This window comes from Mucilaginibacter auburnensis, from assembly GCF_002797815.1.
GTDB lineage: Bacteria > Bacteroidota > Bacteroidia > Sphingobacteriales > Sphingobacteriaceae > Mucilaginibacter > Mucilaginibacter auburnensis.
The window spans coordinates 2,018,506-2,076,176 of record NZ_PGFJ01000001.1 but is presented as its reverse complement, the minus strand read 5'-3'; the positions used below and the strand labels follow the sequence as shown (position 1 = coordinate 2,076,176).

Here is a 57,671-nt window from a genome sequence, read left to right as displayed (position 1 = left end):
GGCGTATATTATCTTAGCTTCAACCTCTCCGTGAACAATCTCAAGGTCAATACCGGCTTCCTCTTTTATACGTTGAGTAACTTCTGCACCATTCTTTGCTTCGCGCATAGCAGACGTAGCGCAGGCGCGATAGTCAACCACCTTGTATACGTCCATTAGGTTGCGGAAAGCTTGCATGGTTTTCACCAGATCATCAGCCTTCCTTTCAGAAAGTTGCTTGTTTAAAAAAGCATCGTCGCCTAAACGTAACGGAACTCGTATAAGCGTATTTTTTTTAAAAGATATTGCTCCGTTATTATCAATAATATCGGCAATAAGCATTCTTACTGCGTTTGATCCTGTATCAATAGCTGCGTATCTCAATTGCTTGAATTTTTAAATTTTAGGTAATTATAAATGTCTATTTGAGCGCGGCAAGGTATATCCGACTTAGTTTTGTGGTATTTGTTGGTATTGTGGCTGTTAATTTCCCGCGCTTTAGTATTGTCGGCCAATTGAATATCAATAATGTCCCGTATTTCCTTTTTAACGGCTTTATCATAAATAGGAAAGCCAACCTCTACCCTGCTGTCAATGTTACGGCTCATAAAATCTGCCGAAGTGAGGTAGATCAGCTCATTACCCCCATTACCGAAAATATGTACACGGGCATGTTCAAGGTACTTGTCTACAATGCTTACAATTTCGATATTCTCACTATACCCTTTTACGCCGGGAACCAAACAACACATGCCTCTAATGATCATCTTTATTTTAACCCCCGCATTGCTGGCCTGATAAAGCTTGGTTATCAATTGCTCATCGGCCAGGCTATTCATTTTCAGAATCATGTAAGCCTGTTTCTTAGCTTTGGCATTTTTTATCTCGTTGTCAATCAACTTATAAATGGCAGGCCTTGAGTCAATAGGCGATACAATCAGGTGTTTTAATCCTTTAGGTAATGCGCCTTTATTAATGGCCTTAAAAACCTCCACTAAATCAGCTGTTATTTTCTTATTAGCTGTAAGCAGCGTATGGTCTGCGTAAATACGTGCTGTTTTTTCGTTGTAATTACCTGTTGAAAGGCAGGCATAATGCGCGGTCTTATCTTTCTCAGCTCGACTTACCAAGCATATTTTTGAGTGTACCTTGTAGCCTTCAATGCCATAAATAACATTCACACCTTCTTCTTCCAACTTACGGCTCCAGGTTATGTTGTTCTGCTCATCGAAACGGGCGCGAAGTTCTACCAAACAGTTAACTTTTTTGCCGTTTTTAGCCGCATTGATCAAGGCATGCATAATGCGCGAATTTTCTGCTAAACGATACACAGCTATGCTGATCTCCTTAACTTTCGGGTCGATAGCTGCCTCGCGCAAAAAATGTATTACGTAGTCGTAAGTTTGATAAGGAGTACTAATGAGGTAATCTCGTTTAGAAACAAGCGCAATTAAACTCCTGTCAAAAGTAATGCTATCAACGGGAAGCGCCGGATACTTCACATATTCTAACTCAGGTCTGCCAACGTTAGGGAAATCAATAAAATCTTTAAAGTTATGATAACGGTTACCCGGAATTAAACTTTCACCATGTACGCCCATTTTGCTAACCAAAAATTTAAGCATCTCTAAGGGCATTTCCTGATCATACAACAAACGCATGGGCTTCCCTTTTTTACGTTTATCAAGACTTTTAGATAACGCATCTATAAACTTCTCACTCACTACTTTATCCAAGTCAAGTTCAGCATCTCGGGTTAACTGGATAGAATAAGCTTCAATTGAATCGTGCTCAAAGATAAAGAAGATATCTTCCAAACTGTACCTTATTACATCATCTAACAAAATGATGAATTTAAGGTTATTAGTGTCAGGCAACACAATAAACCTTGATACAGAATCGGGTATTTCAATCAACGCATAATTAACTTTTTTGTCTTTGGTAAGCTTAACAAAAAAGTAAACGGCACGGTCACGCAGCTCAGGTAATGGCTTATTACTATCCAACATTATTGGCACTAATGTAGCCAGTAATTTCTCCCTGAAGTAGTTTTTAACGAAGGCTCCCCTGCCAACATTCAGTTGCTTGTCGTTGAGCAGGAATATCTTTTCCTCGGCCAGCTGCTTAACAATTATATTTTCGTAAAGATTGTTAAACTTCCGCTCTTGCTTAACAACGATGTTCTTGATCTGGCTGAGCAGCTTTTTAGGATTATATCCTAATATCTCTTTGGCTTTAAGGTTTAAATTAGTTAACCTGCTTAAAGTAGCTACGCGAACGCGATAAAATTCGTCAAGATTGGATGAAAAAATAGCTAAAAATTTAATACGTTCAATAAGCGGTACGGTTGGGTCCGCAGCCTCTTGCAATACACGTTCATTAAAATACAACCAACTTATTTCCCTGTTAATTAAAGGTATATGCTTAACATCCATAAAGTACCGTATGCCGCGCAGGCATTAATTGCAAAGCTGCTTATTTATTTGTTAACTTAATATTAAGAGATTGGTATGTTGATTGTTTTGTTTAATATACACTCAAATACTTTTAAACAATTTAAGGGTTTTATACATTACATTTGCAAACTTTATAAAGCTGATATGCCAACATTTGATATTGTAAGTAAAATTGATGGACAAACGTTAGATAACGCCATTAACACTGCCAAAAAAGAGATACTGAACCGTTATGATTTTAACGGATCTGAAAGTACTATTGAACTTGATAAAAAAACCAATACTGTTACTGTTGTTACAGAAAACGACATGCGGATGAAGGCTATTCAGGATGCTATCATCAGCCGTATGGTAAAACAGCAGCTTGACCCTAAAGCCATGGACTTTGGTAAAGAGCAATATGCTTCTGGCAACATGATACGCAAGGAAATACAAATCAAACAAGGTATTGATAAAGAAGCCGCCAAAAAGATAGTTAAGAAAATTAAAGACAGTGGATTAAAAGTACAAGCGTCTATAATGGATGACCAGGTGCGCGTGCAAGGTAAAAAGATAGATGACCTGCAAGCCGTAATACAGCTATGTCGCAAAGAAGATTTTGGTCAGCCTTTACAGTATATTAACATGCGCGATTGATCGCCTGAACTACGATTTCTATGATGAAAGATTATACGAATAAAAAAATCAATAAATCAAAAGCCCGATGAACGAACTCATCGGGCTTTTGATTTATTGACATCGTAACGTCGAGGTAATCCTTGAATCCTAAAATCAAGGCGTTAATTACCCAACTCAGACATAAACTTAATTCGCATTAACTGCACTTCCTCGCGGGTATAATCTTCAGGACCTAATTCAACCAGGGCATCATCTATTGAGTCAACCTCGGCTTTGCGGAAGTACTCAAATACTTCATCCTGCTTATCCTCGTCTATTACTTCATCTATGTAGTAATTAAGATTAAGTTTGGTACCCGAGTTTACAATGGTTTCTACCTCCTTTAAAACCTCCTCGTAAGTAAGGCCTTTTGAAGCGGCTATATCTGTAAGGTCAAGGTGACGGTCAATATTTTGAATGATAAAGACTTTAAGCGCCGATTTATTAGCAGCACTTTTTATCACCATATCAACCGGACGGTCAATGTCGTTATCTTCAACGTATTTTTTGATCAGGTCAATGAACGGTGCGCCAAACTTCATGGCTTTCCCCGCTCCTACACCTGATATCTGTCGCAACTCTTCCTGGCTGACAGGGTAATGTGTACACATCTCCTCTAAGGATGGATCCTGAAAAAGCACAAACGGAGGCAGATTTTTCTGCTTAGCCATCTTTTTACGCAGGTCCTTCAACATTTGCAGCAACTGTGCGTCTAATGCACCACCGGCTTGCTTAGGGCCATCTTCCGTATCATCATCATCAGCCGCTTCAATAACGCGGTTCATAATAAAGCGTATACTGTGCGGATTTTCTAAAAACGAATGCCCCAGTTTGGTGAGCCTTAATAAGCCGTACTGGTCAATATCTTTTGATACATAATTGTTTAACAGTGCCTGGCGTAACAATGAGATCCAAAGTAACTCGCCGTCAGCCTTACCTGTACCGAATAAATCAAGCAAATGATGCTCGTAATTATGTATCTGCGGCCCATCAACACCCATCAAAATATTAATGATGTGATGATCGTCAAATTTTTCTCCGGTTTGTTTGATCAAGCTCAACGCTTTATGCAATTGCTCCTCGCCGTCAAAATGCTGTTTTGGCGCGCAGCAGTTATCGCACATGTTATTGCAACCTGCCTCATTAAAGTTTTCGCCGAAGTAATGCAGCAACTGTTTACGGCGGCAAACTGATGATTCTGCGTAATCAATAACCTCTTTTAATATCTGCGTACCAATTTCACGTTCTGAAACCGGCTTATCTTTCATAAACTTTTGCAGTTTATCAATATCTTTTTGCGAATAAAAAGATACACAAACACCTTCGCCCCCATCACGACCGGCGCGGCCGGTTTCCTGGTAATAACCTTCCATGCTCTTAGGCACGTCATGGTGTATAACGTAGCGTACATCCGGTTTATCAATACCCATACCAAATGCTATAGTTGCCACAATAACATCAACATCTTCCATCAGGAATTTGTCCTGCGTATCTGCGCGTACTTTGGCATCTAACCCTGCGTGATAAGGCAAAGCCTTAATTCCGTTAAGCGCAAGTACTTCGGCAACTTCTTCAACCTTTTTACGGCTAAGGCAATATATAATGCCCGATTTGCCCGGGTTTTGTTTAACGTACTTAACAATTTCTTTTATAACATTACGCTTGGCACGTACTTCATAAAACAGGTTAGAACGATTAAATGATGATTTAAACACAGTCGCATTGTTCATGTGCAGGTTTTTCTGAATATCCTGCTGAACTTTCGGTGTTGCTGTGGCAGTTAAAGCGATGATGGGTATACTTTCACCAATATTGCTGATAACCTGTCGTATTTTGCGGTACTCGGGTCTGAAATCATGCCCCCATTCTGAGATACAATGCGCCTCATCAACAGCCACGAAAGACACGTGATTAAGACGAAGGAAATCAACATTTTCTTGCTTGGTTAAGGACTCGGGTGCTACATAAAGCAATTTGGTTTTACCGCTCAGTACATCTTCCTTAACACGAACTATATCAGACTTTGTAAGGGATGAATTTAAAAAGTGGGCGATGCTATCAGACCCTCCGAAGGCTCTTAACTGGTCAACCTGGTTTTTCATCAATGCGATCAGTGGCGATATAACTATGGCCGTTCCCTCACTCATCAACGCCGGTAACTGATAACACATTGATTTGCCGCCGCCCGTAGGCATGATAACAAAAGTGTCATTACCTGCTAATATATTGGTAATGATGGCCTCTTGCTCCCCTTTGAAATTATCAAACCCAAAAAAGTTTTGAAGATTATCAAAAAGCGACTTTTTGGTCTCTATCATTATGGTATTTCTGTGGTTATTTTAAAAGTTTAAAGTAACAAAAATTTATCATTAAACGACAGTATCTACAACATATTTTACACTAAAAACGATTATTTGACACAGCAGTAACCGTTTATTAAAAAAGATTAAGAACAGCCACCAGGCGCGTAATATTTCATTCAAAAAAATATGCCTTTTTGCGTTGTAAGACCTAAAAACAGTTGTCTTAATCAAAAACAATTTGTTTATTTATTGCTTATTAATTGCGGTAATTAAACGCCGATTTTATTAATAATTCAAATATTATTTTCCACATTTGCAGCGTCAATGCTTAAACTATTTCCACAACAAAAATGAACAAAAATTATTACGCCATTATTATGGCTGGCGGTATTGGAAGCCGCTTTTGGCCTATCAGCAGAACGTCGCATCCAAAACAATTTATTGACATACTAGGAACAGGCAAAACCCTTATTCAAAATACCTACGACAGGTTTTTAAAGGTGTGCCCTAAAGAGAATATTTTTGTAGTTACCAACGAAAATTATACTTCGCTAGTAAAAGAGCAGCTGCCTGATATGGCCGACAACCAAATACTTACCGAACCGGTTATGCGTAATACCGCGCCGTGTGTTGCTTATGGTTGTTTCAAAATAGAAAGCATTAACCCAGATGCGGTAATAGTTGTTGCACCGTCAGACCATTTGATTTTAGACGAACCCGGTTTTGTCAATACTATTGAAAAATCATTAAAAGTTGCGTCTGAAAATGATTGCCTTATTACTTTAGGTATCAAACCATCTCGCCCTGACACGGGTTATGGTTACATTCAGTTTACTGATAATATTCTGAGTGAAGATTTCCATAAGGTAAAAACTTTTACAGAGAAACCTACATTGGATATTGCTAAAACCTTTATTCAAAGCGGCGACTTTTTATGGAACGCAGGTATTTTTGTTTGGTCTGCAAATGCCATTGTTAACGCATTCGGACAATACCTACCGGATATGAATGATATTTTTGCTGATGCGCGTCCGTTTTATAATACTGATAACGAACGTAATCATGTTAACCAGGCTTACATGCAGTGTACTAATATCTCTATAGACTACGGTATTATGGAGAAAGCCAACAATGTATACGTTTTACCATCAGAATTTGGATGGTCTGACTTAGGTACCTGGGCTTCTATTTATGAATTGTCTGATAAGGACTACGTAGGTAACGCCGTGATACCTTCAGAGAAAGTCATCATGTACGATTCATCAAATTGTATGGTAAACGTGCCTGAAGATAAGCTGGTTATTTTACAGGGCCTGCATGATTTTATTGTGGTAGAATCAAACAATACACTGCTAATTTGCCCGCGCGATCAGGAGCAAAATGTGAAAAAAGTTGTTGCCGATGTGAAGCAGCAATTTGGAACGAAATATATTTAAGTTTAGAGCTTATTTGATTGACGAATAGATGTTAGCTACGTCAACTTATGGAAGGGCTTGTCAAGTTTTGGCAAGCCTTTTTTACTTTATATCAATTGATTATGATAGATATTTTTATTTATCTTTAGTCAATAAACCAAACTCCCCCGTTTTTTGGGGTAAAAAAACTGACCTTTTAACAATTATGAATCCCTCACTAATTAACTGGCCTGCCGTATTGATTGCGGCTTTATCGTCATTTATGGTTGGCGGTATTTGGTACAACCCAAAGGTATTTGGCAACACCTGGATGAAAGAAAGCAAGCTCACCGAAGACCAGTTAAAAGCATCAAGTCAGGGTAAGATATTTGGATTTACCGCCCTGTTTTCATTACTAATGGCAATTAACCTGGCCTGTTTTCTGGCTGATACTAAAACTAATGCCTCATGGGGAGCTGTAGCAGGTTTTTTGGCCGGCATATGGGGTTTCTCCGCAATTGCCATACATAGTTTATTTGAATTGCGTAGCTGGAAACACATTTTTATAAATGGATGTTACATTATTATAGCACTTACGCTGATGGGATTTATTTTGGGGGTATGGAGATAAGTGCGCCAATATATTTGGACGGAGACAAGAGCCATCGTGGCTAAAAATCAACAGGCGCGCCATTGGATGAGTGTTGGGCGAAGCGGGAAACGTTGGAGAAGTAAAAGCTGACATCTGTAATCTTTGTACCTCGTAATAGCGTTACCTTAAATAAAAAATCCTCTTTCGCTTTCACGAAAGAGGATCACTATTATACTACCCTTAGGGTTTCAGGGAATCATATTTTACGAGCTAAAAACCTGATCGAACTGGTTAACAGAATCTTTGCTTTCCAGTACTGAATGGCCCATTAAAAACTCATCAACTTTACGCGCGCACTCGCGGCCTTCTGATATTGCCCAAACAACCAATGATTGTCCGCGGCGCATATCGCCTGCTGAGAATACTTTGCTTACGTTAGTTCTGTAAACTCCCTCTTTAGCATTTACGTTCTTACGTGCATCTAACTCAACACCTAAGCTTTCTATCATACCGGTATGTTGCGGATGCAAAAAGCCCATTGCCAGGAATACACGCTGACAAGGTATTTCGCGCTCTGATCCTTCTACCTCGGTAAATTTAACCGGGCGACCTAAGAAATCAACTTCCCAGCTAACATCAGCAACTTTTAAAGCACGCAGTTCGCCATTCTCGTCTCCTAAAAACTCTTTGGTATTAATACCCCAGAAACGCTCAACACCTTCTTCGTGCGAAGTTGTGGTTTTCAACACCATTGGATAAGTTGGCCAAGGCATATTTTCGGTACGCTGAGCCGGTGGCTGCATCATTACCTCAAACTGCTTAACTGATTTTGCACCCTGGCGGTTTGAAGTACCAACACAGTCCGACCCTGTATCGCCACCACCAATAACTACCACATCTTTACCAGTAGCCAAAATATCTTCGGCTGTAATTGGTGAGCTGCCAACACGTTTGTTTTGTTGCTTAAGGAAATCCATAGCGAAGTGAACACCTTTAAGTTCGCGACCAGGAATTGGCAGGTTACGCGGGATAGTTGAACCACCTGCTAAAACCACTGCATCTGCATTGCGGATCAGGTCATCAGTTGAAATGTCTTTACCTACTTCTACACCTGTTTTAAATACAACGCCATCTTTTTCCATCACTTCAATGCGACGGTCGATAACGTTTTTCTCTAATTTAAAATCAGGGATACCGTAGCGTAACAAGCCACCAACTTTATCGTCGCGCTCATACACTGTAACTTCGTGACCAGCTTTTGCCAACTGAGCTGCCGCAGCTAACCCAGCAGGCCCTGAACCTACTACCGATACTTTTTTTCCTGTTTTAACTAAAGGCGCGGTTGGTTTAACCAAACCTTTCTGGTAAGCTATTTCAATAATGTGTTTCTCAATTTCTTCAATAGCTACAGCCGGCTTGTTAATGCCTAACACACACGCAGATTCGCATGGTGCAGGGCAAATACGACCGGTAAACTCAGGGAAGTTATTGGTTGAAGACAATATTTGGTAAGCCCCCTCCCAATCCTGTTTATAAACCGCGTCATTAAACTCCGGAATAATGTTACCCAGGGGGCATCCGTTATGACAAAACGGAATACCACAGTTCATGCAACGGGCTGATTGTTTGTTCAACTCTTCGTCAGAGTATAAACTTTCAAACTCGTTATAATTTTTAATACGTTCTGCAGGAGGTAATTTAGCAGGAAGTTTCCTATCGTATTCCTGAAAACCTGTTACTTTTCCCATCTATCTTAATTGGCTGATTGTAATTCTAATTTTTCAATAACTTTTTTGTACTCTCTCGGGAACACCTTAACAAATTTACCCGAAGCGCTGCTCCAGTTTTTAAGGATATCCTGTGCAAGTTTACTACCTGTTAAGCTAACGTGCTTACGGAGTAAAGCTCCTATTTGCTCATCATCTTTAGTAGTAAGCGGATCAAGGTCAACCATCTCCGTATTGCAGTTTTCGGCAAACGTACCGTCAACATCATACACCCATGCTATACCACCGCTCATACCCGCTGCAAAGTTGCGGCCTGTTTTACCTAATATAAGCGCATATCCACCGGTCATGTACTCGCAACCATGATCACCAACCCCCTCAACTACTGTTGTAGCACCTGAGTTTCGTACCGCGAAACGCTCGCCGGCCATACCTCTTACATACAACTCGCCTGATGTTGCACCGTAAAGGGCAACGTTACCAATAATGATATTATCTTCAGGAACAAATGTTGATTCAGCGTGAGGGTAAACCGCTAATTGCGCACCCGATAAGCCTTTGCCTACATAGTCATTTGCTTCGCCTTCTAATTCAAAAGATACACCTTTGGTTGAGAAAGCGCCAAAACTTTGACCGGCAGAACCTTTAAACTTGTAGTTGATAGTGTTGTCAGGTAAACCTGCAGCACCATAAAGTTTGGATATCTCGTTAGATAACAACGCACCAATAGTACGGTCGGTATTAACCACGTCATAAGTACCAAATACAGGAGTTTTGTCTGCCAAAGCAGGTTTAGCATCTTCCCACAGTTTCCAGTCAATGATATTGGCCATGCCATGATCTTGCTGTTCGCTGTTGTATAAGGTTGAGTTTTTATCATAAGTAACCGGATGTAATATACCCGACAGGTCTACCCTGTTAGCTTTCCAGCTCTTGATGCCATCTTTTACTTTCAGGAATTGTACGCGGCCAACCATTTCATTAATGGTACGGAAACCTAACTCCGCCATGATCTCGCGCATTTCCTCTGCCATGAATTTGAACAGGTTAACAACGTGCTCAGGCTTACCTGAAAACAGTTTACGCAATTCAGGGTCTTGAGTAGCCACACCCACAGGGCAGGTATTTAAATGGCATTTACGCATCATGATACAACCACCAGCCACTAAGGCAGCAGTTGCTACACCCCACTCTTCGGCACCCATTAAACATGCTATTGCTAAATCGCGACCGGTTTTTAACTGACCGTCTGCCTGCAACACCACGCGGCTGCGCAGTTTGTTACGTACCAATGTTTGGTGAGCCTCGGCCAAACCAAGTTCCCAGGGTAAACCTGCATGCTTAATAGAGCTTATTGGCGACGCACCTGTACCACCATCATAACCTGCAATCAAAATAACATCAGCGTGTGCTTTTGCCACTCCGGCGGCAATAGTACCTACACCTGCTTTTGATACCAGCTTAACGTTAATACGTGCCTGGCGGTTAGCATTTTTAAGGTCGAATATCAGCTGAGCCAAATCCTCAATAGAATAAATATCGTGGTGAGGCGGAGGAGAGATTAAACCAACACCCGGCGTTGAGTGACGGGTTTTAGCTATCCAGCTATCCACTTTATCGCCCGGTAACTGGCCACCTTCTCCCGGTTTTGCGCCCTGAGCCATTTTGATCTGTAACTCATCGGCATTAGTAAGGTAGTTTGACGTTACACCAAAACGGCCTGATGCCACCTGTTTGATAGCAGAACGCATGGAGTCGCCATTTTCCAAAGGTTTGTAGCGTATCTCGTCTTCACCACCTTCGCCTGTGTTGCTCTTGCCGCCGATGCGGTTCATCGCAATAGCAAGGGTGCTGTGCGCCTCATGAGAGATAGATCCGAATGACATTGCACCTGTAGCAAAACGCTTCATGATGCTTTCTGCCGGTTCTACCTCATCAATTGATATCGATTCGCGATGATGAACAAAGTCAAGCAAACCGCGGATAGTGTAATGTTTCTCTGTTTGCTCATTAACCGCTTTAGCGTAGTTTTTATATACATCGTAACTGCCGCTGCGCGTTGCATGTTGTATTAAGTGAACCGTAGTTGGGTTGAACAAGTGTTCTTCACCACGACGTTTCCATTGGTAAATACCGCCTTCAGGCAACAATCTGTTCTCTGCCTGCGGACCAAAACCAATTTTGTGTTTGCATAAAGCTTCACGGGCTATTTCGTCTAAGCCTAAACCTCCTATACGAGTTACTGCACCGCAGAAGTATTTGTTTACTACATCCTTATTAAGACCCAGAATTTCAAATACTTGTGAACCGTGATATGATTGCAAAGTTGAGATACCCATTTTAGAGAATATTTTTAACAAGCCATCATTTACAGACTTAACATAGTTTTTTAACAAGTACTTTTTATCCAGTTTGGTATCAAGCGCACCGCTGTCTTTTAAGTTTTCAATAGTAGCCTGAGCCATGTATGGGTTAATGGCGGTTGCACCAAACGCTAATAAGCAGGCAAAGTGATGAACTTCCCAAACATCTCCCGCCTCGGCAACAATACCAACTGAACCACGTAAGCCTTTTTTGATCAGGTGGTGATGTACTGCAGATACAGCTAACAATGACGGAATAGGCGCGTGTTCAGAATCTAAAGCGCGATCTGAAAGGATCAATACTTCAAAACCATCAGCAACAGCGTCTTCAGCATAGCGGCAAACTCGCTCAATACCTTTTTGTAATGAACCGGGATTGCCATCAGCATTGAAATAAGTTTGCAGCGTTTTAGCGTGGAACAAACCGGTATCAATACTACGCAGTTTTTCTAACTGGTGGTTTTTAAGTACAGGGTGCTTAAGCGTTACGCAATGGCAATGCATTTTATCCTCATCCAGCAGATTGCCATTGTTACCTATAAAGGTAGCAAGGCTCATTACCAAACGCTCACGGATAGGATCTATCGGCGGGTTGGTAACCTGGGCGAAGAATTGTTTAAAATAGCTTGACAGGTGCTGTGGCTTGTCTGATAATATAGCCAGCGGCACGTCAGTACCCATTGAACCGATTGGCTCCTTACCGTCAAGCGCCATTGGTTTAATAATGGTCTCAATATCCTCGCGGCTGTAACCAAACACCTGTTGGTAGCGGAATATAGAATCAGGGCTTAGGTTAGCAAAAGCTAAACGTGGCTCTGATAAGTGCTCCAGTTTAATTTTATAATTCTCCAACCAACGGTCATAAGGCTGACGGGAAGCAACTTGCTGTTTAATTTCCTCGTCTGTTATAATAACACCTTGTTCGGTATCAATCAATAACATTTTGCCCGGCTGTAAGCGGCCGTTTTTAACGATGGTTTTTGGGTCAATTTTGATAGCACCGGTTTCAGAAGCTGCAATTACTCTGCCATCGCTGGTAATAGAGTAACGTAGCGGACGTAAACCGTTTCTGTCTAATACCGCACCTACCAGTTTACCGTCCGTAAAGCTAATAGCGGCAGGGCCATCCCATGGCTCCATCAAAGTAGCGTGGAACTCATAGAATGCCTTTTTGATAGGGTCCATTTGCTCGTTACCGTCCCAAGCCTCAGGTATCAGCATCATCATTACGTGTGGTAATGAACGGCCGGTATGTTGCAGTATCTCAATGATGTTATCTAAACAGGCAGAGTCACTCTGGTTATTATCAATAACCGGAAGCAACATTTCCATTTCCTCAGCTGTAAAGTAGCTTGAGGCTAAATTTTTTAAGCCCGAATAGAACCAATTCAAGTTACCGGTTAAGGTATTGATCTCACCATTGTGCGCAATTAAGCGGAAAGGCTGAGCGAGTTTCCATGAAGGGAAGGTATTGGTTGAAAAGCGTGAGTGAACAACAGCTAAACCAGATGCAACACGCTTATCGCGCAGATCAGTATAATACTGACGCACCTGGTAAGTGGTTAACTGCCCTTTATATACAATTACTTTGCAAGAGAACGAAGGGAAATAAAAGCTGTTACGCGCGCCCGGAAGCGTTTCGGTAACTGTTTTATTTATATAACGACGTAACACATAAAGCTTGCGCTCAAAATCTTCAACATTGGTTATTGATGCTGGTCTTGCTACGAAGATCTGCTCAACATCCGGTTCGGCACTACGTGCAGTTTCACCTATTACCGATGAGTCTACAGGAGGTTTACGGAAGCCTAACTTATGCAGGCCCAGCTTCTCAATAGCATTATCAATAACGGTGCGGCAAGCTTTCTTCAACGCCGGATCTTTCGGCAGGAAAAGCATACCTACGCCATACTCACCTGGTTGAGGCAAACTGATCTCAAGATCAGAGCATTCTTCCATGAAAAATTCATGAGGAATCTGCAATAAAATACCGGCACCATCTCCCGAATCGGGGTCACAGCCGCAGGCGCCACGGTGCTCCATGTTCTCTAACATGGTTAGCGCGTCATCAATGATCTGGTTGTTCTTGTGCCCGTCAATATTGGTTATAAATCCCGTACCGCACGAGTCGTGTTCAAATTCTGGTCTATACAGGCCCTGGTCGCAATCAGTTTGATTCATTTTAAAAAATAAAACCGTTAAAAAATTTATATATGGTCTAATGACGAAAATACATAAACTAACAGGCAATTAAAAACTTTACCACACTTTTTTAATAATGTTAAATATTATCACATTCAAAGTGTAAAAAATTAATATATTTTCAATAACCGACTCGTATAATTACAATTATCAAAAAAACAATCAACGAAGTTTTTTGTTAACAGCAGCTTAATACAAACGTTAAACCTAACCTAAATTAAGAAAAAAGCACTAAAAAACTTACTAATGCGTCACTTTTTATGGTTTTAACAGATTTATAATGTTTTAATTAGGCGGCATAACATAATTGCTAACTTTGCAAAAATTTGATGCAATGATTGAAAAAAACAAAGCAGTTTTCCTAGATAGGGATGGAGTCCTTAACCGTGAATTAGGTGATTATATACGCCGTATTGAAGACTTTGAGGTACTTGACAACTTTGCGGCTTTAAAAGCATTGCAGGACCGCGGTTACTTATTAATTGTGGCCACCAACCAGGGCGGATTAGCAAAAGGTTGGTACACCGAGGACGAACTGGCAAAAATGCATCAGAAACTACGAGACGATTACAGGGCTTACGGCGTTGAGTTTACCGACTTTTTTTACTGCCCGCATCACCCCGATTTTACCGGAGATTGCGATTGCCGCAAACCTAAACCAGGTTTGTTGGTTAAAGGGATAGAAAAATATAACATAGATCCTGCACGCTCCTACTTTATTGGCGACCGCGAGCGCGATGTAGTAGCCGGCACAGCCGCAGGTGTTAAAGGTATTTTGATCAACAGTGATCAACCAATTAGCACTGTGCTGGATCTGATTGATTGAGTTGTTGGAAAGTTGCAAGGTTGTGAAGTTGAAAATTATGCTTAGGTACTATTAACATTCAACCTTAAACCATTCCAGCCTTAAAATATATTAAATGCCACATCCCCGTTATCTAAGAAATCTCGACTCATTAATTGCCGCAATATTAGGCTTTGTTGTTATTCAACTTTATACCGCTTATAGCGGCATTGGTGTATCTCCCGACTCTATTATGTATGCAAGTGCCGCAAGGAGCCTGGTTAGCGAGGGTGCGTTAATAACATTCAACGGAATACCTTTAGTTGATTTCCCCGTATTTTATCCCAGCTTTCTGGCCACGATAATGTTTGTAACGGGCGTTGACCCATTTACCTACGGCCCTATTCTAAACGGGTTAATGTTTGCAACGCTATTATATTTATGTGGATGGATCGTTCAGCGTTTTACAGCCACAACTCACCTTTATAAATGCCTTTTATTAGTAGCCATAATGCTGAGTCCTGCTTTATTGCAGATATACACGTATTTATGGTCTGAAACCCTGTTTATTTTACTGAGCGTGGTTTTTATGGTAATTTTCCGTAAATATATGCTTACACGCGAGTTGAAATGGTTAGTGTTGGCTGGCTTTGTAGCAGCCGTAAGCACCATAACCCGTTATGCCGGTGTAACTATAATAGGTACAGGGTGCTTCCTTTTATTGTTTGATCGCAATTTGGAGCTAAAACGCAAAGTAATTCATATTATAAATTATAGTGTTGTTGCCTGCTCTTTGCTTGTGCTCAACCTGATGCGGAATGCGCTGCTCACCAAAACCATGACAGGTCCGCGCGAGCCATCCATAACCCCATTTAACGAGAACCTGTATTATTTTGGAACGGTTATGGCCGAGTGGTTGCATATAGATACTATATACTACCAAACAGTAGCCTCTCCCCTGGCATGGGTTATTTTACTTGTGTTAACAGGCATGTTGATCTATCAATTAATAAGAGGCAGGATGTCATCTTATGAAAATATCGCTTTAACATTCGGACTGATCTACGGATTGTTCATCATCATATCATCCACCTTCTCACGTTATGAACGCATCAATCCAAGGTTGTTATCGCCTATGGTGATACCATTAATATGGAGTTTGACCAGTTGGGTGCTAACTGCATTCAGAAATGTGCGGTTTGATACTCGGAAGAAACGAATTATTAACTGGGTTTTTACCCTTGTTATGGTTGTGTTTATTGCCAACGAAGCCTATGCTGACGGTGATCGTTACCATGATCAAAAAGACTACGGCAATCCGGGTTATACAGATGATACCTGGAACCTCTCTAAGTTTGTTACCTTTTTAAAAGCCAATAAACATATTTACAAGCCCGGCATACCCATTTATTCTGATGCTCATGAGGCTGCTTATTTTACATCGGGTATCCGTTGCAATAACCTGCCGCACCGTTTCTTCCCTAACAAAATTGCCGATTTTTATAAGGTAAAACACTATTATCTGATCTGGTTTACCAAGTTAGAAAATCCGGAATTGATCAATCTTCAACATATTCAGGAAAGGCAAAAGCTGATCAAGTTGTATGACTTTGGAGATGAAGGCGCTATATATGAGATGAGGCCTGAGATGCAGTGATACCCACAGCTATAGGTTTAAAATCATCGCTGTGCAAACATCCGGTTTGTCCATTCGGCAATTAATCTATAGCTTTGGTCATAAACCAACTAAATCGTTTTATGACATTCTCCTACTTGAGAAAAACCGGTATCGCGCTGCTATGCTGTGTTGCCTCGTTAACAGCATCGGCGCAAACAAAATCAAACTTTAAAAGCTGGGCGCAAACCCCGCCTATGGGCTGGAACAGCTGGGACGCTTATGGCCCTACCGTTACCGAGGCTGAAGTAAAGGCCAATGCAGATTATATGGCTGCCAACATGAAAAATTTGGGCTGGCAATATATTGTAGTAGACATTAGATGGTTTGTGGAGAATGACAAGGCAGGTGGTTACAACCAAACCGACCCCATTTATGTAATGGATGAGTACGGCAGATATTTACCATCTACCAAACGCTTCCCATCTTCTGCCAATGGCAAAGGCTTTAAACCTTTAGCAGATTACATGCACAGCAAAGGCTTAAAATTTGGCATCCACATTATGCGGGGTGTGCCTGTTAAAGCTGTGAATGAGAAACTGCCTATCAAGGGTACCAACGGAATAACTGCCGATAAAATTTATACTACCGCAATGCAGTGTACATGGTTAAAAGACAACTATACTGTATTGGCAGACAAGCCTGGCGCACAGGAATATTATAATTCTATTATGGAGCTTTATGCATCATGGGAAGTTGATTTTATTAAGATAGATGATCTTTCCCGTCCATATCATCAGGGCGAAATAGAACTGATACGCAACGCCATTGACCTTACCGGTCGCCCAATGGTTTTGAGTACCTCTCCCGGTGAAACACCCATTGCAAAAGCAGACCATGTTAAAGAACATGCTAACATGTGGCGCATGGTTGATGATGTTTGGGACATATGGAAAGATCTTACCCATTTAATGAAGGTTGCCCAACCATGGTATAGCTACATTTCCCCCGGCACCTGGCCTGATTGTGATATGATACCGCTTGGTCGCATTGCTATACGTGGTGAACGCGGCAAAGACCGCATGACCCGCTTAACCAAAGAAGAGCAATACTCGCTGATGACTTTCTTCACTATATTCCGCTCACCATTGATGTTTGGCGGCGACCTGCCATCAAACGACGCATTTACACAATCACTTTTAACCAATAAAGATGTATTGGCGATGCACCGCGATGGAACGGACGTAAAGCAATTGTTTATGGAGAACGGACAATTAGCCATAACCTCCCGCAACAGCAAAACAGGGCAACGCTATATAGCTTTATTTAACATAGGCGATACCGGAAATGCTAATGTTTCTGTTAATTTAAAAGATTTGGGCTTAAGTGGCAAGGTTAAGGTAAAAGACCTTTGGACTGGCGCAGCCTCCACGCAAACAGATGCCACCTTGTCGCGTTCAATTGCGCCGCATGCAAGCGTTTTATTGAGTATTTCCAATTAAACTAAATCTGCCAATAATGAGATCCATTAAAACCGCATTGCTTATTGCCTGCATCCAGTTAAGTTTGAGTGTTAATGCACAATCCGTTCGCAGGGAAAGCCCTTTTGACGATAACTGGAAATTTAAAAAAGAGGCGACCGACGGTGCAGCGATGGCTGGCTTTGATGATAAAGCATGGCGAACTGTAGACCTGCCGCACGACTGGAGCATTGAGCCTTTGGGAAATCAGTCTCCTGGAAACATCATAGGCCCTTTTTCTAAAGATAGTCCGGGTGCAACAGCAACAGGCTATACAATGGGCGGTACGGCATGGTACCGCAAAACGTTTACTTTCAGTCCGGCTGAAAAATACAGCCAAACCATCATCAATTTTGATGGAGTATACATGAACTCCGAAGTATGGGTGAATGGCAAATTGTTAGCTAAACAACCTTACGGCTACACGCCTTTTGATGTCGATATAAGCGCAGCGCTTAATCCCGCAGGAAAACCTAATGTGATAGCTGTAAAAGTTGCTAACGAGGGTAAAAATTCCAGGTGGTATAGTGGCTCGGGCATCTACAGGCATGTTACGCTGATAAGAAAGCAAACGGTACATTTGCCTCAAAACGGCGTTAATATTACTACAGAGAATTTAAATGCGGCTAAGGCTACTATCAAAGTAGCCGCTTCTGTTGAAAATTCTGGTAAACCCTCAGGGCCGGTACTGCTATCTATAAAAATAATTGACCCAACCGGCAAAGTTGTTCAAACAGTTAAATCGTCTGCAAAGCCTTTAACCGCAACTTTCGCTCAATTTGAGCAAAACATAACTGTTAATGCGCCTAAAACGTGGTCGGTAGAAAAGCCTGATCTATATTCTGCCGAAATTGAAGTATTAGCCAACGGAAAGGTTACCGATAAAAGTAAAACTGTTTTTGGCATACGCACTATTCATTTTGATGCCGTTACAGGATTCACTTTAAACGGTAAAAGAGTTTTATTGAAAGGCGGATGTTTACACCATGACAACGGCTTTTTAGGTGCGGCTACCATTGACCGTGCCGAGGAACGCCGGGTTGAACTGATGAAGAAAAACGGATTTAACGCCATACGTACCAGCCATAACCCACCATCAAAACAGTTTTTAGATGCCTGCGATAAATATGGTATAGTGGTTATTGACGAAGCTTTTGATATGTGGGAAAGGCCCAAAAACCCGGAAGACTACCACCTTTATTTTAAAGAATGGTGGAAAAAGGATTTGAAAGCCTTGATACATCGCGACCGTAACCATCCGTCGGTTGTTTTCTGGAGTATCGGTAACGAAATAAATGAGCGGGTAGATTCATTAGGTTTAGCCATTGAAAAAGAGCTGGTTGCTGAAGTTAAAAGATTGGACAATACCCGCCCGGTAACGGAAGCCATTTGCAGTTTTTGGGATCACCCGGGCTATAAATGGGAAAGTACTATATCTGCATTTGCCATGTTGGATGTAGGCGGCTACAATTATATGTACAAAGAATATGAGGCCGACCATGTTAAACATCCTGAACGTATAATGATGGGTACCGAATCATACCCAAAAGAAGCCTTTGAGAATTGGCAGCTGGTTAAAAAACATCCTTATGTTATTGGCGATTTTGTGTGGACGGCTATGGATTACTTTGGCGAGACCGGATTAGGTAACAGCCGTTTGAATGATGAAACGGTTAAAGGCATTTTGAGGCCCTTCCCGTGGTTCAACGGCTTTTGCGGAGATATTGATATTACAGGCGCAAAGAAACCTCAAATGCTCTATCGCGATGTGCTTTGGGAGAACAGTAATTTGGAAATGTTGGTACACGCGCCGTTTCCCGAAGGGAAAAGAGAAATTGTAAGCCAATGGGGATGGCCAAACGAATGGTCAAGCTGGAACTGGGCCGGGAACGAAGACAAGATTATGGATGTAAGAGTGTTTAGCAACTACCCTCTGGTAAGGCTTGAACTCAATGGCAAGGTAATAGGCGAGCAAAAATTAAGCGAAGACACCAAACTAACAGCCACTTTTAAAGTACCTTATCAACCCGGAACGCTAAAAGCCATCGGTATAAAAGATGGCAAAGAACTTGAAATTAAACAGCTCACAACTACCGGCAAGCCGGCAAAGATAAAACTGATTGCCGACCGTGCAGCCATCAATGCCAACCGTAATGATCTATCGTACGTACGGATCGAGATAACTGATGCCAACGGAAATACTGTACCAAACGCTGAAGTTCCTGTAAGAATATCGGTGTCTGGCGATGGCGAAATTGCCGGTTCCGGCAGCGCTTCGCCTAATGATATGGAAAGTGTAAACAACCCAGTTTGCAAAACGTACAAGGGAGCTGCATTAGCTATATTACGACCGTTAAAGAATGGTAAAAAAGGCGCTATTCAGCTAAAAGTTGAGGCAGAAGGTTTGAGCGCTGCACAGATGAGCATTAACTTAAAGTAGTATATAACCAAGTTTATTTATGAGCAAAGAAACCTTATTTTAGCAGCACATAGCATTCAACCCATGAAAACAACTAACCGTAGAAAATTTTTAACAACTACCGCTGCCTTAGCAGCGGGCACAGCAGCATCAGCCATGTCAACTCATACAACAGCAGAAAAATACCCGGTAGTTCACCACGCTCTTTTCTGGTTAAAGAACCCGGGTTCAAAAGCCGATCTGGATAAATTAGTAAAAGGAGTAAAAAGTCTTGGCAAAATTGATTTGGTACGTCAGATACACGTAGGTGTTGTAGCCAGTACCGAAAAACGCGATGTAGTGGATAACAGCTGGTCAGTGTCAGAGATAATGTTTTTTAATAGTCTGGCAGATCAGGCAGCTTACCAGGCGCATCCTATACATTTAAAGTTTGTGGAAGAGTGCAGCGGGCTGTGGGAAAAGGTAGTGGTTTATGACGCTATTGAGGCATAAAAGTGTTTCACAAATGTTATTTGTTGTTTGTGTAACACTCATTCCCATCCCATTAACTGCATCACCACTATAAATTCGGGTTGCAGACTGGCATTTATTTCAATGGGTTGATTGGTGATGGGATGTTGGAAATTGAGTTGCGAGGCATGTAGTAACATGGTGTTCATTTCCCATTTTTCTTTAAACAACTTATTCTGTTTATTACAGCCATGGGTTCTATCGCCTATAATAGGATGAAAAATGTGCGCGAAATGCTTACGCAACTGGTGCATCCTGCCGGTAGTAGGTTCGGCCTCAACCAACGAATACCTCGAGGTTTCATGTTTACCCAACGGAACAGGTAGCTCAGCTAGCTGCAAAGTTCGGTAGGCCGTAAAAGCCTCCTGAAGGGTGCCGTTCTCCTTGCGTAAGGAATAGTCTACTTCGCCGCTATCAGGTGTATGTCCCCGCACAATGGCCAGGTACTTTTTATGCACCTGGTTGTTCATAAATTGCTGCTGCATGGCCTTATCGGTATCTTTATCCAAAGCAAATAGCAAAGCACCACCTGTTTTTCTATCAAGACGATGAACAGGGTAAACCCTGGCCCCTATCTGATCGCGCAGCAACTGCAAGGCGAATTCTGAAGTATCCGCCGCTATAGATGAGCGGTGCACCAAAAGGTCATGCGGTTTATTGATGGCTATCAGCTGCTCATCACTATAAATAATTTCGAGCATTATAGTCCTAATACACCACGCAGGTCTGCCGGCGAATAATTAACGGATTTAAGCGTTTTGTTATCTGGCGCGCGGTAAACCAGGAAAAGGTCCTCCACCTGCTGATGGTACGCATCTGTATTGCTACTCTGCTTATAATGGGCAACAGTTTGGTCAGCTTCCTCAGCGCTTTTACAAGCCTTGCTCATGTTAGAGCGGTGCACCTCATCAAACAGCTCCCTAAACTTACCCGCCAGCCCGAATTCCAATACTGCACCAGCCAGTACATATTGCAGATCGCAAAGCGCATCAGCAACTTCCACAATGTCATTGTTTTCAACAGCTTCCTGTAGCTCATTCAGCTCTTCCTGTAAAAGTTCAATGCGCAATTTGCAACGCTCTATAGCCGGTATTGTTGGCTCCGGCAGTACAGGGTGTTTAAAAGTAGTATGAAACTCAGCTACCTGGTTCAGGGCATTAAGATCTGTTATTGAAATTTCCATTTGGCTTACTAAAAGTGTGTACTAAATTACAGCAAAGGGTTGAGGCGGCATGGGTTTGTTGGTAAGTTTTGGTTTTAAACATGCTACAGCACCAAACCAAGTACAACGCCTATCAATATTACTATAGGAGTTTTTATTTTGGTAAAATACATTAGCAGAAAGGTGGCAACCATCAAACCATAGGCCATCCAATTACCATTAAACGGCTTTAATAGCAATATTAAGGCTGTTGCCATAAAACCTACCGCAACCGCGTTGATGCCGCTCATAGAGTTTTTAATGCGGGTTATCTTCTTAAGGTCATCCCAAAACGGAACAATAAAGGTGATCAAAATAAATCCGGGAAGGTTAATACCTATAACTGCTATCACACTACCCAGCACTTGACCCGGCACGCCATATTTTGACATGGCTATACCCCCTAAAAAGGAAGTAAATGAGAACGTGGGTCCCGGCAGGGCCTGCTGCAAAGCATATCCGGATAAAAATTCTGAACTGCTTAGATAATGCTTCAACTCGACAAATTCGGTATACATTAAGGGCACCAATACCTGCCCACCGCCAAATATCAAAATGCCGTTACGGTAAAAGTTCTCAAATAACCTGATAGGTAAACTAAAAGGCGATGTACGGTTAATGATAGCACCCAGCGCAGCGAAAGCCAGCAGTATACCTATAAAATAAGTTACTTTTCTCGGATTTACGTTAGAGAAGAGTTTTACCCTTAATTCGTTCTCCTGCGGCTGCGTTTCTAAGGCGGATGAGATAATTCCTCCCAGCAAAATGAGCAAAGGAAACGCGTAGGGCGATTGCAGAATGAGCGTGGCAACCATTGAACCAACGGCAAGTAATTTGCCTGTTTGCGTAGTTAAAAATCGTTTAGCAAAAGTAAAAGTTGCGTAAGCAACAATACCAATTGCCATAGGCTGGATATAGCGTAATACTGATGCCACTTTTGCATTGCCCACAAACATGCTATAGCTGATTGCCGCGATGCACATTATTGTGGCAGATGGCAAAATCCATATTAGAAAGGTAAGGATAGCCATGCGCATGCCGCCAACCTTCCAGGCAATGCCTATTAAAGTTTGGGTGGAAGATGGCCCCGGCAATAGCTGTGTTAACGCCGTTAACTCAACCAACTCCTCTTCGGTAATATACCTGCGTTTTTGAACAAACTCCCGCAATAAAATAGCGATGTGCGCCTGAGGCCCCCCAAAAGCACTCAGCGTATAAAATATTACATCGCGAAGAAAAAGCAGGTTGTGTTTGTTCATATTGTGATACTACCAGTCTTCATCCCCTTCTCCTATTGCTTCCCGGTATACTGCCTGCAATTCAGAAAAAGCGTGATTATCGCGTTTTTCCCTTGTAATTTTCATGCCTGTTTCGTAGGTGCGTATGGCATCATCTTTACGGTTTAAAGCCTCATATAATTTACCCAGGTGATAATAAGTGCCTGTATATAAAGGATGATTGCTAATGAGGTCTTCATAGTAAAACAAAGCCTTTTCTGTATCGTTTAAACGCAGATACTCGGTGGCAAGCGCGTATTTTAAAAATTCGTCGTTGGGTTCATCTTTAATAAATGCCAATAGCTTGTCTAATCTGCTTGTGTCCATTTTTTAAACTCTGCCTTTTTTGTCTAAATTTGTAAAAACCTATTGATATGAGAATCCTGGTTTGTGTAAGTAACGTTCCCGATACCACTACAAAAATAACTTTTACCAATAACAACACGCAATTTAATACAAGCGGCGTGCAGTTTATATTGAATCCGTATGACGAGATAGCCCTTGCCCGCGCTGTTGAACTGGCCGAAAGCACCGGAGGCAGCGTAACGGTTATCAATGTTGGTGAAGCTGCTACCGAGCCAACCATACGTAAAGCTTTGGCAGTTGGTGCTACTGATGCTGTGCGTGTTAATGCGTCACCGCCTGACGCCTGGTTTGTAGCTGTGCAAATTGCAGAATACATTAAAAAGAATCCATTTGACCTTATATTAACCGGCCGAGAATCTATTGATTACAATGGATCGAAGGTTGCAGGTATGTTGGGTGAACTGTTGGATATACCATCAGTATCTATCATCAAAAAAATAGATGTTAATGGCAATGAAGCCATGGTTGAGCGTGAGATTGAGGGCGGAAAAGAAATTCTGACCATTCCGCTACCGTTGGTGGCTGGTTGTGCAGAGGGGGTTACTGAGCCTAAAATTCCCAATATGCGCGGTATCATGTCGGCACGTACCAAACCGTTGGTAGTTGTTGAGCCTGTTGCCTTAGAAATAAATTCTACCATTATAGGTTATGAAACACCGGCCCCTCGCGGACAGGTGAAACTGGTAAATTCCGACAATCCGGAGCAATTAATTGAACTGCTGCACACCGAGGCCCGTGTTATATAAATCTTCCAAAAAAATCTGATATGTCTGTTTTAGTATATGCGGAGAATGCGGGTGGCAACTTCAAAAAATCAACTTTTGAGGTAATAAGCTATGCCCGTGCCATTGCCGATCAAAATAACGCCACGTTAACAGCACTTTCTATTGGTGAAGTTGATGGAAATGAACTTAAAATATTGGCACTATATGGTGCTGATAAGATTATTACAGTACCTAACGAGAAGTTAAAAAACTTTGTAAACCAAGCTTATGCATCGGTAATTGCACAGGTTGCTGAAAGCGAGGCGGCAACTGTTGTTGTGCTGTCTAATTCTTTCTCGGGCCGGGGTTTGGCTCCACGCATTGGTGTTAAATTAAATGCTGGCGTTATTGATGGTGCCGTTGCATTACCTGACCAGGCCGATGGCAAATTTGTGGTTAAAAAAACAGTTTTTTCAGGAAAAGCTTTCGCCATGGTTGAATTAACATCAGCCAAAAAAGTAATTTCGCTTACGCCGAATTCATACCAAATTACTGAAGCAGCTAAGCCTGAAGTTATTGAAGAATTTAACGCGACTTTAAATGAATCTGATTTTAGAGCGGTGTTAAAAGAAATTGTACAAGCCACCGATAAAGTGTCGCTTCCTGAGGCAGAGATCATTGTATCAGGAGGCCGGGGATTGAAAGGGCCTGAGAACTGGCGCATGCTGGAAGAATTGGCAGATGCGCTTGGCGCTGCCCTCGCCTGCTCAAAACCTGTATCAGATGCCGGTTGGCGACCCCACAGCGAACATGTTGGACAAACTGGTATAGCTGTGAGCCCAAATTTGTATATTGCGGTGGGAATTTCGGGAGCTATACAACACCTTGCGGGCGTTAGTTCATCAAAAACAATTGTAGTAATCAATAAGGACCCTGATGCACCTTTTTTCAAAGTTGCAGACTATGGCATTGTAGGAGATGCCTTTGAAGTGGTACCAAAATTGATAGCAGCTATTAAAAACAATAAAGCAACAGCGTAACAGGAACAGGTTGTGATGGGTAATAACATGAAAAAAATAGAGCTCGATATTGTGGGCTTGTCATATAGTCAGACACAATCGGGCGCGTACGCGCTTGTTTTAGGCGAGATCAATGGTCGCAGACGACTGCCTATTATTATTGGCAGCTTTGAAGCGCAAGCTATTGCCATTGAGATTGAAAAAATGACGCCAAGTCGTCCGCTTACGCACGACCTTTTTAAAAGTTTTGCCGAAGCTTATCACATAGCCATTCAGGAAATTATTATTTATAACCTCGTTGACGGCATCTTTTATTCTAAATTGATCTGTAATGATGGTAAAAAGACGCTGGAAATAGACGCGCGCACATCAGACGCGATAGCCTTGGCAGTTAGGTTTGATTGCCCAATTTATACGTATGAGTTTATTCTTTCAAGCGCGGGCATTGTAATTGAAGGCAATGAATTTGTTTATCTGGAAAACATATCTGAAACGCCCGAAGAAGTTAAACCCGTAAGTGCAGGAGGTGGCTATGCTACTTTAAGTACTGAAGAGTTAAAAACCAAACTACAGGAAGCGCTGGCAGAAGAATCATACGAGAAAGCGGCCAAGATCAGGGATGAACTGAATAAAAGGAAAGCGTCTTAACAGAGATTAGTGATTGGTGATAGCGATCAGTATTGTCTATTACGGAAACTCAACTAATCTTTAATCTTTCTTAACCAATCTTTCATATTCCAGCTTATTTCCCTAATTTCCCCTCTTAATTAACTGTATTTATTATCTATAGCGGGTCACCCATATGAATATTAAGTTTCGCTTGATTCTGTTAAACTTCATGCAATTTTTTATATGGGGGGCTTGGTTGCTAACCGTTGGTGCATATTGGTTCCAAAATAAGGGATGGTCTGGGGCACAATTCGGCGCTATCTTCTCTACTATGGGCATTGCCGCCATTTTCATGCCTACCATAACCGGCATAATTGCAGACAGGTATATAAACGCAGAAAAGCTATATGGCGTTATGCATTTATGCGGCGCGGTGGTATTATTTTGTCTGCCAATGGTGACTGATCCTAAAATTTTCTTTTGGGTTATCTTGCTAAATATGGTATTCTATATGCCTACTCTGTCGCTCTCTATAACAGTATGCTACTCCGCGTTAAAAAACCTCAATATGGATGTAATAAAGGTATTCCCTCCTATCCGCACGTGGGGTACCGTAGGTTTTATTGCGGCATTATGGACGGTGAGCTTAACACACAACGAAACCAGCGCCAATCAGTTTTACATAGCTTCAGCGGTGTCCTTGATATTAGGATTATATTCATTTACGTTGCCTAAGTGCGCACCTCTGTTTAAAAAGGCAACAGGTGTATTAGCTTCAGGCGACTTAGGTTTGAATGCCTTTAAATTGTTTAAGGATCCGCGGTTTGCTGTTTTCTTTGTCTTTTCGCTTTTATTAGGTGCTGCACTACAGCTAACCAATGCGTATGGCGATACATTTATTCATGATTTTGATGCCAACCCGGCATATAAGGACACAATAGCCGTAAAGTATCCGGCCATCATCATGTCTATTTCTCAGATATCAGAAACGCTTTTCATCCTCGCCATACCTTTCTTCCTGCGAAGATTTGGTATTAAGTACGTTATGTTGTTCAGTATGCTGGCCTGGGTACTTCGTTTTGGTTTATTTGCTTTTGGTGACCCTGCGGACGGTCTTTGGATGATCATTCTATCATGCATAGTTTACGGCATGGCGTTTGACTTCTTCAATATATCAGGTTCGCTATTCGTTGAAACGCAAACTACTCCCGAAATTAGAGGAAGCGCGCAAGGCCTGTTTATGATGATGGTAAATGGCTTCGGCGCGCTATCAGGCAGTTTGATAAGCGGAATTATTATTGATAATTTTTTTACCCTTGCAAATGGCAGTAAAGATTGGCATAACATATGGCTTGCTTTTGCGGGCTACGCTTTAGTAATAGCCATAATTTTCCCATTTGTGTTTAAATACAAACACAATGCAGCCTTAAAACATGCAATAGCACATGCTTAAATAAGTGCTAATTTGAGTTAAAAAATTCTATAACCTAAACTGAGGTTAAATAGGTTGATTTTGGTGGAGCCTGCGTCGTAACTTTGGCTGCTTAACCCTTTTTCGTAACGTAGATCAACAGATATTTTTTGAATATCAAGTCCGGCGCCTAATGTCCAGGCGAAGTTCTGGTCTTTGTAATTCAATTTGCTTGCGTTGGACGCAGCTGCACTAAAATTTTGATCCTTATTAATAGCAAACGAAAAAAGCGGTCCGGTGTAAAATCGTGCTCCAAAACCTAAAGCCCCAACTTTGCCTCCAAATAATACAGGTACATCTAAACTTGTAAATTTTGCTGCGCTGCCATCAACAACAACATTTTTACTGGTTACATAAGCCTCCGGTTGTACATTGAAGCCCAATGCGCCTATGCGAGCCCACACCCCTCCTAAATATCCTGCACGGTTGTCACTGGAAAAGGTTCCGGTTTTGGAGAGGCTGGTTAAGTTCACACCACCCTTAACACCAAACTGAAATTTAGGCAGTATTTGTGCCGATGCTGATAAGCCCATTACACAGCATATAACTGCCGCTAATATTTTTCTCATAATGAAGATATTGTTTAACAATAAATAGGTAAAAGCCTATTTTGTTTCGACTTGATGATGCAATTACTATTTCTTACCCGGACAAGAATCGCGAACGCATAATTCTGTTGGTAATACTATTGTTTCAAATTTGGTAAGTGGGTGTTCGTCTTTAATTAAATGGATAAGCATACGGGTGGCCTCTTTACCCATTTCAAAACCCGGTTGCGTAATACTGGTAAGTGGTGGATTCAAAATATCGGCTAAAATAGTATTACTAAAACCCAACAAAGCTACATCCTGAGGTACTCGTTTTTTCATTTCGTGCAGTAGCGATAAGGTAACCGTGGTTACTTTATCAAAAGCAGAGAATATAACATCAGGTGGCTCAGGTAAAGCAAAAAGCTCGTTTAAAGCTTCACGTAATTTCTCTCTATCACGTCCGGTACCGGCGCAATGTTTAATAAGGCTTTGATCTACGGTAAGGCCCTTATCTGTTAACGCTTTTTCATACCCGGCCAATCGCTCACGCATAACAGATGTCTCGTCTGCCGATGTGATATGTGCAATTCGTTTGTACCCTAAATTTACCAGATAAGCCGTCGAATCGTATGCACCTTTAAAATTCTCAACGGTAACCTTATGGGTATCCATATCATCAGTAACGCGGTCGAAAAAAATAATTGGCAAACCGTGTTGCTGTAGCTTTTTAAGGTGATCTATATTCTGGGTTTCGGTAGATATAGCCACTAACATACCATCTACAGAGCGGTGAGCCAAGTGATTTACGTTCTTTACTTCCAAATCGTACGACTCATGCGTTTGCGAAATGATGATGTTATACCCTTCATCATACGCTACAGACTCAATACCATTAATGATCTGCGAGAAGAATGGATTATCTACAGAAGATACCACTACGCCGATAGAATTACTGTGACCCTGTTTTAAGCTCTGCGCAATTAAATTAGGGCGGTAATTATTTTTCTTAGCGTAATCATTAACCAATTGCTTGGTTTTCTCGCTGATCTCGTAGCTATCGCTAAGCGCTTTTGAAACGGTAGACGCCGAAAGATTTAACGCTTTCGCGATATCATTCATCGTTAGAGCCTTGTAACTACTCATAAATCTGTATCGTTAATGGAGTACAAATATATAATATCTGCAATTAATCTAACTCCACCTGTTTCATTCTCGGCACCAGGACATGCATTATGCACCAGGCTAACAGGTATGCAATACCACAAACAAAGAACATAATGTAATAAGCGGTTTCAATCTGATCAATGGCCCTGTAATGCATAAACATCTTCTTTTGAACCAACCATGATAGCAAAACGCTACCAATTGAACCGAACATACCTCCTATACCTGTAACAGAACCAATAGCTTTTTTAGGAAACATGTCAGATACAGTAGTGAAAATATTTGCGCTCCATGCCTGGTGAGCCGATGTCGCTAAACCAATTATCAGCACCGCTAACCACATGTTAATATTACCCAATACCTGTGCGAATACAATTGGTATTACCGCAATGGCGTATATTAACATGGAAGTTTTACGCGCTTTAAATACCGGCCAGTTTTTATCAATCAATTTTTTAGGCAAGTAACCGCCAAACACGCTACCAAAAGTTGATATGGTATAAACCAGTGCTACCGGTAACGCTATATCGGTTCCTTTTAAGCCATATTGACTCTCTAAAAAATCAGGCAACCAAAAAAGATAGAACCACCATATAGGATCTGTTAAAAACTTACCTACAGAAAAAGCCCAGGTCTGCTTAAATTTTAACAAGCTGAACCATGATACTTTGGTACTTTCGGTTAGTTGATCGGCCCTGTCTTTTTCATCGGCATCACTGTTAATGTAATCTAACTCTGCTTTGCTAACTCTTTTTTGACGGGCGGGTATTTCATATATAGCCAGCCACAGTATCAGCCATATAAAACCAACCGAACCTGTGATGATAAAGGCCCACTTCCATCCCCAGGCTACTGCTATAAATGGCACAGTTAATGGCGCTACTATAGCGCCTATATTGGCACCTGAGTTGAATATACCGGTTGCAAAAGCCCGTTCTTTTTTGGGGAACCACTCCGCAGTAGTTTTTATGGCGGCGGGAAAGTTGCCCGATTCGCTCAAGCCTAATGCGGCACGCACTACACCAAAACCTAATGTGCTGTTAGCAAACGCATGACAAACAGCTGATACGCTCCATAATGCTGTAGCCCCAAAATAACCCATTTTAGTGCCTAACTTATCAATGAGCCTGCCCGATATGAGTAAGCCAACTGCGTATGATATTTTAAAGGCTATTTCAATGTTGGTATAGTCTCCATCGTCCCAGCTAAACTCTTTCGTCAGATCTGTTTTTAACAAACTGATCACTGCCCTGTCAAGGTAGTTAACGGTGGTAGCAAAAAATAGCAGTGCGCAAATGGTCCAGCGGAAATTGCCTGTTTTTGTTTGGTTCATTTTTGGTTTAATAGCTTAACTGACAATAATGTTTATTGCCTTAATATAGGTATTGAAAAATATAATGATTGGCAATTTTACAATTACTTGTCATAATTAACAGCAAATAGCAGTTTAATTTTTACGAAATCGAAATAGGCGAAACGCTTTAAACTAAGCCTTTATAGCGTAAATTTTACTGCGGGCATTCCCGCGTTTAAACTAATACTCGTATAATTGGTCTGTTAATCCAATTATACGCCGCTAAGGCCGATCATACAACATTAAATGCAAAAAATGAGAAAGACATTCATTTACAAATTAGCTTGCTTTGCAATTTTAGCTATCACTGCAAACACTGTTTTCGCGCAAAAAAAATGGACCGAAAAAACAGCTAAAGCCTGGGCCGAGAAAGGCGAATGGCGCAATGGTTTTAAACCAAAGCTCTCTGAAAGTGTGGATTACCTACAGTTTGCCGTTCAATATCATGCCAATAAACCTTTGTGGGATAGCGTATTTACCTACTTAGCTACTACCGACCTGCAAAACTTACCTGTTGGAACAAAACCAATCAGCGGAACTAACGCTTACGGTATAACTACAGATGGCCCTTTAAAAACATTTGATGTGAGCAGATGGGAAGTTCACGAAAAATACATTGACCTGCAAATGGTGATCAGAGGTAAAGAAAAAATGGGTAAGATGGCTCCTCCTTCAGATGCTAAATGGGCGACACCATTCAATGCTAACAGCGATATTGGTTTTTACGAAAGCTCACTTCCCGGCGAATATTTTGTTGGTGACCCGGAAACACTTTTAATATTCTTCCCTAAAACATCCCACCGCCCGGCTATTAAAACAGACGACGGACCGGATCGTGATAAAAAAATAGTGGTAAAAGTTAAAGCTGTTCCGCAGCAATAATTATCCATCTTACATAAAATAAAAAGAGGTATCACTTAACTGATGCCTCTTTTTATTTTACAACTATACAACATCACGCCGTATGTAAGCTTTGGTACATTTACTATATTGCCGTTAAATAATTTCTGTAAAAAATGCTTGAGCAATACGATCTGAATAATTTAATGGTGCTTGATATTGAGACCGTTCCGCAATACAGTACGTATGACCAGGTACCAGATCATTTAAAACTGCTTTGGGATAAAAAAACAGTTTATAACCGCAAAGAAGAAACCGCCGAAGACTTTTACCGTAACGCAGGTATCTGGGCCGAGTTTGGTAAGATCATTTGTATATCTGTAGGTATTTTCACCGGTGGCAGCGACATGGGTATGCGTATTAAATCTTTTGCAGGGCATGATGAGCGCGAGGTGTTGATCAATTTTTCTAAAATGCTGAAAGGACAGCCTAACACTTTGGTGCTTTGCGCGCATAACGGCAAAGAATTTGATTTTCCGTATCTGTGCCGCCGTATGCTTATAAATGGATTAACGCTGCCCGCACAGTTGGAGATTGCAGGCAAAAAACCATGGGAGATCAACCATTTAGATACCATGGAACTGTGGAAGTTTGGCGACTACAAAAGCTTCACATCATTAAACTTACTTACCGCCATATTTAACATACCAACCCCCAAAGACGATATTGATGGCAGCGTGGTTGGCGATGTTTACTGGAAAGACAACCAGTTAGAACGTATTTGCACGTATTGCCAAAAAGATGTGATTGCTACCGCGCAACTGCTAAGGCGCTACCGGGGCGAAGAATTAATATCCGATGATAACATTACCATAGTGGGCTAATATGTTAAAAGTTGAGAATTTAGCAGTTGATTTTAACATGCAAAACGGTGTGGTAAGGGCTGTTAATAGCATCAGCTTTGCGCTTAATAAAGGTGAAACCTTAGGTATAGTTGGCGAATCTGGGTCGGGTAAATCGGTTACCTCATTAGCATTGATGCGGTTGTTAAACACAAATGCGAATATATCTGGCAGCGCCCAACTGGAAAACTCAAATTTGTTTGAACTGAGTGAGAAGGAAATGCGCAGTATCCGTGGCAATAAAATAGCCATGATCTTCCAGGAGCCCATGACCTCACTTAATCCTGTGCTTACGTGCGGTTTTCAGGTTATTGAAGCGATACAATTGCATACCGGTTTAAATAAAACCAATGCAAAAGCTAAAGCAATTGAACTCTTCAACGAAGTACAGCTCCCCCGCCCTGAGGCTATATTTGACAGCTATCCGCATCAGTTATCGGGCGGGCAAAAACAGCGGGTAATGATTGCGATGGCGTTGGCCTGCGACCCGGAACTACTAATTGCCGACGAACCAACAACTGCTTTAGACGTTACCGTTCAAAAAACCATTATTGAGTTACTTCGCAAAGTAAAAAATGAGCGTGGCATGAGCCTCATTTTAATCTCGCATGATCTGGGTGTGGTAAGCGAAATTGCCGATAACGTTTTGGTGATGTACAGAGGAGATATTGTAGAGCAGGGTAGTGTTGCTGAACTTTTTAACAACCCGCAGCATCCTTACACCAAAGGCTTGCTGGCTTGCCGGCCATCTGTCAACATTCACCTAAAAAAACTGCCCGTAATCGCCGATTTTATGACCTATAAGTCGGCCACTGTTGAAACCATGAGACAATTGAACGGCTACCAACCGGGAGAGATAACAGCGCGGCGCGAAAAATTGTATAATAGCAAACCCATTTTAAAAGTTGAGAACCTAAGTACCTGGTTTAGCCAAAACGGAAGTTTATTTATTAGCAATAAAAATTTTGTAAAAGCGGTAAACAATGTGAGCTTTGAGGTTTATCACGGTGAGACTTTAGGATTAGTAGGAGAATCGGGTTGCGGTAAAACCACCCTTGGACGAAGTATACTTCGTTTAATTGAACCAACTGCAGGTAGCATAAATTTTCAGGGCAACGATATCAGGAAATTAAGCGGCGATGCTTTAAGAACCATGCGTCGTGACATGCAGATCATATTTCAAGACCCCTACTCGTCGTTGAATCCGCAGCTGACTATCGGTCAAGCTGTTCTGGAACCTTTACAAGTACACCGGCTTTACAATAACGATACGCAACGCACACAAAAAGTAAAGCAGTTATTAGATCTCGTTAACCTGTCGCCCGATCATTTCAATCGCTACCCGCATGAGTTTTCGGGCGGGCAAAGGCAGCGCATTGTAATTGCCCGAGCGCTGGCTCTGGAACCGAAGTTTATTATCTGCGACGAGTCGGTATCAGCGCTTGACGTATCTGTACAGGCACAGGTCTTAAATCTGATACGTCAGCTACAGGAAGAATTGGGCTTATCCTATATTTTTATTTCTCATGACCTGGCGGTGATCAGGCATATATCCGACAGGATGATGGTGATGAACAAAGGCGAAATTGTGGAAGCCGGTTATCCTGAAGATATTTATAATGCGCCTAAAGAAGCGTATACACGGAAGTTAATATCGGCTATACCAAGTGTGTATTAAAAGCGGTTTAACTTCATATTCACTATATTTGGAAAAATGGTTGTTGTAAAAGCAAATAACACGAACGCTAAAGCGTTATAAACAATGAAGCATTGCTATTAAGCACCAATCTAAAATTCTATCTATTCTATGTCTAAAAAGAAAAATAATAATTCCTCTATAAATAAGGTTCTCACCCAAATGGTGCTCGATGTTTTCGAGCAGAACGGAAATACACCGCTTAACTATAAACAGGTGTCGGCCAAACTAAATATACGTGACCCCGAATCGCGCGATGTGATACGGGATATAATGGACGAAGAAACCTTTAAGCAGGTTTTGAAAGAAGTATCTCCCGGTAAATTTCAATTACTTGAATTAAAAACCTTTGTTGAAGGCAAAGTTGATCTTACCAATGATGGTTCAGCCTTTATAGTTACGGACGACGAAGCAGAAAGCGACATTTTTGTTGCTCCACGCAAATTGCGTAATGCCCTGCACGGCGACCGGGTTAAGGTTTACGTATACGCAAAAACCAAGGGCCGCCGGAAAGAGGGAGAAGTGATTGAGATATTACAACGTGCTAAAACTGAGTTTACGGGCGTTGTAAAAATGTCTGACAGGTACGCTTTTTTAATACCTGACGACCGCAAGATGATGCACGACATCTTTATCCCTATGACGGAGCTCAACTCGGCCACCAATGGTATCAAAGCGGTTGCAGAAATTACCGACTGGCCGGCTGGAGCACGTAACCCGGTTGGGCGCATAAAACATGTTTTGGGCCAACAGGGGCAGAACGATACTGAAATGAATGCCATACTTGCAGAGTATGGTTTCCCGCTTTCCTTCCCTCTCGAGGTGGAACACGAAGCTGAAGCTATTCCGGCTGATATCAGTCTTGAAGAGATAGCTAAACGTCGCGATTTCAGAGATACGATTACCTTCACCATTGATCCTTTCGACGCGAAAGATTTTGATGATGCGCTATCCTTCAAAAAACTGGAAAATGGAAATTACGAAGTAGGCGTTCATATTGCCGATGTGGCGCATTACATTATTCCTGATTCGCCTTTGGATAAAGAGGCTTTTGAGCGAGGAACATCTGTATATCTGGTTGACAGGGTTATACCTATGTTACCAGAACGTTTGTCGAATGGTTTGTGCTCACTTCGCCCCAATGAAGACAAGCTTTGCTTTGCTGCCGTTTTTGAACTGGATGATAACGCCAACATTGTAAATGAATGGTTTGGCAAAACAGTTATCCACTCTAACCGCCGCTTTACTTATGAAGAAGTGCAGGAAGTAATTGAAACCAAAGAGGGTGATTTTAAAGAAGATATTTTAAAGCTGAACGAACTGGCTTACATTCTGCGCGACCGCAAATTCAAAAACGGCGCTATCAGCTTTGAAACTACCGAGGTTAAATTCAAACTCGACGAAAAAGGCAAGCCCGTTGGCGTTTATGTAAAGGAGCGCAAAGACGCGCATAAACTTATTGAAGACTTTATGCTGTTGGCCAATCGCAAGGTTGCCGAATTTATATCCAAAAAAGGTAAAGGCAAACATAAATACACCTTTGTTTATCGCGCACACGATTCGCCAAAGCCCGACGCGCTGGCCAGCTTCGCGCAGTTTGCTTCAAGGTTTGGTTATAAGATCAATACTAAATCTGATAAAGAAGTAGCACGCTCACTAAATCATCTTATGGAAGATGTAGAAGGCAAAAAGGAGCAGAACGTACTTACACATTTGGCTATACGCTCAATGGCGAAGGCCATTTATACCACCAAAACCAGTAGTCATTATGGTTTGGCGTTTGATTATTATACACACTTTACCTCTCCTATTCGCCGCTATCCGGATGTGATGGTGCACCGTTTGTTGTTTCATTATTTAAATGGCGGGCAGTCTGTTAATGCCGAACATTACGAGAAGTTAAGTCAGCATAGCTCTCAAATGGAAAAACGCGCTGCTGATGCTGAACGCGCTTCGGTTAAATACAAACAGGCGGAGTATCTGGAAGACCACATAGGTACAATATATGATGGGGTTATATCAGGCGTTACAGAATGGGGAATGTATGTAGAGATCATCGAAAATAAATGCGAGGGAATGATCCGTTTGCGTGATATCTCTGATGATTTTTATACTTTAGACGAGAAAAACTTTGCCATCATTGGTCAGCGTAAAAAGAAGATTTACCGACTTGGCGATGAAGTACAGATCAAAGTTAAACAAGTTGATCTTACCAAAAAGCAAATAGATTTTTCGCTGGTTCAGGGTTAACAAAGCCTGACAATACATACATGAGAGATATAAACGAATTACAGGTAATTATACAGAAAGCGGTTGAAAAAATTCAGTTCCCGGCGCATCCATCAAAACTTTACGAACCCATAGCGTACATACTGGATATGGGCGGCAAACGTATGCGCCCTGCCCTGCTTTTAATGGCCTGCGACCTGTTTGACGGCGACATTGAAAAAGCCATTCCTCCTGCCCTGGCTATTGAAGTATTTCACAACTTTACGCTGATGCATGATGATATCATGGACAATGCCCCGCTCAGACGCGGACGCGCCACTGTTCATGAACGCTGGAATTCAAATACAGCTATACTTTCAGGCGACGTTATGTTGATTGAGGGATATAAACTCATTATGCAAGTAGAGGATCATCTGCTACGCACCATACTGAACATTTTTAACGATACTGCGGTGGGCGTGTGTGAGGGGCAGCAGTTGGATATGGAGTTTGAAGACCGCGCTGATGTAAGCATACCTGAGTATATTGAAATGATACGCCTTAAAACAGCGGTAGTACTGGGTGGCGCTTTAAAAATTGGCGCGTTGGTGGGTGGAGCTGATATGAGAGATGCTGACCTGTTGCTCGAGTTTGGCGAAAACCTGGGCTTAGCCTTTCAGTTGCAGGATGATATATTGGACGTTTACGGAGATCCGAAGAAGTTTGGCAAACAAGTAGGTGGCGATATCTTGTCTAACAAAAAAACCTACTTACTCATTAAAGCGCTTGAACTGACTGAAGGTGCAGCCAAAGATGATCTGAACAACTGGCTTTCTGCAGCAAAGTTTGATTCCGCTAATAAAGTAGCAGCGGTTACAGAAATTTACAATACTGTTGACGTTAGGCACCATGCAGAAAGTGCTATGCAGTTTTATGCTGAAAAAGCATTTGCCGCGTTAGATAGTTTAGGTATCGCTAAAGATAAAAAAGACTACCTGAGAAACTTTGCTGACAGCTTGATGGTGAGGGAAAATTAGTAACTTGGTTCTATGAAGAGAACCTTACTAACCTTATTTATTGCACTTTGCGCATTTACAGTAAAAGCTCAAAGCGATACTATTGCAAATAAAATATACCTCGCTACCGACAAAGCACCGGAGTTTCCGGGAGGGTTAAAAGAGTTTGCTACATTTCTTGCTAAAAATATACGGTACCCTGTTAAGTCCAGAACGCGGGGTAAACAAGGCCGTGTATTGGTTACGTTTGTTATAGAAAAAGATGGACAGATCACTAATAGTAAGGTAATTCGTCCTACGGTAGACGACCTTGATGCAGAAGCCTTGAGGGTTGTTAATCTTTCTCCTAAGTGGAACCCGGGTATTGTTAATGGAGAGCCCGTGCGTACACAATTTACCTACCCTATTAATTTTGTACTTCCAATGAGTAAAGCTTTAACTTTTTTTGGTTCAAATTAATAAGTGCTTATATTTATTAACCAGTTAAGTTAAAGCACAAATTACATTTACGGTTATGAAAAAGGTATTTCTCACTTTACTTGCTGTTGTGTTTGTATTAAGTTTACAAGCGCAACATCCTGCCGTTAACACAGGCGTTAATGTAATGGTAAACGATGCCGATGCCATGCCCGAATACGAAGGCGGCATGGAGAAATTCTACAAGCGCTTAAAACGCATTCCTTATACCTATTGGGACAGGCTGAACCTTCGCAAAGGCAAAGTATATCTGCTAATGGCTATTGAAAGCGATGGGCGTTTAAGCGATCTTAAAGTCGTGCGTGGCCTGTCAGTAATTCAGGATAAAGAGATCCTTCGCGTAGCTAAAAAATTGGACCGCTGGAAACCTGCCACTAAAAATGGTATTCCTGTTCGGGTGGTTTGCTCAGTCCCCATCAACTTTGAGTTACTGGACAAAGTTGACCCCGATTCCAACTTTAATGTACTTTAAACAGTCACATCCTTTCCGCACAATAATTTATCGGTGCTTTGCTTAAAGCCGTTATTTTTATTAACTTTTCCAACATTAACTGAATTATTATACGTATGAAGAAATACTTATTTCTGCCTGCACTTGCATGCAGTTTTTTCATGGGCGCTAAAGCCCAGAAATTAACCATCCCGGAACGTATCGCCCCCAGCTACACCAACGGTACCCGTACAACCGACGGCAAGCCCGGCAAAAACTGGTGGCAAAACCGTGCGCGGTATGAAATCAATGTAAACGTAGCACCACCAAATAAACTGGTAAGCGGGACAGAGCACATTGTTTATTTTAATAACAGTCCGCATAGGCTTGATAGTTTGAACATGAAACTAATCGTAAATGTTCACCGTGCAGGGCGAAGAAACGCCGCGCCTAATATAGCACAAGGCGTTACTGTTGACCAACTAAAAATAAATGGCACTCCAGCTGTATGGGATAATGCCGCAGCCACTACTACCAATTATATGTTGCCTTTGCCTAAAGCATTGATGCCGAAAGACTCCGTGGCAATGGACATAACCTGGCATTTTGAAATAGCCGACGGAAAAGATCGCGACGGTGCCATTGACCCAACCACTTATTTCCTGGCTTATTTTTATCCGCGCGTTGCCGTGTTTGATGATTATCAAGGCTGGGACAAGCAGCCGCATACCGGCTCGTTAGAGTTTTATAATGACTTTAATGACTATACGCTAAATGTTACCGCGCCAAAAAACTTTGTTGTATGGGCAACAGGCACGCACACCAATCCGGATCAAGTGCTGCAGCCTGAATATGCAAAACGATTTAAAGCGTCTTTAATCAGCGATTCTACTATCCGCATTGTAACACCTGAAGATCTCGCTTCAAAAAACATTACGGCTCAGAATGCTACTAATACCTGGACATTCACATCAAAAAACATAAGTGACGTTACCGCAGCTATCAGCGACCATTATAATTGGGATGCTGGCAGTGTTGAATTGGACAGCAAAACCCACCGCCGTGTAAGTGCCCAGGCAGCGTATGATAATTCAGCACAAAGTTTTGCCCGTTCTGTACAATTCAGCCGTTATTCTTTGAAATGGTTCTCTGACAATTGGCCAGGCATACCGTATCCGTTTGAAAAGAGCGTAGCAGTACACGGCTATGCGGATATGGAATATCCTATGATGATGAATGACAGCAAACAAACTGACGCAACATTTGCACAATTGGTACAAGATCATGAACAAGCGCATACATATATGCCGTTCTATATGGGTATCAATGAAAGCCGCTATGCTTTTATGGATGAAGGCTGGGCCACCACATTTGAATACCTGATAGGTATAAGCGAAAAGGGGCAGAAAGCGGCAGATGAGTTTTATAAGGCCTTTCGCGTTAACGGATGGACCCGCGGCAAACATGACCAAGAAAACCCGATCATCACCCCTTCCCCCGAAGTTACGTTTTCACCAGGAAGCAATGCGTACGGCAAGCCATCATTAAGTTATTTAGCGTTGAAAGATTACTTAGGTGATGCCTTGTTTAAAAAAGCTTTGCACTATTACATGAACAATTGGAATGGGAAACACCCTATTCCGTGGGATTACTTTAACGCAATGAAAGCCGGCTCGGGTAAAAATCTTGATTGGTTCTTTTATAATTGGTTCTACACACCTTCATACATCGACTTAACTTTACTTTCAGTTACTAAAACCGGAAGTGACGCAAAAATCGAAATAAACAATAAAGGCGGTTTTGCCATTCCATTTGACGTAAATGTAACTTATACTGATGGCTCAACCGAAACGTTCCATCAAACCCCTGCTGTTTGGGAAAAAGACCAAAAAAACATCAGCCTTAAGTTAAAAGCAAGTAAAGAGCTTAAAGAAGTTAAACTTGACGGCGGCATATTTGTAGACGCCAACGCTATTGATAATACATGGAAGAATTAATAAAAGCTGTGGCAATAAAAAAGCCCTTATCATTTTGATAAGGGCTTTTTTATTTATGTTTTGAACCTGAAATTACTCAGCAGCAGCTTCTGTTTCTTCAGCAGCTTCAGCTTTTTTCACAGGTGCTTTTTTAGCTTTTGGAGCTTCTTCAGCAACTACAGCCGGAGCAGCATCTTCTGCTACAGGAGCAGTAGCAAAAGGCAAAACAGAAACGTATGAACGGTTATCTGCTTTCTTTTTGAAAACCACCTGACCATCAGCCAATGCAAATAAAGTGTGGTCTTTACCTAAACCTACGTTAAGGCCTGGGTTGTGTTGTGTACCACGCTGACGAACGATGATGTTACCGGCAATTGCTGGCTGACCACCAAATATTTTGATACCTAAACGTTTGCTGTGCGACTCACGACCGTTTCGTGAACTACCGGCTCCTTTTTTATGTGCCATTTCTAATTATCTTTATGATCTGTTAAAAACAGACCGGTGTTTAACTTAAATTATAATGATATACCAGTGATCTCGATCTTGGTAAATTGCTGACGGTGACCGTTTTTCTTTTTGTAACCTTTTCTTCTTTTCTTTTTGAAGATAATTACTTTATCACCTTTTAAATGAGACACGATCTTAGCCGATACTTTAGCGCCTTGCAAATCAGAACCTAATTTGAATTTACCTTCGTTTTCTGCTAACAACACATTGTCAAATTCAATACTAGCGCCCTCGTCACCTTGTAATCTGTGTACAAAGATCTGCTGGTCTTTAGCAACTTTAAATTGCTGTCCGGCTATACTTACTATTGCGTACATGGTTTGTTATTTGTTTTGTTTTAAATTTCGAGGTGCAAATATAGAAATAAGTATTTCAATAAACAATACTCAATTACTTTTTCTGCCTGCCTTCTGCCTGGCCCATAACCAGGTCAATCTCCTTTATCATTTGCTTGTTAGCGTCTATTAATTTCGGGTCGCCAACGTAGTTCTGGTCAAATACTACACGTTTGCTTTTACGCTTGTAAGTAAACTCAATTATATAGCGTAATGGTTGCAGGCCGGCTTTAACGCTATCGCCAGTTTCATCCTTAGGGAAATCCCAAAAACCTTGCATTGCGGCCTTGCGGTGTAAATAAAGCAGATCATCATTACTTAAGTGTAATTTGGTTCTTACTACAGAATCCTTACTGTCCACATATTGATAATTGCCTGTTTTTGAATCGTAAGTGTTTTGCAGGCTGCCTCTCGGTCCAAATTGGAATGAAAATGACTCAAACTCTGTAAACTTATATGGAGCGTTTTTTATCATGATGCTGTAGTAGTAAACACAGTATATTAAGAACGGCAGCGTGATACAAATAGCGAGAAATATTTTTTTCCCTTTAGATAATTGATACATCTATTTTAAATGAGTGAATGAGCGAATTAGTGAATGAGCGAATTAGTGAATGAGCAATTTATCGAACTCTTTCACTTTAGCGCGCAAAGATACAATTAAAACATATTTGACAATTGAAGATTAAACAGCTTCGCTACCATCCAGTTCTCCCTCCCATTTACTTACAACGGCAGTAGCCATAGCGTTGCCCAACACATTCGTTGCTGAGCGGCCCATGTCTAATAGCGGATCTATACCAATAAGCAAGGCCAAACCTGCTTCGGGAATATTGAACATCGCAATAGTGCCTGCAATAACTACAAGTGATGCACGCGGTACACCCGCAATGCCCTTACTCGTTAGCATCAGCACCAACAACATAGATATTTGCTGCGCGAAAGAAAGATGGATATTATAAGCCTGCGCCAGAAAAATAGATGCAAAGGTCATATACATCATAGAGCCATCAAGGTTGAAGGAATAGCCTAAGGGCAACACAAAACTTGCTATTTTATTGCTGCAACCAAAGCGCTCTAACTCCATTAACAATTTTGGATAAGCAGCCTCGCTTGTTGAAGTACTGAAAGCTATGAGCATAGCGTCTTTTATTTTACCAATAAGGTTAAATACACGAGACTTTAATACAATAAAACCCGCAAATGCTATTACTATCCATAACACCAATAACGAGAAGTAAAATTCTCCTATAAAAATAGCGTAGGTTGATATAATGCCCAAGCCCTGCTTGGCCACAATAGCTGTGATAGCGCCAAAAACTGCAAAAGGTGCAAACCCCATTATAGAAGTTGTTATTTTCATGATTACGTGGGCGATAGCATCCATAGCTTTGATAACAATCTCCCCTTTCTCCCCTATTGAAGCAGTAGCCACACCGAAAAACAAAGAGAATACAACAATTTGCAATATTTCGTTGGTAACCATCGACTCAAAAAAGCTTTTAGGAAAAACGTGAGTTATGAAATCTTTCAGGGAGATAGCTGCTTTTTGGATGCCTGTGCTAACGTGCGAATCGGGCAGCATAATATTCATCTTTGCACCCGGTTGAAAGAAGTTAACTAATAACATACCCAACAACAGTGACACTAATGTAGCGCTGATAAACCAAAGCAAAGTTTTCCCACCAATACGGCCAACTGCCTTTATATCACCAACTTTGGCAACGCCCACCACAAGCGTGGTAAACACTAACGGGGCAACTATCATTTTTATCAGTCGTAAAAATATATCGCTTAAAATGGTAAAATATTCTACCTTGCTTTCACGCTGACTGTTGCTTTCTGTTCTGATTTTGACCTGCTCGGCACGTTGTACTTTTAGTTGAGCATATTGCGCAGTGGTAGTATCTGTTGACGAGGCTATGCGGCTATCAATTGTTTTAATAACATTTTCGGCCGAGCTGATGTTATTATTATAATCGCTTAAAACGGAAGTGTTATAAACATAACCTACAATAATACCGGCAACCAGCGCTATAAAAATGTACAGCGTGAGTTTGTTTTTTTTCATATTTGGACAATATCAGTTAATGAGCATTTGCCTAAAATAAACATTAATTACTACATGAGTACCACCACTTACGGGTTACAGGATATCAAAAAAGAAATTCAACACCTATCTGCCTTGCAGTTAACCGACCTGTGCTTACGTCTGGCAAGGCACAAAAAGGAGAACAAGGAGTTAATAGCCTATTTACTTTTTGAAGCCGATAACCAGGCTGCCTTTATTGAAAAAGTTAAAGCCGAAGTTGGATTTATGTTTAGCCAAATGCCGGTGCAAAGTTACAATGCTGCCAAGTATATGCGAAAGATTTTAAGATTAATAGGCAAATACGTAAAATTTATAGCTGAAAAAGAGGCAGAAATTGAACTGCTGCTTAATTTTTGCAATAACTATTTACAGTATGCTGATCGTAAAAGCAGCTATAAACCGCTACGCCTGATACTAACCCGGCAGATTGAAAAAATAAAAACAACTATTGCTAAACTGCACGAAGACGTACAGGCTGATTTTATAAGTGAATACGACCAATTATTAGATAACGCCGAAAAAAAACACTCCTGGTTCAGCAAGAAACTTTACGTGTTGTAACATACTGCCTATATTAGCGTCATAATAAGAAAACCATTAACTGAACGTGTCAGACAAGGAAGCTGTTTTTAAGCAGATATTTCAGGCCAACTCAAAAAAGATATACCATTTATGCTATGGTTATACCGGCGATGATGACGCGGCTAACGATCTGCTACAGGAAACTTTTCTAAAAGTCTGGCAAAATCTGGAGAAGTTTCGTAACCAGGCAATGATATCTACGTGGATATACCGTATTGCCGTGAACACGTGTTTAACCTATTTACGCTCGGAGAAAAGACAGGCTAAAGATGAGCTGACGCCGGAACTGGCCGATTCAAAACCTGAAGATTATTCGCCAAAGAACGAACAGGTGGCGTTATTGTATAAATGTATATCAAAGCTGGAGGAATCAGAAAGGATCATTATCACCATGGTGTTAGATGAGCTTCCGTATCCGGAGATAGCAGAAATATCCGGTATATCCGAGGGCAATCTAAGGGTGAAGATATTTCGTATAAAACAAAAATTAACAGAATTATATAATCAATATGAAAGACTTTGATCATTTAATGTCGGTTTGGCAGGAACAGCCAAAACGGGATCAGCTTTCAGTAGATGACGTGCTGAAGCAGGTGAAGAAGGGAATTAGCGGGATGAGCAGTAAGCTGTTTTGGAATATAACCGGTATGGGGGCCTGCTTAGTAGGCTTGTTTGCGGCTATGCTGTTTTTTGTGTTTACATCTTGGGTTACTTACGTTGGGCTTACTATAATACTCATTACCATGTTATTATATATCATGATGATGGTGCGCGACTACCGTATTATAAGCAAACAGGATGTAACCATTAACCCAGCCGAGTATTTGCAAAGCCTTAAAGAGTATCAAAAAAACCGTACCGAAGTGTATGGTTGGCTGTATTACCTTTATGTAATTTTAATGAGTACAGGATTACTTTTGTACTTTTTTGAAGTGTTAGAAAGTTCGTCAGCAATATTTAAAATAATAGCCTACAGCAGTTATGCGCTGTTCATTTTATTCTGTAGCTCGTACATACGTTCACACTTTGTAAAAACCGAGCAGGAGAAACTTAATTTGATGATAGACAGGTTGGTACGATTGCAAGAGCAGTTTGATTAACTTACTGCAGCCATCTCATCTTCATGAGAGGTAGTTTGCCAATCAATATCACTTTATCCTACCTTACGTTAAAGACTAAAAAAGGCTTAACCAGCGAAGTGTTGTCATCCGAAGTAAAACATCTGTTTTAATAATAAAAAGCGTATATTTTATTTAGCTTTGCTACAACAGCATGACTAATAATCCTTATCCTATAGCGCTTAAAACAGTTTTCACATTAAGCATTTTGCTTTATGTAATATCTCTTACCCAGGAAGGTTTTTGCACGGTAACGCGTTGTGGCGGTAACTGGAACGGATTTGCTATGGTGGCATTGGGCGCCATAGGTGGTATTTTAAGTGCTGCCGGTTTGGTTTGGTACGCAAATCCACTACTTTGGGCTGCGTGGTGGTTCCTAAAAAAACAACCCAAAAAAGCCATCTACTTCAGCGGCGCGGCAACTGCAATTTCCTTATCATTCTTGCTTTTCACCGAAATTGCCGATCAGCAACCCGGCCGGGAATCATACATTACCGCTTATAAAGCAGGTTACTGGTTATGGGTAGCCACAATGATAGCGACGCTATTAGGTAGTATTGTACTATTTTTCATAAAGAAACAATTTGGAGAGGAAGAAGAAAGATATTACCCCTATTGAGTAGTTGATGAGCTGTATTCAGAGTTAATCATCGTTCTTTTTTTCAGGCTTCAAATAAGTTCGAATAAACCAATAATTTTGTATTTGATCAAATGCTATGAAACAAGTTGTAATTGTATCAGCAACCCGTACACCTATTGGTAGCTTTGGCGGCAATTTATCAGCCTTTACTGCAACTCAACTGGGCGGTTTTGCAATAGCTTCGGCAATAAAAAAAGCCGGTATAACGCCGAACAGCGTGCAAGAAGTTTTGATGGGTAATGTGTTGTCTGCCGCATTAGGTCAGGCTCCTGCAACACAGGCTGCCATGTTTGCAGGTCTGCCGTATTTACCCGCTACTACTGTTAACAAAGTTTGCGCATCAGGTATGAAGGCAATAATGCTTGCAGCTCAAAGCATATCGCTGGGTCAAAATGAAATTGTTGTGGCAGGTGGCATGGAAAGTATGAGCAATGTGCCTTACTATCTGGATAAGGCGCGTACAGGTTACCGCTTAGGGAATGGTCAACTTATGGATGGTTTGTTAAAAGATGGCTTGTGGGATGTATATAACGATTATCACATGGCTTCGGCTGCTGAGCTGTGTGCTACTGAATGCAACATCGGCCGTGAGCGACAGGACGAATACGCTATTGAGTCGTACAAAAGGGCGTTAAAGGCACAATTGAAAGGAAAATTCATTGATGAATTAACTCCTTTGGAAATAAGAGACAAGAGCGGTGCGACGACGCTTATTTCAGAAGACGAAGAACCTAAAAAAGTAAAATTTGATAAAATACAACAGCTGAAGCCGGTATTTAAAGCGGATGGCACTATAACAGCCGCTAATGCATCTGCCTTAAATGATGGAGCCGCAGCGCTGGTGTTAATGAGCGATGAAAAAGCAACTGAATTGGGCTTACAACCCCTGGCCCGCATACTATCTTATGCCGATGCTCAGCAGGCTCCCGAATGGTTTACTACAGCACCTGCAAAAGCTCTTCCACTGGCACTTCAAAGAGCAAATTTGTCTTTGAGTGATATCGACTACTTCGAAATAAATGAAGCTTTCTCTGTTGTAGCGATAGCCAATAATCAACAGTTGGAGATTGATCCTGCAAAAGTGAACGTTAATGGCGGCGCCGTATCGTTGGGACATCCGTTAGGTGCATCAGGCGCACGCATTATTGTAACCTTGCTTAATGTATTGCAGCAAAACAACGGCAGGTACGGTGCTGCCGGCATATGTAACGGAGGCGGCGGAGCAAGCGCAATTGTTATTGAAAATTTACGTTAACGCATATAACAATTAGATAAATAGTGATCAAAAAATTATTCCTTTTATTTATCGCTCTCCTGGGTCTTAGAGAAGGCTATGCGCAATTCTCGCAAAAGGACATCACTACACTAAATATGTACCGTGATAGTTTAAAACACCTCGGCGCTGAAATAGTTAATAATCCAGGCGAACCTGAACGAAAAAACGCCAATTACGTATTTATAAAAACGCTGGTAAGCGCGCTTAAAACGCCCAATTCCTATTTATATAAGTTTGATTCTGTAAAAACTATTAGTGTCCTTAACTCGCCCGATAATCGTTTCAGAATATTTAGCTGGCATATTGCGCATGATGATGGCAGCTACCGCTTTTACGGTGCAATACAGATGAACACCGGCGGGCCTCTGAAATTATACCCTTTAGAAGACTACTCGCCGCTGATGGCTCATCCGGAAGATACGGTTACCAGCAATGCCAAGTGGTATGGCGCGCAGTACTATACCATCATCCCGGTACAGGGCGCTGATCCGCATTACGTTTTATTGGGATGGAAAGGTTACACCGACCGATCAACCAAAAAGGTAATAGATGTGCTTACCTTCAGAAATGATAAGCCGGTATTAGGTATGCCAATTTTTGCAAGCAAAGAAAAGAAGCGTAACAGGGTGGTTTTTCAATATACCCGTCAGGCTTCCATGCTGCTACGTTACGTGCCTGGGGAGAACCTGATCGTTTTTGATAACCTGGCAGCTCCGGATAAAAAATCAAAAGATAAGCCTGAAACCTACGGCCCTGATTTGAGTTACAACGGTTACAAGCTAAAAAATGGCAGATGGGAATTGATTGAAGACCTGGATATGCGCAATGTGCCCAATGAAAGTGATGCCAGTTATATAGACCCTAAACCTACAGAAATGCCTCGATTGGAAGTTAAACCTGTTCCCCGAAAAACAGTCCAGTAATAGCTTGTAAAGTAACTATGGCCTGTTAGTTAGCAAATTTGTATTTACAATATAAATAGTATTTTCGTACCATTAAACTGATCTTATGTCCGAAACAATAACTGCGGCCACCGCAGCAAATAAACCGCGTTACCCTAAAAGTATTCCTTTTATTATTGGCAATGAAGCAGCTGAACGCTTCAGTTTCTACGGGATGCGTTCCATTCTGGCGACCTTCCTGGTGGCGCAGTTCTTTAACCCAACAATGAATCCGGCGCTGCAAACAGTTGCTGAAGCTAAAGCCAATGAGAGCACCCACTTTTTTGTTACCCTTGCTTACACCCTACCTTTCATAGGCGGCTTAGTTGCCGACTGGTTTACAGGCAAATATAAAATCATTCTTTACATATCAATTGTTTATTGTTTTGGCCACCTTTTTCTGGCAATATTTGAAAACAACCTTGATATGTTCCTGGTGGGTTTATTGCTGATAGCTATTGGTGCCGGTGGTATAAAATCGTGCGTGTCAGCTAACGTAGGCGACCAGTTTGACAAAACAAACGAAAGTTTAATGTCAAAAGTTTACGGCTGGTTCTATTTCAGCATTAATTCGGGTTCGGTAATTGCAACAGTGCTGATTCCCTGGGTTTATGATCAGTACGGCCCTAGTATGGCATTTGGAATTCCGGGCTTGTTGATGGCGCTGGCTACTATCATATTCTTTTTAGGCCGCAAAAAATATGTCCGTGTGCCTCCAAGCGGTATAAACAGAAATAACTTTGTTTTTATATCTGTTTACGCGCTGTTAAACATGGGCAAGAAAAAGAAAGGCGAATCATTACTTGATGTTGCCAAAGGTAATTACGATCCTGAAAAAGTTGAAGGTGTTAAAGCCGTTTACCGTGTAATGTCTGTGTTTGCTTTTGCTCCTATATTCTGGGCCATGTGGGATCAAAATCTATCTGAATGGGTTTTACAGGCTGAGAAATTAGACAGACACATTAATCTGGGATTTGTTAATTTTACAATTTTACCAGGACAGGTACAAACTGCTAACCCGGTATTTTTACTAACATTCATTCCTTTATTCACCTATTTTGTTTATCCATTTTTTGATAAAATAGGATTAAAAACCACCCCGCTGCGCAGAATTGGAACAGGTTTAGCTTTAACCGCTTTGTCATTTGTAATTATAGCGATAGTACAGGAGAGCGTTGACAAAGGTGGCCATCCGTCTGTATGGTGGCAAATATTTGCTTACGTTGTTTTATCTGCTGCCGAAGTATTGGTATCTATTACAGGGCTTGAATATGCTTATACACAGGCTCCTAAATCGATGAAAAGTACAATGACGGCTATTTGGTTATTAACAGTAGCAGCGGGTAATCTGTCTGTGGCTTTAATAAACGGAAATATTTCAGAAGGAGGTTTTTTTGCACAATTTACGGGCGCCGATTTCTATTGGATGTTTGTAATAATTTGTGCTGCTTTTTTCGTTGCCTTTTTGTTTATATCTCCACGTTTAAAAGAGCGCAGTTACGTTGGTGTTGATGACAACGAAGTAATTGCAGAAACTAACAATTTATAAAGTAGCTCAACGTTATACAGCAGGACCAAATAACAGGTCCTGCTTTTTTATTTTTTAAAGCCGCTATTTCTGTTATTTTAGCCGAAATTTAAAGCTGCATTATCTAAATCAATAAGTGCCTGATAGCTTAGTTATTATACCCACATACAATGAGCGCGAGAACATCGAGAAGATGATCCGTAAGGTATTTTCTTTGCCTCATGACTTTCATATACTAATTGTTGACGACGGATCACCCGATGGTACCAACATCATTGTAAAATCATTAAGAAACGTTTACCCGGATTCTCTTTTTATTGAAGAGCGTGCAGGGAAACAAGGTCTTGGCACTGCTTACATCCATGGATTTAAATGGGCCATAGCACATAAGTATGACTATATTTTTGAAATGGATGCTGACTTTTCGCACAATCCTGAAGATCTGCTGCGTTTAAGGCGCGCTTGTGTTGAAGGAGCAGATGTAGCTGTTGGCTCGCGTTATATAAAAGGTGTAAATGTGGTTAACTGGCCCATGAGTCGTGTGCTAATGAGTTATTTTGCGTCCGTATATGTTCGATTTATCACCCGCGTTGACATTCAGGATTTCACTGCCGGATTTATGTGCTACAAACGCAAAGTTTTAGAAACTATAGTTTTAGACAAGATAAAATTTGTAGGCTACGCTTTTCAAATCGAGATGAAATACACCGCTGTAAAACATGGCTTTTCGGTTAAGGAAGTGCCCATTATATTTACAGATCGAACCGCCGGCGAGTCAAAGATGTCAAAAGGCATATTTAAGGAGGCTTTTTTCGGCGTTATCCAAATGCGGATAAATGCAATTTTCAGGAAGTATCCCGAGGGATGATTTAGCCGAAAGCGACAATTTTGACTATTGTCATTCAAATTATCTTTCGGACTTTCTAACTTGCGGACTTTCCGACTCATAAAAAAATGCTAAATTCGTTGGCAATGAACGAAAATCTCGATCCCAACCTTGAGAACCTCACTCCTGTAGAGCGCGACATTGAGAAAGCGCTTCGTCCACAGGCTTTTGAGGATTTTACAGGTCAGCATAACATACTCGCCAATTTAAGAATATTTGTACAGGCAGCGCGCCAACGCGGCGAAGCGCTCGACCATGTTTTATTGCACGGCCCTCCCGGATTGGGAAAAACAACACTATCGCATATCATAGCCAATGAAATGGGCGTTGGTATCAAAATAACATCCGGGCCGGTACTTGATAAACCGGGAGATCTCGCAGGCCTGCTTACCAATCTGGAGAACGGAGACATTTTATTTATTGACGAAATACACCGCTTAAGTCCGTTGGTTGAAGAGTACCTGTATTCGGCAATGGAAGATTTTAAGATAGATATTATGTTGGAGAGCGGACCCAACGCCCGCTCGGTGCAGTTATCTTTAAACCCTTTCACCCTGGTTGGCGCTACCACACGCTCCGGTTTATTGACTGCGCCACTTAGGGCTCGCTTTGGCATCAATTCCAGATTAGAATATTATGATGCGAAGTTGCTTACTACTATCGTTTTGCGTTCTGCCTCTATTTTAAAAACTCCGATTAGTGATGAAGGCGCTTATGAAATTGCCCGCAGAAGTCGTGGTACGCCACGTATAGCTAATGCGTTGTTAAGAAGAACACGAGATTTCGCGCAGATAAAAGGCAACGGACGCATTGACACCAACATTGCTCAATATGCACTTAACGCGTTAAACGTTGATGAACACGGTTTAGATGAAATGGACAACAAAATATTGTCAACCATTATCGACAAGTTTAAAGGCGGTCCGGTAGGCTTAAAAACCATCGCTACCGCCGTTGGTGAAGATGAAGGAACCATTGAAGAAGTTTACGAGCCATTTTTAATACAGGAAGGTTTTCTGATGCGTACCGCACGCGGCCGGGAAGCTACAGAGAGCGCTTACAAGCACCTTGGTAAAATAAAACCAGGTGGTACTCCTTCATTATTTTAATCAATAATTTGCGGCAAACAGTTTTGTATATATTTGTTTTAAAAGCAAAACTTTAAATCCGCTTTTGCATTATATCTACTATGTTAAAATCATACCAATCGTTACTGCTGGCGAGTTTAATGCTTGCTACTTCATGCCAGTCAAAATCAGAAAAAAAGGGCGCTGTAGGCGATTCAATCCCTGCTGCGAATACCAAAGTTGCAAATGAACCTGCCGCTCCAACAGGGCCGGTAAAAATTGATAAGGAAGCCATTATGGCGCGCAAGCAAGTGCCTATACTTTGCTACCACCAAATACGTGACTGGCGACCAAAAGATTCAAAAGGAGCTAAAGACTATATCGTTCCGGTCGCAGCTTTCAAAGAGAAAATAAAAAGTTTGGCCGATAGCGGGTATCACACTATACTACCAGATCAGTTATATGCTTATTTAACTACAGGCGCCAAGCTGCCAAGCAAGCCTATTATGCTAACTTTTGATGATACTGACCTTGATCAGTTCACCATTGCAGCCCCCGAATTGAAAAAATATGGTTTCAAGGCTGTGTATTTCATCATGACGGTATCCATTGGTCGCCCTAACTACATGAGTAAGGAACAGATCAAACAGCTATCGGATGATGGTAATGTGATTGGCAGCCACACATGGGATCACCACCGTTTTGACCGCTTGTCGCATAACTCTTCTCTGAAAATATTGGGTAAAAATGGTAAGGTAACGCTTAAACCAACAGATGATTGGGTTACGCAATTAGATAAACCAACTGCCAAGCTGGAAGAGATAACGGGCAAAAAAATAACTTATTTTGCTTTTCCTTTCGGTATATGGAATGCTGAAAATCTGCCTGAGTTGCACAAACGCGGCTTCAAAATGGCATTCCAGTTAGCCGACAAGCGCGACGCCAATGATCCGCTTATGACTGTTCGCCGTATTTTAGATAGTGGTTACTGGAGCACCAAGACATTGCACAACGCCATTAAAAACAGCTTCTAAGTAAAAGCTTAGAAAATATAACGAAAGCCGCATCCAACGGGACTGCGGCTTTTTTATTTGCATACCTACCCCATCAGTTTAAAACTATTTGACGACACATTGCTGGCTTTCGCCTGCACAAAACAACTGGTTGTCTACTATACACTATAGTCAATTTAACTTTCTGTCTTTCAGCATGTCATAGAGGTGTATTTAATAAAAATAACATACTCACACATTAAAAATAAAAGACATGAAAACTAAATTCACAACAATCATTGCAACAGTAGCATTATTAATTAGCACTATTACAATTGCCCAAGCCAACGATGACGCGGTTACCCTAACAAGCGCCGGCCATATCAACAAAATAGAAGCCAGTGGCAATGTGGAAGTCTATATTACCAACGGTAAAGAAGATGGCGTTAAAGTTTACAATGACTATTACGCGCAAAACGCTATGGTTCAGAATGAGGACGGTACACTGCGTATAGCTTCTTATAAAAATGATGCTTTAATAGTTTTGGTTACGGTAACCGATCTTCGTGCTATTACTGCTAATGACCATGCTATTATCAAATCATACAATGGTTTATCAGCTTTGTCATTAAACATAGATTTGAACGATAAAGCCATAGCAAGTTTAGACGTTGATGCGGTTGCAGCCAACATCACAGTAAACGACAATGCCCGTGCTGATTTGTATGGAATGATTCAAAACTACCACATTGATTACAGTGCTACTGCAAGCGTCAACAAAAACGAACTGGAAGCTTACAGCAGCAGCGAAAGAGAGATTGTTAAACCAACATTTAGTCGCACTCCGAGAAACTTCAGAGTGACAGCTGCCCTTTAATAGAGCATGCGTTAAAGCAAAAATCCCTTAGCATTAATTGCTAAGGGATTTTTGCTTTTAAAGGTTTTCTCCTTTTGGGCCTTGACCTTTGTTGGAGGCGTCATCCTCTGTTACGGATGTATCTTCTTCAACTACATCGTCTGCCGCTTCTGCATCTTCACTGCCGGGCGTAACCGTAGGCACACGTACTTCGTCGGGTTTATCCTGCACATTGGCACCCTCCTGCTGTTCTAACATATTGTCGCCATCTTTATTAGTAACTGAATCATCGTTGTTGGTGATTTGTTCTTCTATCGGATCATTTGTTTGGTTTTCCATGATTTTAGTTTTTGGTAGTTGTATAAAAATGGGTGTTTTTAATTGTGCTATCTTTGCCTGCAATGCAACAAAGCCGTTCAGCATATAGTAAGCTAATCAAAGATGAAGCCAAAAAACTGGGCTTTATGTTTTGCGGCATTGCCAAAGCCGGTTTCCTGGAAGCAGAAGCACCTCGCCTGGAGGCCTGGCTTAACGCAGGCATGCACGGCAAAATGCAGTACATGGAAAATTACTTTGATAAACGTCTCGACCCACGTTTGTTGGTTGACGGGGCAAAGTCGGTAATTTCATTGGCGCTGAATTATTACACCGATGCCCGGCAAACCGACCCATCTGCTCCTAAAATATCCAAATATGCTTATGGTCAGGACTATCACGCTGTTATAAAGGATAAGCTTAAGCAGTTGCTCCAAACCATAAATGAGCAGATCGGCGAAGTTGGTGGCAGGGCTTTTGTCGATTCAGCTCCTGTTTTGGATAAAGCCTGGGCCAAAAAGGCAGGAATAGGATGGGTAGGCAAGAACAGCAATCTGCTCAACAAAAAGGCCGGCTCTTTCTTTTTTTTGGCCGAACTGATTGTTGATATTGAACTGGAGTACGATAGTGAGCCAACTGCCGATCATTGCGGTACCTGCACCCGTTGTATTGATGCCTGCCCTACCGATGCAATTGTTGGCCCCTACGTAGTTGATGGCAGCAAATGCATCTCCTACCTCACCATTGAACTGAAAGATGAACTCCCTGCCGAATTTAAAGGCAAAATGGATAACTGGATGTTTGGCTGCGATATATGTCAGGATGTATGTCCCTGGAACAAGTTCTCGGTAATTCATTCGGAACCGCCGTTTGACCCGCATCCCGATCTGTTAGGTTTGAGTCGTGATGACATTCAAGAGATAACAGAGGATGTGTTTAAAAAGGTCTTCCAAAAATCGGCGGTTAAACGCACTAAATACGCCGGCCTGAAACGCAATATCAACTTCTTAAAACCAGGCACCACATCCCTTTAAGTTACTCAATTCAATACACCAAGCTGTCCCAATTAAATAGGCGCCTTGCATAAATTAAACAATCAACCTGGACAACTTGCCTATGATAATCAATGTTTTAAGATTTTGGCACTTTAAGATTTCATGGCAATCTTATGAGAAATCGTTTTTTTGGTCCACCATTTGGGACAGCTTTCAATACACAAATTTGAGCTATGATCACAAACTGACCAATTGTAAAGTTGGTCAGTTTATATTAATCATACGCCATCACATTTTTATCCGGAGCTATCTGAATCAGGTGGTATTTTTTTAACGGATCGGGATTATTCTGATTTGAGGTTATGTAGATACTTCCCAGATCTTTTAAAACGTATACTTCCACATCGCCAATATCATCCTTTTTATAAGGGTATTGTTTAATAGAAGTAATCAGTATATCATATTGCTGGTTGTCATTAGTTTCTACCTCAATAAACATCCTGCGACCATCCGCACGCAAAGCTACATTTACAAATGTACCCCTGTTAGTAGCTAACGTATATTCGCGGGTTTTCTTCTTTTCGTTCTTTGCTTTTTGTGTGTAACCCTTGCCCAATAACAAACTGTCGTTCCTGTTGATATTGTTGTGAAGCATGAGGTTCACTTCCTCGTATGATATTAATTTGCCTTGCCCAAAACCAACGCAAGCCACGCAACAAAAAATAAGGGTGATAAGGATCTTTTTCATCATCAGGTTAATTACTATAGGGTTTAAAATTACATTAAACTTAAACTACATCAAAAAGAATGCGGTGGCTTATGTTTAACTTAGCATACTTTTTACATTTAAGTTATGCCAAAAATTGAATTAAGCCGTGTTAGCGGCGACTATGGCTTTGATGCCAAAGACGAAAACGGACATATTGTTAAAATGGACAGCAATCCGCAAAGCGGAGGTTTGGATTATGGCGCCCGCCCTATGCAGTTATTGTTAATGGGTTTGGCAGGTTGCTCGGCCATTGACGTAATTGCTATATTGAAGAAACAGCGTCAGGATGTAAAAGATTATAAAATGGTTATTAACGGCGACCGCGAAGCGGGTGTGGAACCATCTTTATGGCAAAATATTGAGGTTGAATTTCACCTTTACGGAGATATTGACCCTGATAAGGCAGCCAAAGCAGTTGACCTTTCATTAGGTAAATATTGCTCCGTTGCGTCTACCCTTGAAAAAGCCGGTGCGCAAATCAACTCTAAAGTATTTGTGCATCCGGAAGTAACTGCATAAGCACTTATTGATATAACAACAACGCCCGCGGATAATCCGCGGGCGTTGTTGTTTATATACTTTTTACTTTATCTAATCCTCATAAAATTCTATAAGGGAGGCAAAATAGCTATCGTTCCACCCCTCTGTAATGTCATTATAATCCTCATCGGGGATGTTGGCATGGCGTAATTCAACTGATGTTCCAGCTTTATCCGCATGTAGTTTAATAGTAACTATTGATTCCTCGGGCTGGCCATCAAAATACCATTGCTGTACTATCTTTTTTCCAGGATCCAGCTCAATATTCTTACCCACTATAGCACCATCCCACATAGAAAATTCACCACCTGGTGTGGCATCCATTTCTACAACATCACCTGTCCATAATTGAATGGTTGCAGCATTGGTAAGGGCCAGGTAAACCTCCTCAGGATCGGCCGGAATGATATAATATTTTTTAAAGTCTTTCACGGCTGCAAGTTACAGCATTTTATCTTTGAACCGGACCTAAAGGCCAAACTGTTTTGCCATAAATTTCATTCAATACCTGCGCAATCCCGGTATACACTGCAGATGCACCGCAGATGATACCTTCGTAACCTGCCAGCGTTTTAATGGTTGGGTTTTCCATAGCATCGCCTATGGCCAATAAAGCAAACAATATCACTAACGAGCCAAACACAAATTGCAGTGCCTTACTTAAACGCAGTGTACCGAAGAACAACAATAGCGTAAACAATCCCCAAACAGAAAGGTAAGCTACCATGGCATTATTGGAGGTTTTTTCTACCCAACCCAACTTAGGCATCACAATTAAACATACTAATGACAGCCAGAAAAAGCCGTATGAGGTGAAGGCTGTTAAGCCGAAAGTGTTATCTTTTTTTGCTTCAATAATACCGGCAATAACCTGAGCCAGGCCGCCATAAAAAATGCCCATGCCCAGTATCATGGAGTTCATTTCAAAAAAGCCTGCATTGTGAATGTTCAACAAAATGGTGGTCATGCCGAAAGCGCACAAACCTAACGGAGCCGGGTTGGCTATAGCGTTTGGGGTACTCATAAAAAATTGTTACGGTAAAAGGGTTTATAATTGGTTTATAGCGCAATTTAGTTATTTAAACCAATTTAGCAAATGGCTGGGCCACGTTAGAAAATAAAAAGGCCGCTAAAAAAAATCAGCGGCCTAACTGGTAATGTTTAGGTTAAAAATAACTTTTATATTGTTTAACGTGTTGATGCTAAACTAAAAACACCATCATTGTATTTAATTCTGAAATTAAACTTAGGCGATGCTAAACTATTTATGATAGCCTGTTGCTCTTCCTCCCGGGTTACTCGCTGTTGTCCATGGTATAGCTCAAAGCTCCATGCAATGTTGTTGTCCATGTCAATACCCGCTTTGCCTAATACCTGACCCTCTGCTATCTCGTCGCCCTCTTTTATATTATTTACCGTTTTAAGGTTAGCATACCCCGCAAAGTATTCACCATTTCTAATAATAACCAGTTTAGTTCCCAATATGTCACGAACGATACTCACCTTGCCGCCAAACTTCGCTTTAACCATAGAGTCAATTACATTATCGGGAAGCTCCGAATCAACCGGATTATTTACAGGCTCTGTTACATTGCCTATTGTTGTAGGTTTTATCGAATTTAAATTGTTACTGCCTGAACGCTGGCCTTTTAAAACATCTGACTTATCAGTTTTTACTTCATAAAACTTAAAGAAAAAGTCGGGGTTTTTAATGCCATAATCTTTTATATCTGGCGATATGGCCACCCAGTCGGCTATTTTGTACGCTTTAGCACCGGTTTTCACTTCGTGTACAAAGCGTAATGTAACATGATCGCCGTCTGCAATGCCATTCAGATCGGGTGCGTTGGGCTTAAAGCTTAAATTAAATTTATAACCGTTAACACGCTCAAATACGGCTGTTTTCCATTTACCATTTGGATATTTTGTGATCCGGGTAATTTGCCCGTCGGCAAAGCGCACTTTATTAGCTTCAAACAGAAATGGGTAGTCAGGGATTTTGTCAGCCTCAGCTAACTGAAAAATCTTCTTACCGTTTTTTATAACATAAGCAGGCGTGATAATTACCGGGCTTTCCTGGTTAACCCCACCGCTAAAAACTTTAATTGTCAACTCATCGCCTTGTTTAATTTGCGTGTTAAGCTTTTTTGATTGTCCGTACCAACTTGGTAGCAAAAACTCAGCACCGGTATTTTTTTCCTTAACTAATCTTCCTCTGAACAAGCCTTTTTCGTTATTGTAATCATTCAAAACGGCAACAGTTATTTCTTTACCCCATACAGCCCTGCTTTGTTCCATTTTCTTCTTTCCCTCTGCCGATTCCATATAGGCAAGCGCCTTTCGGCGGCCTTCATCATTCGCCTTACGTTGTGCCGGCGTGAGTTTTGACTTTTGCCTGTATTGAACCTTTGATGTATCTGAATTATCGGTAGCGGCTTCAATTTTAACTTTTCTGTAAGTTGAATCGT

54 protein-coding genes (2 of these 54 only partly in view) are annotated in these 57,671 nt (G+C 41.3%); 33 read left to right on the top strand and 21 right to left on the bottom strand.

The window, feature by feature from the left end:
* On the bottom strand, nucleotides 1-363 hold the 5' portion of the coding sequence (locus CLV57_RS09285) for a Ppx/GppA phosphatase family protein (protein ID WP_100341021.1). 522 nt of this gene lie to the left of the window's left edge; the window shows 363 of its 885 coding nt (coding positions 1-363); it begins with the start codon at nucleotides 361-363; its stop codon lies beyond the left edge, outside the window.
* Nucleotides 360-2,414, bottom strand: a complete 2,055-nt coding sequence (gene ppk1 / locus CLV57_RS09280; protein ID WP_100341020.1) for a polyphosphate kinase 1 — start codon at nucleotides 2,412-2,414, stop codon at nucleotides 360-362. The genes CLV57_RS09285 and ppk1 overlap by 4 nt, the downstream gene beginning before the upstream one ends.
* A gap of 165 nt (nucleotides 2,415-2,579) precedes the next feature.
* On the opposite strand from ppk1, the gene CLV57_RS09275 reads away from it, so the two are divergent.
* The gene (locus CLV57_RS09275) at nucleotides 2,580-3,071 is read left to right on the top strand and encodes a YajQ family cyclic di-GMP-binding protein (protein ID WP_100341359.1); all 492 of its coding nucleotides are present in this window, start codon (nucleotides 2,580-2,582) and stop codon (nucleotides 3,069-3,071) included.
* Between the two features lie 143 nt (nucleotides 3,072-3,214).
* Here the strand turns inward: CLV57_RS09275 and recQ are convergent, their stop codons facing one another.
* The gene (gene recQ / locus CLV57_RS09270) at nucleotides 3,215-5,407 is read right to left on the bottom strand and encodes a DNA helicase RecQ (RefSeq protein ID WP_100341358.1); all 2,193 of its coding nucleotides are present in this window, start codon (nucleotides 5,405-5,407) and stop codon (nucleotides 3,215-3,217) included.
* Nucleotides 5,408-5,745: 338 nt separating this feature from the next.
* On the opposite strand from recQ, the gene CLV57_RS09265 reads away from it, so the two are divergent.
* On the top strand, nucleotides 5,746-6,831 hold the full coding sequence (locus CLV57_RS09265) for a mannose-1-phosphate guanylyltransferase (RefSeq protein WP_100341019.1): 1,086 nt from the start codon (nucleotides 5,746-5,748) through the stop codon (nucleotides 6,829-6,831).
* Nucleotides 6,832-7,015: 184 nt separating this feature from the next.
* Entirely contained in the window at nucleotides 7,016-7,420 is a 405-nt protein-coding gene (locus CLV57_RS09260) for a DUF1761 domain-containing protein (protein ID WP_100341357.1), read from the top strand.
* A gap of 224 nt (nucleotides 7,421-7,644) precedes the next feature.
* Here CLV57_RS09260 and CLV57_RS09255 read toward each other — a convergent pair whose 3' ends face one another.
* Complete coding sequence (locus CLV57_RS09255) at nucleotides 7,645-9,129, bottom strand: glutamate synthase subunit beta (RefSeq protein WP_100341018.1); 1,485 nt, start codon at nucleotides 9,127-9,129, stop codon at nucleotides 7,645-7,647.
* A gap of 5 nt (nucleotides 9,130-9,134) precedes the next feature.
* On the bottom strand, nucleotides 9,135-13,652 hold the full coding sequence (gene gltB, locus CLV57_RS09250; protein WP_100341017.1) for a glutamate synthase large subunit: 4,518 nt from the start codon (nucleotides 13,650-13,652) through the stop codon (nucleotides 9,135-9,137).
* A 355-nt stretch (nucleotides 13,653-14,007) separates the two neighbouring features.
* On the opposite strand from gltB, the gene CLV57_RS09245 reads away from it, so the two are divergent.
* From CLV57_RS09245 to CLV57_RS09225, 5 genes are all read left to right on the top strand, one after another.
* Nucleotides 14,008-14,499, top strand: coding sequence for a D-glycero-alpha-D-manno-heptose-1,7-bisphosphate 7-phosphatase (locus CLV57_RS09245; protein WP_100341016.1), 492 nt, complete (start codon nucleotides 14,008-14,010; stop codon nucleotides 14,497-14,499).
* A 94-nt stretch (nucleotides 14,500-14,593) separates the two neighbouring features.
* Complete coding sequence (locus tag CLV57_RS09240; protein WP_100341015.1) at nucleotides 14,594-16,114, top strand: hypothetical protein; 1,521 nt, start codon at nucleotides 14,594-14,596, stop codon at nucleotides 16,112-16,114.
* Between the two features lie 101 nt (nucleotides 16,115-16,215).
* Nucleotides 16,216-17,574, top strand: a complete 1,359-nt coding sequence (locus tag CLV57_RS09235; RefSeq protein WP_100341014.1) for a glycoside hydrolase family 27 protein — start codon at nucleotides 16,216-16,218, stop codon at nucleotides 17,572-17,574.
* A gap of 16 nt (nucleotides 17,575-17,590) precedes the next feature.
* Complete coding sequence (locus tag CLV57_RS09230; protein ID WP_100341013.1) at nucleotides 17,591-20,032, top strand: glycoside hydrolase family 2 TIM barrel-domain containing protein; 2,442 nt, start codon at nucleotides 17,591-17,593, stop codon at nucleotides 20,030-20,032.
* A gap of 63 nt (nucleotides 20,033-20,095) precedes the next feature.
* Nucleotides 20,096-20,503, top strand: coding sequence for a Dabb family protein (locus CLV57_RS09225; protein ID WP_100341012.1), 408 nt, complete (start codon nucleotides 20,096-20,098; stop codon nucleotides 20,501-20,503).
* A gap of 38 nt (nucleotides 20,504-20,541) precedes the next feature.
* On the opposite strand, the gene CLV57_RS09220 is transcribed toward CLV57_RS09225, so the two are convergent.
* The 4 genes from CLV57_RS09220 to CLV57_RS09205 all read right to left on the bottom strand — a co-directional run bounded on the left by CLV57_RS09220 (nucleotide 20,542) and on the right by CLV57_RS09205 (nucleotide 23,326).
* Nucleotides 20,542-21,222 carry a pseudouridine synthase gene (locus CLV57_RS09220; RefSeq protein ID WP_100341011.1) on the bottom strand — a complete coding sequence of 227 codons (681 nt, stop codon included), beginning with the start codon at nucleotides 21,220-21,222 and terminating at the stop codon, nucleotides 20,542-20,544.
* Nucleotides 21,222-21,704, bottom strand: coding sequence for a pyrophosphohydrolase domain-containing protein (locus tag CLV57_RS09215; RefSeq protein ID WP_100341010.1), 483 nt, complete (start codon nucleotides 21,702-21,704; stop codon nucleotides 21,222-21,224). The genes CLV57_RS09220 and CLV57_RS09215 overlap by 1 nt, the downstream gene beginning before the upstream one ends.
* Before the next feature lie 83 nt (nucleotides 21,705-21,787).
* The gene (gene chrA / locus CLV57_RS09210) at nucleotides 21,788-22,981 is read right to left on the bottom strand and encodes a chromate efflux transporter (RefSeq protein WP_100341009.1); all 1,194 of its coding nucleotides are present in this window, start codon (nucleotides 22,979-22,981) and stop codon (nucleotides 21,788-21,790) included.
* A 9-nt stretch (nucleotides 22,982-22,990) separates the two neighbouring features.
* Nucleotides 22,991-23,326, bottom strand: coding sequence for a tetratricopeptide repeat protein (locus CLV57_RS09205; protein ID WP_100341008.1), 336 nt, complete (start codon nucleotides 23,324-23,326; stop codon nucleotides 22,991-22,993).
* 47 nt (nucleotides 23,327-23,373) lie between these two features.
* On the opposite strand from CLV57_RS09205, the gene CLV57_RS09200 reads away from it, so the two are divergent.
* The 4 genes from CLV57_RS09200 to CLV57_RS09185 all read left to right on the top strand — a co-directional run bounded on the left by CLV57_RS09200 (nucleotide 23,374) and on the right by CLV57_RS09185 (nucleotide 27,150).
* Complete coding sequence (locus CLV57_RS09200) at nucleotides 23,374-24,111, top strand: electron transfer flavoprotein subunit beta/FixA family protein (protein ID WP_100341007.1); 738 nt, start codon at nucleotides 23,374-23,376, stop codon at nucleotides 24,109-24,111.
* A 20-nt stretch (nucleotides 24,112-24,131) separates the two neighbouring features.
* On the top strand, nucleotides 24,132-25,109 hold the full coding sequence (locus CLV57_RS09195) for an electron transfer flavoprotein subunit alpha/FixB family protein (RefSeq protein ID WP_100341006.1): 978 nt from the start codon (nucleotides 24,132-24,134) through the stop codon (nucleotides 25,107-25,109).
* Between the two features lie 27 nt (nucleotides 25,110-25,136).
* On the top strand, nucleotides 25,137-25,736 hold the full coding sequence (locus CLV57_RS09190; RefSeq protein ID WP_100341356.1) for a bifunctional nuclease family protein: 600 nt from the start codon (nucleotides 25,137-25,139) through the stop codon (nucleotides 25,734-25,736).
* A 154-nt stretch (nucleotides 25,737-25,890) separates the two neighbouring features.
* Nucleotides 25,891-27,150, top strand: coding sequence for a nucleoside permease (locus CLV57_RS09185; protein WP_100341005.1), 1,260 nt, complete (start codon nucleotides 25,891-25,893; stop codon nucleotides 27,148-27,150).
* A gap of 17 nt (nucleotides 27,151-27,167) precedes the next feature.
* Here CLV57_RS09185 and CLV57_RS09180 read toward each other — a convergent pair whose 3' ends face one another.
* The 3 genes from CLV57_RS09180 to CLV57_RS09170 all read right to left on the bottom strand — a co-directional run bounded on the left by CLV57_RS09180 (nucleotide 27,168) and on the right by CLV57_RS09170 (nucleotide 30,195).
* Nucleotides 27,168-27,737, bottom strand: a complete 570-nt coding sequence (locus CLV57_RS09180; RefSeq protein ID WP_100341004.1) for a porin family protein — start codon at nucleotides 27,735-27,737, stop codon at nucleotides 27,168-27,170.
* A 66-nt stretch (nucleotides 27,738-27,803) separates the two neighbouring features.
* Entirely contained in the window at nucleotides 27,804-28,841 is a 1,038-nt protein-coding gene (locus CLV57_RS09175) for a LacI family DNA-binding transcriptional regulator (protein WP_100341003.1), read from the bottom strand.
* Nucleotides 28,842-28,884: 43 nt separating this feature from the next.
* Entirely contained in the window at nucleotides 28,885-30,195 is a 1,311-nt protein-coding gene (locus tag CLV57_RS09170) for an MFS transporter (RefSeq protein ID WP_100341002.1), read from the bottom strand.
* Nucleotides 30,196-30,471: 276 nt separating this feature from the next.
* Here CLV57_RS09170 and CLV57_RS09165 point away from each other — a divergent pair, with 276 nt between their 5' ends.
* The 8 genes from CLV57_RS09165 (at nucleotide 30,472) to CLV57_RS09130 (ending at nucleotide 39,782) form a co-directional block, all read left to right on the top strand.
* A complete protein-coding gene (locus tag CLV57_RS09165) occupies nucleotides 30,472-31,098 on the top strand; it encodes a YhcH/YjgK/YiaL family protein (RefSeq protein WP_157799113.1) in 627 nt (208 codons plus the stop codon).
* A 134-nt stretch (nucleotides 31,099-31,232) separates the two neighbouring features.
* Nucleotides 31,233-31,940, top strand: a complete 708-nt coding sequence (locus tag CLV57_RS09160; RefSeq protein ID WP_100341000.1) for a 3'-5' exonuclease — start codon at nucleotides 31,233-31,235, stop codon at nucleotides 31,938-31,940.
* A 1-nt stretch (nucleotide 31,941) separates the two neighbouring features.
* A complete protein-coding gene (locus CLV57_RS09155) occupies nucleotides 31,942-33,636 on the top strand; it encodes an ABC transporter ATP-binding protein (RefSeq protein ID WP_100340999.1) in 1,695 nt (564 codons plus the stop codon).
* A gap of 129 nt (nucleotides 33,637-33,765) precedes the next feature.
* A complete protein-coding gene (rnr, locus tag CLV57_RS09150) occupies nucleotides 33,766-35,904 on the top strand; it encodes a ribonuclease R (protein ID WP_100340998.1) in 2,139 nt (712 codons plus the stop codon).
* 20 nt (nucleotides 35,905-35,924) lie between these two features.
* The gene (locus CLV57_RS09145; protein WP_100340997.1) at nucleotides 35,925-36,899 is read left to right on the top strand and encodes a polyprenyl synthetase family protein; all 975 of its coding nucleotides are present in this window, start codon (nucleotides 35,925-35,927) and stop codon (nucleotides 36,897-36,899) included.
* Nucleotides 36,900-36,911: 12 nt separating this feature from the next.
* The gene (locus CLV57_RS09140) at nucleotides 36,912-37,337 is read left to right on the top strand and encodes an energy transducer TonB (RefSeq protein WP_100340996.1); all 426 of its coding nucleotides are present in this window, start codon (nucleotides 36,912-36,914) and stop codon (nucleotides 37,335-37,337) included.
* A gap of 55 nt (nucleotides 37,338-37,392) precedes the next feature.
* Nucleotides 37,393-37,827 (top strand): energy transducer TonB, encoded by a 435-nt coding sequence (locus tag CLV57_RS09135; protein ID WP_100340995.1) that lies wholly within the window; start codon nucleotides 37,393-37,395, stop codon nucleotides 37,825-37,827.
* 95 nt (nucleotides 37,828-37,922) lie between these two features.
* Complete coding sequence (locus CLV57_RS09130; protein ID WP_100340994.1) at nucleotides 37,923-39,782, top strand: M1 family metallopeptidase; 1,860 nt, start codon at nucleotides 37,923-37,925, stop codon at nucleotides 39,780-39,782.
* Between the two features lie 72 nt (nucleotides 39,783-39,854).
* Here CLV57_RS09130 and rpmA read toward each other — a convergent pair whose 3' ends face one another.
* The 4 genes from rpmA to CLV57_RS09110 form a co-directional block, all read right to left on the bottom strand.
* Entirely contained in the window at nucleotides 39,855-40,229 is a 375-nt protein-coding gene (rpmA, locus tag CLV57_RS09125) for a 50S ribosomal protein L27 (protein WP_100340993.1), read from the bottom strand.
* 50 nt (nucleotides 40,230-40,279) lie between these two features.
* A complete protein-coding gene (gene rplU / locus CLV57_RS09120; protein ID WP_100340992.1) occupies nucleotides 40,280-40,588 on the bottom strand; it encodes a 50S ribosomal protein L21 in 309 nt (102 codons plus the stop codon).
* Between the two features lie 73 nt (nucleotides 40,589-40,661).
* Nucleotides 40,662-41,081: a hypothetical protein gene (locus CLV57_RS09115; protein ID WP_245856913.1), complete on the bottom strand. Its 420-nt coding sequence runs from the start codon at nucleotides 41,079-41,081 to the stop codon at nucleotides 40,662-40,664.
* A gap of 210 nt (nucleotides 41,082-41,291) precedes the next feature.
* Nucleotides 41,292-42,677: a dicarboxylate/amino acid:cation symporter gene (locus tag CLV57_RS09110; RefSeq protein ID WP_100340990.1), complete on the bottom strand. Its 1,386-nt coding sequence runs from the start codon at nucleotides 42,675-42,677 to the stop codon at nucleotides 41,292-41,294.
* A gap of 54 nt (nucleotides 42,678-42,731) precedes the next feature.
* Between CLV57_RS09110 and CLV57_RS09105 the strand changes: the two genes are divergently transcribed.
* The 11 genes from CLV57_RS09105 to CLV57_RS09055 all read left to right on the top strand — a co-directional run bounded on the left by CLV57_RS09105 (nucleotide 42,732) and on the right by CLV57_RS09055 (nucleotide 52,605).
* On the top strand, nucleotides 42,732-43,259 hold the full coding sequence (locus tag CLV57_RS09105; RefSeq protein ID WP_100340989.1) for a hypothetical protein: 528 nt from the start codon (nucleotides 42,732-42,734) through the stop codon (nucleotides 43,257-43,259).
* Nucleotides 43,260-43,305: 46 nt separating this feature from the next.
* Nucleotides 43,306-43,803 carry an RNA polymerase sigma factor gene (locus CLV57_RS09100; protein WP_100340988.1) on the top strand — a complete coding sequence of 166 codons (498 nt, stop codon included), beginning with the start codon at nucleotides 43,306-43,308 and terminating at the stop codon, nucleotides 43,801-43,803.
* A complete protein-coding gene (locus CLV57_RS09095) occupies nucleotides 43,790-44,380 on the top strand; it encodes a hypothetical protein (RefSeq protein ID WP_100340987.1) in 591 nt (196 codons plus the stop codon). The genes CLV57_RS09100 and CLV57_RS09095 overlap by 14 nt, the downstream gene beginning before the upstream one ends.
* Before the next feature lie 172 nt (nucleotides 44,381-44,552).
* Nucleotides 44,553-45,017, top strand: coding sequence for a hypothetical protein (locus tag CLV57_RS09090; protein ID WP_100340986.1), 465 nt, complete (start codon nucleotides 44,553-44,555; stop codon nucleotides 45,015-45,017).
* Between the two features lie 97 nt (nucleotides 45,018-45,114).
* The gene (locus CLV57_RS09085) at nucleotides 45,115-46,293 is read left to right on the top strand and encodes an acetyl-CoA C-acyltransferase (protein WP_100340985.1); all 1,179 of its coding nucleotides are present in this window, start codon (nucleotides 45,115-45,117) and stop codon (nucleotides 46,291-46,293) included.
* A gap of 23 nt (nucleotides 46,294-46,316) precedes the next feature.
* Nucleotides 46,317-47,237, top strand: coding sequence for a hypothetical protein (locus CLV57_RS09080; RefSeq protein WP_100340984.1), 921 nt, complete (start codon nucleotides 46,317-46,319; stop codon nucleotides 47,235-47,237).
* 85 nt (nucleotides 47,238-47,322) lie between these two features.
* The gene (locus CLV57_RS09075) at nucleotides 47,323-48,804 is read left to right on the top strand and encodes a POT family MFS transporter (RefSeq protein WP_100340983.1); all 1,482 of its coding nucleotides are present in this window, start codon (nucleotides 47,323-47,325) and stop codon (nucleotides 48,802-48,804) included.
* Between the two features lie 115 nt (nucleotides 48,805-48,919).
* Nucleotides 48,920-49,651 carry a polyprenol monophosphomannose synthase gene (locus CLV57_RS09070; protein ID WP_100340982.1) on the top strand — a complete coding sequence of 244 codons (732 nt, stop codon included), beginning with the start codon at nucleotides 48,920-48,922 and terminating at the stop codon, nucleotides 49,649-49,651.
* Between the two features lie 104 nt (nucleotides 49,652-49,755).
* Nucleotides 49,756-50,778, top strand: coding sequence for a Holliday junction branch migration DNA helicase RuvB (ruvB, locus tag CLV57_RS09065; RefSeq protein ID WP_100340981.1), 1,023 nt, complete (start codon nucleotides 49,756-49,758; stop codon nucleotides 50,776-50,778).
* An 80-nt stretch (nucleotides 50,779-50,858) separates the two neighbouring features.
* Nucleotides 50,859-51,770 (top strand): polysaccharide deacetylase family protein, encoded by a 912-nt coding sequence (locus CLV57_RS09060; protein ID WP_100340980.1) that lies wholly within the window; start codon nucleotides 50,859-50,861, stop codon nucleotides 51,768-51,770.
* Between the two features lie 232 nt (nucleotides 51,771-52,002).
* Nucleotides 52,003-52,605 carry a GIN domain-containing protein gene (locus tag CLV57_RS09055; RefSeq protein WP_100340979.1) on the top strand — a complete coding sequence of 201 codons (603 nt, stop codon included), beginning with the start codon at nucleotides 52,003-52,005 and terminating at the stop codon, nucleotides 52,603-52,605.
* A 57-nt stretch (nucleotides 52,606-52,662) separates the two neighbouring features.
* On the opposite strand, the gene CLV57_RS09050 is transcribed toward CLV57_RS09055, so the two are convergent.
* Nucleotides 52,663-52,923: a hypothetical protein gene (locus CLV57_RS09050; RefSeq protein ID WP_157799112.1), complete on the bottom strand. Its 261-nt coding sequence runs from the start codon at nucleotides 52,921-52,923 to the stop codon at nucleotides 52,663-52,665.
* Between the two features lie 62 nt (nucleotides 52,924-52,985).
* Between CLV57_RS09050 and queG the strand changes: the two genes are divergently transcribed.
* Nucleotides 52,986-53,933 carry a tRNA epoxyqueuosine(34) reductase QueG gene (gene queG / locus CLV57_RS09045; RefSeq protein ID WP_100340977.1) on the top strand — a complete coding sequence of 316 codons (948 nt, stop codon included), beginning with the start codon at nucleotides 52,986-52,988 and terminating at the stop codon, nucleotides 53,931-53,933.
* Nucleotides 53,934-54,168: 235 nt separating this feature from the next.
* Here queG and CLV57_RS09040 read toward each other — a convergent pair whose 3' ends face one another.
* Entirely contained in the window at nucleotides 54,169-54,642 is a 474-nt protein-coding gene (locus CLV57_RS09040; protein WP_100340976.1) for a hypothetical protein, read from the bottom strand.
* A gap of 105 nt (nucleotides 54,643-54,747) precedes the next feature.
* On the opposite strand from CLV57_RS09040, the gene CLV57_RS09035 reads away from it, so the two are divergent.
* Entirely contained in the window at nucleotides 54,748-55,182 is a 435-nt protein-coding gene (locus tag CLV57_RS09035) for an OsmC family protein (RefSeq protein ID WP_100340975.1), read from the top strand.
* A 72-nt stretch (nucleotides 55,183-55,254) separates the two neighbouring features.
* Here the strand turns inward: CLV57_RS09035 and CLV57_RS09030 are convergent, their stop codons facing one another.
* The 3 genes from CLV57_RS09030 to CLV57_RS09020 form a co-directional block, all read right to left on the bottom strand.
* Nucleotides 55,255-55,635 (bottom strand): SRPBCC domain-containing protein, encoded by a 381-nt coding sequence (locus CLV57_RS09030; protein ID WP_100340974.1) that lies wholly within the window; start codon nucleotides 55,633-55,635, stop codon nucleotides 55,255-55,257.
* 19 nt (nucleotides 55,636-55,654) lie between these two features.
* Entirely contained in the window at nucleotides 55,655-56,227 is a 573-nt protein-coding gene (locus CLV57_RS09025) for an acetate uptake transporter (protein ID WP_100340973.1), read from the bottom strand.
* Between the two features lie 164 nt (nucleotides 56,228-56,391).
* Nucleotides 56,392-57,671 carry the 3' portion of a M56 family metallopeptidase gene (locus CLV57_RS09020; protein WP_100340972.1) on the bottom strand. The gene runs 889 nt beyond the window's last position, so 1,280 of the gene's 2,169 nt are visible here — the last part of the coding sequence; its start codon lies beyond the right edge, outside the window — the gene reads right to left on this strand; its stop codon occupies nucleotides 56,392-56,394.

Bases quoted from the DNA above. Each gene is read 5' to 3' on its own strand.
- CLV57_RS09260 (WP_100341357.1), top strand. From the start codon at position 7,016: ATGAATCCCTCACTAATTAACTGGCCTGCCGTATTGATTGCGGCTTTA.
- CLV57_RS09240 (WP_100341015.1), top strand. From the start codon at position 14,594: ATGCCACATCCCCGTTATCTAAGAAATCTCGACTCATTAATTGCCGCA.
- CLV57_RS09190 (WP_100341356.1), top strand. From the start codon at position 25,137: ATGAAAAAAATAGAGCTCGATATTGTGGGCTTGTCATATAGTCAGACA.
- CLV57_RS09110 (WP_100340990.1), bottom strand. From the start codon at position 42,677: ATGAAAAAAAACAAACTCACGCTGTACATTTTTATAGCGCTGGTTGCC.
- CLV57_RS09025 (WP_100340973.1), bottom strand. From the start codon at position 56,227: ATGAGTACCCCAAACGCTATAGCCAACCCGGCTCCGTTAGGTTTGTGC.
- ruvB (WP_100340981.1), top strand. From the start codon at position 49,756: ATGAACGAAAATCTCGATCCCAACCTTGAGAACCTCACTCCTGTAGAG.
- CLV57_RS09055 (WP_100340979.1), top strand. From the start codon at position 52,003: ATGAAAACTAAATTCACAACAATCATTGCAACAGTAGCATTATTAATT.
- CLV57_RS09095 (WP_100340987.1), top strand. From the start codon at position 43,790: ATGAAAGACTTTGATCATTTAATGTCGGTTTGGCAGGAACAGCCAAAA.
- CLV57_RS09235 (WP_100341014.1), top strand. From the start codon at position 16,216: ATGACATTCTCCTACTTGAGAAAAACCGGTATCGCGCTGCTATGCTGT.
- CLV57_RS09205 (WP_100341008.1), bottom strand. From the start codon at position 23,326: ATGGACACAAGCAGATTAGACAAGCTATTGGCATTTATTAAAGATGAA.
- CLV57_RS09275 (WP_100341359.1), top strand. From the start codon at position 2,580: ATGCCAACATTTGATATTGTAAGTAAAATTGATGGACAAACGTTAGAT.
- CLV57_RS09050 (WP_157799112.1), bottom strand. From the start codon at position 52,923: ATGGAAAACCAAACAAATGATCCGATAGAAGAACAAATCACCAACAAC.
- ppk1 (WP_100341020.1), bottom strand. From the start codon at position 2,414: ATGGATGTTAAGCATATACCTTTAATTAACAGGGAAATAAGTTGGTTG.
- CLV57_RS09145 (WP_100340997.1), top strand. From the start codon at position 35,925: ATGAGAGATATAAACGAATTACAGGTAATTATACAGAAAGCGGTTGAA.
- CLV57_RS09225 (WP_100341012.1), top strand. From the start codon at position 20,096: ATGAAAACAACTAACCGTAGAAAATTTTTAACAACTACCGCTGCCTTA.
- rpmA (WP_100340993.1), bottom strand. From the start codon at position 40,229: ATGGCACATAAAAAAGGAGCCGGTAGTTCACGAAACGGTCGTGAGTCG.
- CLV57_RS09245 (WP_100341016.1), top strand. From the start codon at position 14,008: ATGATTGAAAAAAACAAAGCAGTTTTCCTAGATAGGGATGGAGTCCTT.
- CLV57_RS09175 (WP_100341003.1), bottom strand. From the start codon at position 28,841: ATGAGTAGTTACAAGGCTCTAACGATGAATGATATCGCGAAAGCGTTA.
- CLV57_RS09180 (WP_100341004.1), bottom strand. From the start codon at position 27,737: ATGAGAAAAATATTAGCGGCAGTTATATGCTGTGTAATGGGCTTATCA.
- CLV57_RS09165 (WP_157799113.1), top strand. From the start codon at position 30,472: ATGAGAAAGACATTCATTTACAAATTAGCTTGCTTTGCAATTTTAGCT.
- CLV57_RS09265 (WP_100341019.1), top strand. From the start codon at position 5,746: ATGAACAAAAATTATTACGCCATTATTATGGCTGGCGGTATTGGAAGC.
- rnr (WP_100340998.1), top strand. From the start codon at position 33,766: ATGTCTAAAAAGAAAAATAATAATTCCTCTATAAATAAGGTTCTCACC.
- CLV57_RS09075 (WP_100340983.1), top strand. From the start codon at position 47,323: ATGTCCGAAACAATAACTGCGGCCACCGCAGCAAATAAACCGCGTTAC.
- CLV57_RS09090 (WP_100340986.1), top strand. From the start codon at position 44,553: ATGACTAATAATCCTTATCCTATAGCGCTTAAAACAGTTTTCACATTA.
- CLV57_RS09105 (WP_100340989.1), top strand. From the start codon at position 42,732: ATGAGTACCACCACTTACGGGTTACAGGATATCAAAAAAGAAATTCAA.
- CLV57_RS09170 (WP_100341002.1), bottom strand. From the start codon at position 30,195: ATGAACCAAACAAAAACAGGCAATTTCCGCTGGACCATTTGCGCACTG.
- CLV57_RS09230 (WP_100341013.1), top strand. From the start codon at position 17,591: ATGAGATCCATTAAAACCGCATTGCTTATTGCCTGCATCCAGTTAAGT.
- CLV57_RS09255 (WP_100341018.1), bottom strand. From the start codon at position 9,129: ATGGGAAAAGTAACAGGTTTTCAGGAATACGATAGGAAACTTCCTGCT.
- CLV57_RS09085 (WP_100340985.1), top strand. From the start codon at position 45,115: ATGAAACAAGTTGTAATTGTATCAGCAACCCGTACACCTATTGGTAGC.
- gltB (WP_100341017.1), bottom strand. From the start codon at position 13,652: ATGAATCAAACTGATTGCGACCAGGGCCTGTATAGACCAGAATTTGAA.
- CLV57_RS09040 (WP_100340976.1), bottom strand. From the start codon at position 54,642: ATGAAAAAGATCCTTATCACCCTTATTTTTTGTTGCGTGGCTTGCGTT.
- CLV57_RS09160 (WP_100341000.1), top strand. From the start codon at position 31,233: ATGCTTGAGCAATACGATCTGAATAATTTAATGGTGCTTGATATTGAG.
- CLV57_RS09130 (WP_100340994.1), top strand. From the start codon at position 37,923: ATGAAGAAATACTTATTTCTGCCTGCACTTGCATGCAGTTTTTTCATG.
- CLV57_RS09215 (WP_100341010.1), bottom strand. From the start codon at position 21,704: ATGGAAATTTCAATAACAGATCTTAATGCCCTGAACCAGGTAGCTGAG.
- CLV57_RS09195 (WP_100341006.1), top strand. From the start codon at position 24,132: ATGTCTGTTTTAGTATATGCGGAGAATGCGGGTGGCAACTTCAAAAAA.
- CLV57_RS09060 (WP_100340980.1), top strand. From the start codon at position 50,859: ATGTTAAAATCATACCAATCGTTACTGCTGGCGAGTTTAATGCTTGCT.
- CLV57_RS09220 (WP_100341011.1), bottom strand. From the start codon at position 21,222: ATGCTCGAAATTATTTATAGTGATGAGCAGCTGATAGCCATCAATAAA.
- CLV57_RS09200 (WP_100341007.1), top strand. From the start codon at position 23,374: ATGAGAATCCTGGTTTGTGTAAGTAACGTTCCCGATACCACTACAAAA.
- CLV57_RS09035 (WP_100340975.1), top strand. From the start codon at position 54,748: ATGCCAAAAATTGAATTAAGCCGTGTTAGCGGCGACTATGGCTTTGAT.
- CLV57_RS09115 (WP_245856913.1), bottom strand. From the start codon at position 41,081: ATGATAAAAAACGCTCCATATAAGTTTACAGAGTTTGAGTCATTTTCA.
- queG (WP_100340977.1), top strand. From the start codon at position 52,986: ATGCAACAAAGCCGTTCAGCATATAGTAAGCTAATCAAAGATGAAGCC.
- CLV57_RS09185 (WP_100341005.1), top strand. From the start codon at position 25,891: ATGAATATTAAGTTTCGCTTGATTCTGTTAAACTTCATGCAATTTTTT.
- CLV57_RS09140 (WP_100340996.1), top strand. From the start codon at position 36,912: ATGAAGAGAACCTTACTAACCTTATTTATTGCACTTTGCGCATTTACA.
- rplU (WP_100340992.1), bottom strand. From the start codon at position 40,588: ATGTACGCAATAGTAAGTATAGCCGGACAGCAATTTAAAGTTGCTAAA.
- CLV57_RS09155 (WP_100340999.1), top strand. From the start codon at position 31,942: ATGTTAAAAGTTGAGAATTTAGCAGTTGATTTTAACATGCAAAACGGT.
- chrA (WP_100341009.1), bottom strand. From the start codon at position 22,981: ATGAACAAACACAACCTGCTTTTTCTTCGCGATGTAATATTTTATACG.
- CLV57_RS09135 (WP_100340995.1), top strand. From the start codon at position 37,393: ATGAAAAAGGTATTTCTCACTTTACTTGCTGTTGTGTTTGTATTAAGT.